General features: G+C 37.8%; 39 protein-coding genes and 1 tRNA gene (2 of these 40 running past the window's edge). 25 read left to right on the top strand and 15 right to left on the bottom strand.

From position 1 onward, the window contains the following. The 4 genes from L1967_RS06950 to L1967_RS06935 all read right to left on the bottom strand — a co-directional run. On the bottom strand, positions 1 to 992 hold the 5' end (the start) of the coding sequence (locus L1967_RS06950; protein ID WP_249601004.1) for a redoxin domain-containing protein. Its footprint begins 1,024 nt before the window's first position; 992 of the gene's 2,016 nt are visible here — the first part of the coding sequence; its start codon is at positions 990 to 992; the stop codon falls past the left edge of the window. A 6-nt stretch (positions 993 to 998) separates the two neighbouring features. Beyond that, a complete protein-coding gene (locus L1967_RS06945) occupies positions 999 to 2,414 on the bottom strand; it encodes a RagB/SusD family nutrient uptake outer membrane protein (RefSeq protein WP_249601003.1) in 1,416 nt (471 codons plus the stop codon). Positions 2,415 to 2,424: 10 nt separating this feature from the next. Beyond that, positions 2,425 to 5,985, bottom strand: coding sequence for a SusC/RagA family TonB-linked outer membrane protein (locus tag L1967_RS06940; protein WP_249601002.1), 3,561 nt, complete (start codon positions 5,983 to 5,985; stop codon positions 2,425 to 2,427). A 105-nt stretch (positions 5,986 to 6,090) separates the two neighbouring features. After that, complete coding sequence (locus L1967_RS06935; RefSeq protein ID WP_249601001.1) at positions 6,091 to 7,212, bottom strand: FecR family protein; 1,122 nt, start codon at positions 7,210 to 7,212, stop codon at positions 6,091 to 6,093. Positions 7,213 to 7,312: 100 nt separating this feature from the next. On the opposite strand from L1967_RS06935, the gene L1967_RS06930 reads away from it, so the two are divergent. From L1967_RS06930 to L1967_RS06910, 5 genes are all read left to right on the top strand, one after another. Next, positions 7,313 to 7,903: an RNA polymerase sigma factor gene (locus L1967_RS06930; protein WP_249601000.1), complete on the top strand. Its 591-nt coding sequence runs from the start codon at positions 7,313 to 7,315 to the stop codon at positions 7,901 to 7,903. 145 nt (positions 7,904 to 8,048) lie between these two features. Further along, entirely contained in the window at positions 8,049 to 8,624 is a 576-nt protein-coding gene (locus tag L1967_RS06925; RefSeq protein WP_249600999.1) for a Crp/Fnr family transcriptional regulator, read from the top strand. Between the two features lie 70 nt (positions 8,625 to 8,694). After that, complete coding sequence (locus L1967_RS06920) at positions 8,695 to 9,108, top strand: darcynin family protein (protein ID WP_249600998.1); 414 nt, start codon at positions 8,695 to 8,697, stop codon at positions 9,106 to 9,108. A gap of 181 nt (positions 9,109 to 9,289) precedes the next feature. Beyond that, entirely contained in the window at positions 9,290 to 9,742 is a 453-nt protein-coding gene (locus L1967_RS06915; protein ID WP_249600997.1) for a DoxX family protein, read from the top strand. 844 nt (positions 9,743 to 10,586) lie between these two features. Beyond that, a complete protein-coding gene (locus L1967_RS06910; protein ID WP_249600996.1) occupies positions 10,587 to 11,135 on the top strand; it encodes a GNAT family N-acetyltransferase in 549 nt (182 codons plus the stop codon). Between the two features lie 235 nt (positions 11,136 to 11,370). Here L1967_RS06910 and L1967_RS06905 read toward each other — a convergent pair whose 3' ends face one another. From L1967_RS06905 to L1967_RS06880, 6 genes are all read right to left on the bottom strand, one after another. Continuing rightward, positions 11,371 to 13,959: a S9 family peptidase gene (locus tag L1967_RS06905; protein ID WP_249600995.1), complete on the bottom strand. Its 2,589-nt coding sequence runs from the start codon at positions 13,957 to 13,959 to the stop codon at positions 11,371 to 11,373. A gap of 1 nt (position 13,960) precedes the next feature. Then, complete coding sequence (locus L1967_RS06900; protein ID WP_249600994.1) at positions 13,961 to 15,991, bottom strand: TlpA family protein disulfide reductase; 2,031 nt, start codon at positions 15,989 to 15,991, stop codon at positions 13,961 to 13,963. Positions 15,992 to 16,122: 131 nt separating this feature from the next. Further along, on the bottom strand, positions 16,123 to 17,478 hold the full coding sequence (locus tag L1967_RS06895; protein WP_249600993.1) for a RagB/SusD family nutrient uptake outer membrane protein: 1,356 nt from the start codon (positions 17,476 to 17,478) through the stop codon (positions 16,123 to 16,125). Positions 17,479 to 17,493: 15 nt separating this feature from the next. Next, the gene (locus L1967_RS06890; protein WP_249600992.1) at positions 17,494 to 21,057 is read right to left on the bottom strand and encodes a SusC/RagA family TonB-linked outer membrane protein; all 3,564 of its coding nucleotides are present in this window, start codon (positions 21,055 to 21,057) and stop codon (positions 17,494 to 17,496) included. 88 nt (positions 21,058 to 21,145) lie between these two features. Then, entirely contained in the window at positions 21,146 to 22,342 is a 1,197-nt protein-coding gene (locus tag L1967_RS06885; RefSeq protein ID WP_249600991.1) for a FecR family protein, read from the bottom strand. Positions 22,343 to 22,451: 109 nt separating this feature from the next. Continuing rightward, positions 22,452 to 22,970 carry an RNA polymerase sigma factor gene (locus tag L1967_RS06880; RefSeq protein WP_338063518.1) on the bottom strand — a complete coding sequence of 173 codons (519 nt, stop codon included), beginning with the start codon at positions 22,968 to 22,970 and terminating at the stop codon, positions 22,452 to 22,454. A gap of 385 nt (positions 22,971 to 23,355) precedes the next feature. Here L1967_RS06880 and L1967_RS06875 point away from each other — a divergent pair, with 385 nt between their 5' ends. The 3 genes from L1967_RS06875 (at position 23,356) to L1967_RS06865 (ending at position 25,553) form a co-directional block, all read left to right on the top strand. Beyond that, a complete protein-coding gene (locus tag L1967_RS06875) occupies positions 23,356 to 23,937 on the top strand; it encodes an O-methyltransferase (RefSeq protein ID WP_249600990.1) in 582 nt (193 codons plus the stop codon). Between the two features lie 53 nt (positions 23,938 to 23,990). Next, the gene (locus L1967_RS06870; RefSeq protein ID WP_249600989.1) at positions 23,991 to 24,863 is read left to right on the top strand and encodes a hypothetical protein; all 873 of its coding nucleotides are present in this window, start codon (positions 23,991 to 23,993) and stop codon (positions 24,861 to 24,863) included. A gap of 138 nt (positions 24,864 to 25,001) precedes the next feature. After that, on the top strand, positions 25,002 to 25,553 hold the full coding sequence (locus L1967_RS06865) for an NADAR family protein (RefSeq protein WP_249600988.1): 552 nt from the start codon (positions 25,002 to 25,004) through the stop codon (positions 25,551 to 25,553). Between the two features lie 416 nt (positions 25,554 to 25,969). Here the strand turns inward: L1967_RS06865 and L1967_RS06860 are convergent, their stop codons facing one another. Further along, positions 25,970 to 30,013: a hybrid sensor histidine kinase/response regulator transcription factor gene (locus L1967_RS06860; protein ID WP_249600987.1), complete on the bottom strand. Its 4,044-nt coding sequence runs from the start codon at positions 30,011 to 30,013 to the stop codon at positions 25,970 to 25,972. Positions 30,014 to 30,233: 220 nt separating this feature from the next. On the opposite strand from L1967_RS06860, the gene L1967_RS06855 reads away from it, so the two are divergent. The 4 genes from L1967_RS06855 to lacZ all read left to right on the top strand — a co-directional run bounded on the left by L1967_RS06855 (position 30,234) and on the right by lacZ (position 40,246). Beyond that, entirely contained in the window at positions 30,234 to 33,338 is a 3,105-nt protein-coding gene (locus L1967_RS06855; RefSeq protein WP_249600986.1) for a SusC/RagA family TonB-linked outer membrane protein, read from the top strand. A 10-nt stretch (positions 33,339 to 33,348) separates the two neighbouring features. Beyond that, positions 33,349 to 35,037 carry a RagB/SusD family nutrient uptake outer membrane protein gene (locus tag L1967_RS06850; protein WP_249600985.1) on the top strand — a complete coding sequence of 563 codons (1,689 nt, stop codon included), beginning with the start codon at positions 33,349 to 33,351 and terminating at the stop codon, positions 35,035 to 35,037. Positions 35,038 to 35,433: 396 nt separating this feature from the next. Further along, positions 35,434 to 36,960, top strand: a complete 1,527-nt coding sequence (locus tag L1967_RS06845; RefSeq protein ID WP_249600984.1) for a glycoside hydrolase — start codon at positions 35,434 to 35,436, stop codon at positions 36,958 to 36,960. A 118-nt stretch (positions 36,961 to 37,078) separates the two neighbouring features. Continuing rightward, complete coding sequence (gene lacZ, locus L1967_RS06840) at positions 37,079 to 40,246, top strand: beta-galactosidase, LacZ type (protein ID WP_249600983.1); 3,168 nt, start codon at positions 37,079 to 37,081, stop codon at positions 40,244 to 40,246. Positions 40,247 to 40,462: 216 nt separating this feature from the next. On the opposite strand, the gene L1967_RS06835 is transcribed toward lacZ, so the two are convergent. Next, positions 40,463 to 40,534, bottom strand: a tRNA-Arg gene (locus L1967_RS06835). A gap of 303 nt (positions 40,535 to 40,837) precedes the next feature. Here L1967_RS06835 and L1967_RS06830 point away from each other — a divergent pair. Together L1967_RS06830 and L1967_RS06825 are read left to right on the top strand one after the other, a co-directional pair. Next, complete coding sequence (locus L1967_RS06830) at positions 40,838 to 41,788, top strand: DUF1028 domain-containing protein (protein ID WP_249600982.1); 951 nt, start codon at positions 40,838 to 40,840, stop codon at positions 41,786 to 41,788. 14 nt (positions 41,789 to 41,802) lie between these two features. Beyond that, positions 41,803 to 42,951 carry a DUF3095 family protein gene (locus L1967_RS06825; protein ID WP_249600981.1) on the top strand — a complete coding sequence of 383 codons (1,149 nt, stop codon included), beginning with the start codon at positions 41,803 to 41,805 and terminating at the stop codon, positions 42,949 to 42,951. A gap of 79 nt (positions 42,952 to 43,030) precedes the next feature. Here L1967_RS06825 and L1967_RS06820 read toward each other — a convergent pair whose 3' ends face one another. Further along, complete coding sequence (locus L1967_RS06820) at positions 43,031 to 44,584, bottom strand: M20/M25/M40 family metallo-hydrolase (protein WP_249600980.1); 1,554 nt, start codon at positions 44,582 to 44,584, stop codon at positions 43,031 to 43,033. Between the two features lie 242 nt (positions 44,585 to 44,826). Here L1967_RS06820 and L1967_RS06815 point away from each other — a divergent pair, with 242 nt between their 5' ends. Beyond that, positions 44,827 to 47,208, top strand: coding sequence for a S9 family peptidase (locus tag L1967_RS06815; protein WP_249600979.1), 2,382 nt, complete (start codon positions 44,827 to 44,829; stop codon positions 47,206 to 47,208). Between the two features lie 5 nt (positions 47,209 to 47,213). Then, positions 47,214 to 48,437, top strand: a complete 1,224-nt coding sequence (locus L1967_RS06810) for a cysteine desulfurase-like protein (RefSeq protein WP_249600978.1) — start codon at positions 47,214 to 47,216, stop codon at positions 48,435 to 48,437. Positions 48,438 to 48,604: 167 nt separating this feature from the next. Here L1967_RS06810 and L1967_RS06805 read toward each other — a convergent pair whose 3' ends face one another. Next, positions 48,605 to 49,747 (bottom strand): cystathionine gamma-synthase, encoded by a 1,143-nt coding sequence (locus L1967_RS06805; protein WP_249600977.1) that lies wholly within the window; start codon positions 49,745 to 49,747, stop codon positions 48,605 to 48,607. Positions 49,748 to 49,905: 158 nt separating this feature from the next. Between L1967_RS06805 and L1967_RS06800 the strand changes: the two genes are divergently transcribed. Genes L1967_RS06800 through L1967_RS06790 form a run of 3 tightly spaced genes read left to right on the top strand, consistent with a single transcriptional unit; the run spans position 49,906 to position 51,972 of the window. Further along, positions 49,906 to 50,676 carry a DUF3298 and DUF4163 domain-containing protein gene (locus L1967_RS06800; protein ID WP_249600976.1) on the top strand — a complete coding sequence of 257 codons (771 nt, stop codon included), beginning with the start codon at positions 49,906 to 49,908 and terminating at the stop codon, positions 50,674 to 50,676. A 53-nt stretch (positions 50,677 to 50,729) separates the two neighbouring features. After that, positions 50,730 to 51,083 carry an arsenate reductase family protein gene (locus L1967_RS06795; RefSeq protein WP_249600975.1) on the top strand — a complete coding sequence of 118 codons (354 nt, stop codon included), beginning with the start codon at positions 50,730 to 50,732 and terminating at the stop codon, positions 51,081 to 51,083. Further along, positions 51,076 to 51,972, top strand: a complete 897-nt coding sequence (locus L1967_RS06790) for a DMT family transporter (RefSeq protein ID WP_249600974.1) — start codon at positions 51,076 to 51,078, stop codon at positions 51,970 to 51,972. The genes L1967_RS06795 and L1967_RS06790 overlap by 8 nt, the downstream gene beginning before the upstream one ends. 47 nt (positions 51,973 to 52,019) lie before the next feature. Here L1967_RS06790 and L1967_RS06785 read toward each other — a convergent pair whose 3' ends face one another. Beyond that, positions 52,020 to 52,511: an acyl-CoA thioesterase gene (locus tag L1967_RS06785; protein WP_249601010.1), complete on the bottom strand. Its 492-nt coding sequence runs from the start codon at positions 52,509 to 52,511 to the stop codon at positions 52,020 to 52,022. A gap of 338 nt (positions 52,512 to 52,849) precedes the next feature. On the opposite strand from L1967_RS06785, the gene L1967_RS06780 reads away from it, so the two are divergent. The 6 genes from L1967_RS06780 to L1967_RS06755 all read left to right on the top strand — a co-directional run. Beyond that, positions 52,850 to 53,812: a YheT family hydrolase gene (locus tag L1967_RS06780; protein ID WP_249600973.1), complete on the top strand. Its 963-nt coding sequence runs from the start codon at positions 52,850 to 52,852 to the stop codon at positions 53,810 to 53,812. A 93-nt stretch (positions 53,813 to 53,905) separates the two neighbouring features. Next, positions 53,906 to 54,778, top strand: a complete 873-nt coding sequence (locus tag L1967_RS06775; RefSeq protein ID WP_249600972.1) for a YicC/YloC family endoribonuclease — start codon at positions 53,906 to 53,908, stop codon at positions 54,776 to 54,778. A gap of 31 nt (positions 54,779 to 54,809) precedes the next feature. Beyond that, the gene (gmk, locus tag L1967_RS06770; RefSeq protein ID WP_249600971.1) at positions 54,810 to 55,391 is read left to right on the top strand and encodes a guanylate kinase; all 582 of its coding nucleotides are present in this window, start codon (positions 54,810 to 54,812) and stop codon (positions 55,389 to 55,391) included. Beyond that, positions 55,384 to 55,968 (top strand): nicotinate (nicotinamide) nucleotide adenylyltransferase, encoded by a 585-nt coding sequence (gene nadD / locus L1967_RS06765; protein ID WP_249600970.1) that lies wholly within the window; start codon positions 55,384 to 55,386, stop codon positions 55,966 to 55,968. The genes gmk and nadD overlap by 8 nt, the downstream gene beginning before the upstream one ends. 320 nt (positions 55,969 to 56,288) lie before the next feature. Then, a complete protein-coding gene (locus tag L1967_RS06760) occupies positions 56,289 to 57,284 on the top strand; it encodes an NAD(P)H-dependent glycerol-3-phosphate dehydrogenase (RefSeq protein WP_249600969.1) in 996 nt (331 codons plus the stop codon). A gap of 125 nt (positions 57,285 to 57,409) precedes the next feature. Further along, positions 57,410 to 57,671 carry the 5' end (the start) of an LVIVD repeat-containing protein gene (locus L1967_RS06755; RefSeq protein ID WP_249600968.1) on the top strand. The gene runs 1,403 nt beyond the window's last position, so only the first 262 of its 1,665 coding nucleotides appear in the window; the start codon lies at positions 57,410 to 57,412; its stop codon lies beyond the right edge, outside the window.

Genomic DNA, 57,671 nt, shown 5'->3' with positions numbered 1-57,671 from the left:
GTATAGGAAGCATTCTTAAGATTATCAAAAACAAAACTGTAATCTTTATCCTGAACGATGTAAGTATAGGCTACGCTGCGATATAGTTTTTCTGCATAAAGCGCTTCGATATCGGTATAAACGTCTTGAAATTTTTCTTCAGGAAACTGCTTACGAAAAGCATCATAGGCTTTCAGACGTTTTTTCACATCGGCTTCGCGAAAGATAGTTTTAATTGCACGGTCACGCGCCAAAACCCCATCGGGATATTTCTTAATCAAAACATTCTGAATAGAATCTATATAGGCTTCATTCCCGCTAATTAAACCTAAACTGCGTTGTACATCATATTGCTGGTTGAGATCAAGCTCTGGCTGAGTCAACACATAATTAACTTCATCTTTGATACGATCGGTTTGATCTTCTTCACGAGTGCGTTGCAATAAACGTAAACCGGGATAGAAAATATGCACACGGCTTTTTGGGTTATCCCTAACCTCATTATTAAGCCACATCAGGCTTACTGCATCTTCAATATTGGCTAAAGAATCCAGTTGTTGCGGAAAGTCTTCGTTGATGTTAGGGTTCCGCATAATACCCCAGCCCGAATACGAACCGGGGGCTTTGCTAATCATCCAGGTATAGGTCGTTGTACCACCACGATCCTGTATTTCATCATCATAAAAAACGCAATTGATCAGTGCAATACCCGGCTCCAACTCAATCTGAGTTTGCCAGGTATTATTATCGTTAAGCTTAAGTGCGGCGTCTTGTACATTCCATTTAAAATCTGCGTAAGTATAAACTACAGCACTTATTTCGTCATGATCCTTTAAGGGTGTTTGCGAGGCATTATAACTTATAGTCACCTTATCTCCCGCTTTGGGAAATTTTGGTTCCACGCTAAACGTCTTATCCTGAGATTGACCAAAAAGATCTGCTGTAAGGTTTAGCACTAGAAAAAGAACTAAAGCAAGGCGTGTTAAGCTTAATTTGTTTAAAATACTCATCATTTAATTTTAGGGGTTTTGTTCCAGATTAGATGCGTATTGGAATAAACTGGAAGCAAAAGGAAATTGGTAACGATCTCCCCTCGGCTCAAGCGTATATACGTTGTCTATATATTTGTGGGTAATGGTCTTTGCAAAACGTGGATCTTTATTAAGACGCTTTAGATCAAACCAACGAAAACCTCCTTTTGCCATAAGTTCCTTACGTCGCTCTGCCAATACTTTTACCAAAGCCTCTTCTGCATTTGCAGCAGTAAGTGGCTCGTAGTCTTCAGTCCTAAACCGCGCTTTACGAAGGGTATTGATGCTGGTCGTAGCTGCTTCTTCGTCGCCTGCACGGGCCTCAGCCTCTGCTTTAATAAGTAACATTTCAGGAACTGTTGGCCCGGCATTACGGGCTTCACCGGTTAGACGTTGTATGCAATACGCCCTTCCTCCACTTACTGCATTGTAGGTCATATCGCTTATCGGACGGGTAAAAAATTGATAACGTAAATCTTCTTCTTCAAAGCTATCTAACAACTCTTGGTTCAGCATAAGCAATGAAGGTGCATACGCATAGGAACTGATGCTCTTTTTCGATAAAATCAACTCCGGATTTTCAATACGCCTTGGCCAGCCTCCATCTGAGGTATTGATGTAATCCTCCATATTAAGCAGCGTGTTTTGTAAACTCAGTGCACTTTCGGCTTGTGCTTTAGCTTCTTCATAGCGTTCCATATATAAATAGGTACGCGCCAGTAAGGCATGGGCACTGGCCAGCGATGGGAAACCTACTTCAGTACCAGTACGCGTAGCGGGCAGGCCTCCTTCTATAGCCATTTGAAGGTCACTAACAATCTGATCATAAACTTCTTTAACCGTTGCTCGGGTAATATCCTCAGTCACTGTAGGTTCAGTAAGCAGAGGAATTCCAAGATCTGTTGCTGAAGTTTCAGCGTCATAAGCCTTTCCAAAAATGTTTACCAAATTAAAAAAGGTATACGCTCTGTGTACCAAAGCTTCTGCACGTAATGCAGATTTCTGTGCTTCAGTACCGTTATTGCTGTCCAACACTTCTGCAATCACAACATTGGCCGTATAAAGCCCCTGATACATCACGTTAAGATCGTTGTCCTTTTCGCCTGTATAGTAAATAGAATCTGCCCATTTATAAGTTTCTTTAAAAGGACGGTAATAATCTGACGAACCATAATTATTCTCAAAGTAGGTTGCATACTCATCACTCATTAAAATATCATCTGAAGCAACATCTACCAAACTATATGACGCATCAAAAACAACAGTATTATTTAAGAGATAGCGGTAATTTTCAGTTTCTTCAGGATATAGGCGTCCTTCGGTTTTGATATCAACATAATCATCGCAGCTTATAAAAACCACATTAATCAAAAGGAATAGGATATATAAATAATGTCTTTTCATAATCATGGAATTAAAAATTAAGATTTACACCTACTGAATACATTGCCGTAGGAGGTATACGTATTAGGTTTCCGCTAGTCATAGGTAGAAAATCTGGATCTATATCATCATTATTTGCTCTCCAAATCAAGCCCAGGTTACGTGCTGTAAATGATAGTGAAGCGTTACGTATAAAGGTATCGGCAATAAGATCTGAAAAGTCATAGCTTAAAGAGACCTCACGTAAGCGTATATGATCACCATCAATTACTTGTTTATCACTGTACAAATAACGACTTAAACTGTAGCCTCCAAGACCCTGTGCTCCTGGCACGTTAGTAGTAGCCTCATCACCTGGCTCCCTCCAACGGTCTGCGATATCGGTGCTCAAATTATAACCGTTAAATGAACCATAACGTGACACATAGCTCCCAAAGCTGGGTTTAAATAACACATAATCCAGCTTATAAGTAGCCAGTGCGTAAAGTGACAGTTTTTTATAGGTAAATGTAGTGGCAAAACTTCCGTAATATTTTGGAGTTCTTGTTCCCATATACTTCATATCCTCTATCTCTGTTATCGGTGTATATGCGTTTACAATCTCTTGATTACGATCATATATTAGGGTTGAACCGTTCTCATCAAGACCGGCAGACCTAAAAGCAAAAATGCTGTTAAGCGGGTATCCTACAATAGGCGGGGTACTACCAGAACCGTTGAGATAGGTAGCATAATTCTCATAACGCGAATCTGTAACTTCATTCTTGTTATATGATAGAATAAAGGTAGAATTGATACTAAAATCTGTTGTTCGTAACCATTCTCCATTAAGATTAAGGTCTATTCCTGTTCCTCGCAAGGTTGCCGTGTTGCGGGTAAGTGTGTTATTAGGCACCCCATAAAAGTCAGAAACCGGAAAATCTTGTATCAGGTCATCGCTTTTTTTGATGTAATATTCCACGCTCCCTCCAAGCCTGTTGTCAAAAAGGTTAAAATCAAGCCCAAAGTTAAGTACCCCAGTCTTTTCCCATCTTAAAGCTGGGTTTGCCGGAGCAGCGATAAACGCATAAGGCAATCTAGACAGGTTATAGTCAATATCTGCAATTGAAATGTTTGTAAAAGGAAAAGTAGTAAGGCTGATGTTTCCATTAAAACCGTAAGTAGCCCTAAAGCTCAGGTTATCGATGGTCTCCACATCTTTTAAGAAATCTTCACGGCTCATGTTCCATTTTAAACCTGTAGACCATAAAGGAGTACGTCTATAGCTTTTATCAACACCAAAATTATTATAATCATCTAATCGCACACTACCTGAGAGCACGTATTTACTATCAAAAGTATAGGCCGCATTTCCGTAATAGGATAAAAACCGTCGTCTTTGGCTGGTCGCTTGAGAATTATACTTGATATTAGTATTGGATCCGTATACATTGGTATAAGTAGTCGACGGTAAATCTATAGAACGCTGTGTACGTTCATTATAACCATAAAGGGTACCGGCTGATACTTCAGTACGTATTTGACGTAATTCTATACCTGCAATTGCATTTATTGCATGCTTACCATAGACATTATCGAAATTAAGCTGCCCACGCATCGTCTGGCTGCCATCAGTATACTCACTTTTCTCATAAATCCCTCCCAAAGGAATACCACGTGATAACTGTTGGGTAGCAGGATCAAGGTATGTAGCCTGATTGATTCGGTCTCGGGTATAAAAAGTATTTTCATTAAAAATATTATCTATTTTTTTAACTGATCGCTCAACAAAATATGTTCCCATAGCCGATAAACCTTCCAAAAGGGGTAAGGTTACACTAATATTGGCGGAATAATTCTGTTCTTTAATCCCTTTATTTGAATTGTTCATTTCATCCAGGTAATTGTAGGTCCAGGGTAAATAACCGGCTTCCTCAAAACGCTGACTGTCGGCACTATAAAAAGCACGATAATAATCTACGGAATTACCTTCTTCATCCACAATCTGATCATAAGGTAAAAACGTGGTCCGTGAGGCGATTAAAGGGCTAACTCCTAAACCGTTTTTATTAAAATCAAAAAACGAGCCTTTAAGACTGGTTGATACTTTTGCGAAGTCAAACAACTTGAAATTTTGATTCGCCGTTAGGGTTAGGCGCTTGCCGTCTACCCCTTTACTTTGAGTTTCTTCTTTTGCATAAGAAGCCGAAGTAAAATAGGAATAAGTATCTGCCCCACCACTTAATGACAGGTTATAGGTCGTAGATGAAGCTGCCTGAAGCAGATAATCTTCAATCTGATTGTAATTATTACGACCGCGTAGCACAGCGAGTTGAGATTCAAGTTCAGCATCAGTAAGTGTACCTCGTTTATTTTGTAATAAAAGTTCTACACCTGTACTTACCGGCACCGAACTGTATAAGCTACCAGCTGTTAATGGGTCAAAAATAATGTTCTTATCAACAAGCTCCTGTTCCAAATCAATAATCTGACTAGCGTTCATTAGGGGAAGACTAGACAATGAGGGCTTACTGGAAAAGGTATAGTTTTGAGAAAAATTAATACGTGTTGCTCCTTTTTTTCCTTTTTTAGTATCGATTACAATAACTCCATTGGCTGCCCTGGCTCCATAAATAGAAGCCGAAGCGGCATCTTTTAAGAAGGTAATTTTTTCAATATCGTTAGAATTCAGGTTTTTGATATCCAGTTCAGAAGGAACCCCATCAATTACCAAAAGTGGATCATCATTAGCCTGATAGGTCGACTGCCCGCGAATTCTAAAATTGTAGCTTGTATTCCCTTCTATTTCAGGCGTAAGGTTGCTGTACACAAAAGTATTATCAGATTCAAGTAGTTCTACCTGTAAACCGGCAACCCTTCCCTCTAGCTGATGCATGACATTATTTACTGGAACTTTCTTTAATTCTTCAGACTTAATTACTGAAAATGAACCCGTAGCACGCTCTTTTTCAATACTCTGGTAACCGGTAGATAGCACGGTTACCTCTCCCAGACTATTCACATCTTCCTGCATTAGTATGTCTAAGGTACTCTCTTCCCCTACCAGTCGCTCCTGCTTTTTAAAACCTAAAAAACTAAATACCAATGTGTCTCCCTTTGCTGCCTGTATGCGGTAGTTACCTTTTTCGTTAGTTACCGTACCGGTACGTGTACCTTTGCGCCACACGGTTACTCCCATCAGCGGATATCCATTTGGGTCATTAACACTACCGTGAATTTCTTGTTGTTCTAAACTACCCGTATCATTAGCTGGTTGATCATTGGTATTAATAGGCGTTTTGGCTTTAAGAATGATCTGTTTTTTCTTGATGATATAATCTACTGGTAAATCATTAAAGAGTTGTTTTAGTACATCTTCAATAGCTGCACTAGTTGTTTGCACCGTTACCTTCCAATCGTCCTGTAGTAAATCTTCACGATAGAAAAATTTATAATCGCTTTGCTTTTTAATTTGATCGATTACTGTAGCGACTTTAACGTCTTCCAGATTAATACTGAATTTCTGGGCACTACTATTTAGCGCTACCATTTGCAAGGCACAAAACAAGGTTAAAATGACCGAAGCCTTCATCTTTAAATGTTTTATTTTCATAATTTTGAAAACTATTAATTGTTGTAGGAAATAATTAATTGTGAGTTGGAGAGGATGTTGGCGCATCCTCTTTTTTTGTGAGTTGGAATTTTAATTCATAGGCGATTAATTAATTGTTATTATGTTGTTTTTGTAGGAATATTCAAAAAAGTCGATCGTTGTAAAAGCGTCCAGTACATCTTTTACGTCTTCTGTATTGAGATCAAAATCTCCATTAAAACGAGTAGCTGCAAGAGACGGGTTATTATTGATAATTTTTACCCCGTAGCTACGCTCTATTTTTTCAATGATGGTCTCAAAGGGTTCATCAATAAACAATAGGCGGTTCTCGATCCACGCGATATTGTTTGCAACCTGCACTTGGCTAACTTCTATTTGCTTTTCATTTACTTTCCAAATACCTGCTTCTCCTGGTACTAAGCGGGTCTCCTGCTTTTTGTCTCGTAATATTACCAAGCCTTCAGCAAGTGTTGTGGTAATTTGTTCTGAACCGTGGTAAGCATTTACATTAAAACGTGTCCCTAATACTTCCACCTGAAGCTCTTCTGCATTTACATGGAAAGGATGTTCGGCATCTTTTGCGATATCAAAAAAGCCTTCACCGGTAAGGTAAACCTCTCTATCTCCGGTATCCGGAAAATTTGCCGGAAAACGCAACGTACTTTCAGAATTTAGAAAAACCCGGCTACCGTCTGCCAGCAAAAGATTAAGACGCTTTCCGCGAGGCACTTTTAGGGTATTATAGGTCGTAGACTTGGTAGTTGAAGCCGTAAAATCCAGTTCATCCTGCTTCTGGACTCCCAACGCATTTCCAGACTTATCGGTTAGTGTGCCTTGCCCATTCTCATCAATGCTAATGGTTTCTCCGTTTGAGTAGGTAAATGTAATCCCACCCGGATTATATGTTTCTTCTGTCTGGTTATTAAAATAGAAAAAGCCCAAAGCGGCTGTAAAAAGCCCCACTACTAAAATAGCTGCATATTTGAAAACCGCAGCTGGCATAGCCCTTTTAGGAGAAGGTTTTGTCTGTCGAAATATATCGTCGAGCTTAGGTAATTTTTCGTCCTGGCGGCTATAGGCTGTTAACAGGTAATCCTGTTCAATCGCATTTTTAAAATAATAAGTGTTGCGTTTACTGCTTTTTACCCACTGCTCAAGCTGTTGCAATTCCTCATCACTTATGCAATGATTCTGAAATTTTTGTATTAAATTATCAACGTTTTTCATGCTTTACAATCATAAATCACCCTAGTGACGAAAAAAAAACTCATATCCCTTAAAAAAAATTAATTTTTTTTTAACCTTTACTTCATAATGTGTGATCCCTATGAACAACAAGGCCCTAAACGAGTTGCTTAAAAAAGGTGATGAGCGTTCGTTTACCCTAATTTTTGAAGCATTATACCAACCCCTAGTAGCCTACCTAATGCAATATGTAGATAAAGCGGCTGATGCTGAAGATATTGCACAGAGTACATTTATTAAACTTTGGGAAAAAAAAGATACGCTTAACTTAAACACATCTATTAAAAGCTATACGTACAGTACTGCTTACAACCTGTTTATAGACAATTATCGGAAAAAAAAGAAACAGCAAACCTATCTGGATCAACTTAAAAATGAAACCATCACCAATCTTTTAGAAGAACCAGACGATTTGCTTGAGCATAAGCTTACCCTTGTTGCTAAAGCTGTTGAGGCACTACCGGAGCGATGCAGACTTATTTTTACCATGCACAAAAAGCAGGGATATTCACATAAAGAAATAGCCAAAAAATTACAAATTTCAACCAAAACTGTCGAGGCTCAATTGCGTATTGCATATTCACGGCTTAGGGAAGAACTTAAAAACAGGCCCGACTTGTATTTGATGCTGGTAACTACAAATTCTTCCTTCTTAGAAAACACCTATTTTTAAAGGAATATTAGGCTAAAAACATAACTTAACTACGCCATAGCAGTAAAAACCCCACAACTACAACAAACTGATTTTCATTGTTTTTAATTAATTTAGGGATGGCTTGCAATGATTTACAAACGGTAAACCTCAACGAGACAGAAAAATGACCGACTTAAAAGCATTTTTTCAGAAATTAACATCGATTTCTCCCGAAAATTGGGAAAAATTCGAGGCCTTGTTTACACCGAAAATATTAAAAAAAGGGGACTGTTTTATTGCCGATGGGCAAATCGCTAAAGATATTGGATTCTTGGAAAGTGGAATTGTTCGGGCGTTTTATAGAAACCATGAAGCTGTAGAGTATAATAAACATATATTTATTAATCCCTGCTTTATTGGCGGTTATGCTTCTCTAATCACGGGAAAGCCCAATCAAATTATACAGGAAGCACTTACCGATTGTAGTCTACAGGTTGCCAGTTTCGCCGACATTCAAAAATTATACAATACCTGTCCTGATCTGGAACGCGCCGCAAGAATTTTAGCTGAACAGTTTTTTGTACAGAAAGAACAACGGGAAATAGAAATTGTTTTGTTAGATGCCGATAAACGCTATGGGATTTTTCAAAAGGAATTTCCGAAGTTAGAACAGCAAATTCCGCAATATCATATCGCTTCGTATTTGGGTATTACCCCTACGCAACTTAGCCGTATCAGAAAAAAACGTTCCGGTAAATAGCATTTATCAACCTATGTAAATGGAATTATTCTTTTCGTGCTGCAACTTTGTTTCATCAAAACATTGCACAATGAAGCAACTAATTTCAACTTTATTCCTCGCATTGTCACTAACGGCAAGTGCTCAGACCAACAAAAATACTATGAAACAAAAACCTTATACCATTTTGGTATTGATGAATGCCACCTCTAGCTGGCTTTCCCTAACCAGATCTGAACGCAGTAAATTTGTTGAAAAAGAACTCACCCCAATTTTTATTAGGGTAAGTGAAACGGTAAATGTTCGGCTCTTCGACAGTGAGTATTTTCATTCTTCTGTTTCAGATTTTATGCTGATTAGCACCACCAATTTGGACGATTATAAATTACTGATCGAATTGCTACGTGATACAAAAGTTTATGGGGTTCCGTATTTTGAAGTTAAAGACATCATTGTAGGACAGGAAAATCTGTTTGAAGATTTTAATGAAAAACTCAAAAAGTAAACTACCTCAGGGCAAGCCCATGAGACATTTATTCGAAAATCATTTTATTTCAAGGTATCTCGATCCCTATAGCTATCAGGACTGGATCGAAGCATTTACTCTCGATATCGAGTAAACTTTATTTAAACACTTTATAAAGAACAAGAGAAAATGACTATAATTTACTAAAAACTATAATATCATGAAACCCTTAATTGTGCTACTTTCTGTATTTGCTGTCTCTTTGGTGATCACTAAAATCTTTAGTGGTAATTACAAATTTGCCTTATCGGGTAGAATAGCCATGTCGGTAATGCTCGTCTTTACTGCCATCGCACACTTTGTATTTACCAAAGGAATGGTGATGATGTTACCCGATTTTATTCCGTATAAAACCGAAACGGTTTACCTAACAGGCGTTATTGAAATCATGGCAGCCATCGGACTTTTTATTCCAAAATTGAAAATAATTACCGCCTGGTTACTCATCGCATTTTTTATACTTATTCTTCCTTCAAACATTTATGCGGCGATAAAGAATATAGACTATCAAAAAGGTACTTTTGAGGGTAACGGACTTAATTATCTATTTTTCAGAATACCTTTGCAACTCTTTTTTATTTTCTGGACCTATATGTTGGCCATAAAAAGTTAATTACCACTTCTCGCGTTAGTTTTTATAAAAATGACTTTAAAAAACTAACAAACAACAAGCATATTAGAAGGCACCCTAAGATAAGCAAAGGTAGTCCCATCCAATCGGGAAGTATATAAATCTGGGATAGCAGTGCCATAGCACAACATGCGGTGATTAAGGCTATCAGGATTTTCTGCCGAAAACTGTTCATTAATCTCATGGTTGGTAGATTTAAGGGTTGGCTTTTACAATTTAGGCATTCATCACAAACCTTACAAAGCTGTCTATCAGATTGTTCGAAATCGGTTAATCATCATTTGATTTGTGTTCTTCATAAAGAACTTTTACCATTCTTTGTACCAATGGATACATTACTTAGTACATTTAAGTTCCGCTTTATTCCCTAATTCCTTTTACTGATCAATTTTTAGAACTGACTTTTAAAAGCTGCTATGGCTTCTGGAAGTTTTGTAATACTTTTTATTTGACTGGTTAGGGCTTGAGACCTAAACTTAATATAGAGCGTAAGAAAATAAAGATGTAATAGCCCAATAAATTTTAATTTGGGGCAAATCATTTTTCTGATAAAAAAATTAAAGCACTTAAAAGTTTCGCTATCCGACTAATAGCATTAAAAAAGAATATTTTTATAGGGTTATAACGAATTCTATAAAATTTACCAAAACGAAAGAAATATAAAGTAACATATCAAAAATACGTAATTGAAATATCAAACTCCCAAAAAACAAGGAATTAGAATAACTCAAAATTGAATTGATAGATTAGAAAGAAATTAATCGAAAAAATAACAATAATATCCTGACAGACTATCTACGAAAAACCTTAGCCAAAATTTTAAAATATGGAGCTTAAACTTGCTGATAAAAAATCTGAATTGCTCGACATTCTCCGAATTCAAAAGGAAAATCAATTAAACAGTTTATCCTGTGAATCATCAAAGACAAACGGATTTGTAACCGTAACACACACTTATGAAGTCATTGAAAAAATGAATTCCAGAGCAAAACAAGTTATTGCAAAAATGGACGACCAGGTTGTTGGCTATGCGCTGGTGATGTTAAAAGAGTTTAGAGATTTAATTCCTGTACTTATCCCAATGTTCGAAACATTTTCAGTAATAGAGTGTAACGGACAAAAACTGGATAAGCTACACTATTATGTAATGGGGCAAATATGTGTTCAGGACGATTTTAAAAGAAAAGGAATTTTTAAAAAACTCTATGAAAAGCATAAGGAAGAATATTCAAAGTATTATGACTATTGTGTAACCGAAGTTTCTTCAAGTAATCTCCCGTCCATACGTGCCCATGAAAAATTAGGGTTTAAAACCATCTATACTTTTACTGATCAAACTGATGAATGGAATATTCTGTTGTGGGATTGGAATTAAAATATCCCTAAACTAAAATGGCAAACTACCTCAAAAACCGCGTTTTCTAAAAGTAAAAAGCTAAATAATCCTTCCTGACTGAAGGGCTGATTTCCAATACAGTTCTTAATATAAATGTTCGCAACTATTATAAAATATGAAGTAGTTGCGAACATTTATGCATAATTCCAATATATTTAAGAGCAGTGCCGTTTAACCAACATAAATACTCCAAATACAGGACAGGGTGAAAAAATCACATCCAGTCTGGTTTCTCCCGATCTTTAAGATAATAATCAAAAAACTGCTGCATTCTTATAGTCCAGTCTTTTTGATTGGCTAATTCGGCCAGGGTGTGCCTTTCTTCTTTATAATTGATTAACCATGCGGGTTTAGCAAGCCGTCGTAAAGCAAAAAAGAGACTCAATCCTTCTTCAAAAGGAACCGAGCTATCCCCTTCATTATGAAAGATTAAAACCGGAGTAGAAATAGCATCGGCATGAAAAACAGTCGAGTTGCGAATGTAGGCATCCTTGTTTTCAAAAAGGGAGCCTTGCATTCTGTATTGATCTACTTCATATTTAAACATATTAGATAATCCATTGCCTCTATATCCAAGATAGCTTGAAGTAAAGTTAGAGACCCCAGATCCTACGATCGCACAGGTAAATAAATCGGTTTTGGTGATTAAAAAAGAAGTTTCATAGCCTCCAAAACTATGTCCCTGAATACCTATTTTTCCCTTTTCAGTAATATTTTTGTCAATTAAATATTCCAAACCGCTTACGGCACAATTGTACGCACTAAGGCCGGGATCATTATAACTATAATGAATATCTGGTTGAAACACCACATACCCCTCACTTAAATAGGTAGGAATGTTGATATTGCTAGAGCTGTATTCCGGTGCGTGATAGTCGTGTAAGTCCTGCGAATGCTTTTCATAAAAATGAACGATCAGAGGATAGGTTTTAGAAGCATCATAATCTTCGGGGACATATAAAATACCTTCATTGGGTTGCCCATTAAAATTCTCCCAGGAAATAAGTTTTGCTTCGCCCCATTTATAATTCTGCTGCTGAGGGTTAATTTCGGTAAGCCTTGCCTGTTTCACAAAGTCTTGATTTGTTATCCATAAATCAGGAAATGTTTTAAAATTCTCTTTCGTAAATAAGTACCTTTTGTTATTTCCAGAAGTGGAAACCAGATCAAAACTATAATCATCGTTACTAGCCAGAGATTCTAATCGTTTAGCGCTTAAGCGATAAATCCCTTTTGCTTTGGTATGGGTATTAAAGCCTTTTAAGATAATACCATCTAGATCTACCTTTTCAATATAAGCATTGCTATTAAAGCGTAGCTCCACCTTATGTTTACGGCCATATTCTTTTGTTATGCAATAAGGTTTTTGTTTTCCAGCAGGGTCAAAAGCCCAAATGTCATACTGATCATAAAGAAGTACTATATTACCATTATCTATCCATCCAGCTACGCCGTAGGGATCTTTACGAGCTCCGAAATCCTGCGACTGATCTACAAAAGACTCCCGATTGTTGATAAGAAGGGAGATAAAACCCTGCTCTGGTACAGTAGCATTATAAACCAGCCAGGTTTCTTCTACTTCATCAAACAGCACAGCATATTTCCCGGAAGGGCTCCATATTGGATTGTTGTTTATGCCTTTTCTAACAAGTTGTTCGTTCCCACTAATGGCATCTACGATATATAAATCGTGCCGCTCATTAAATTCCCAATCCACCTCGGTAAGGTAAGGAGTGTTATCGGTTCTGAAAAATTTTGAAAAGTTAATGGTATTGGGCTGAATAAGATGGTCATAGTCGGTAGCCAGTTCTTTAAGTTCTTTGGTCTTTAAATCGTACACATAAACCGGGTCTTTTCTCAAAGGTTTGGAGTGACGTATTTTGGCTTCCCTACGCAGCATAGTGCCTTCGTCCCATTTCCAGATATCCACATTACTTTCTGGGATTCTTTGTGAGCCATATTTATCAAATTCAGCTTCTAATTGTAAATACACAAAGCGAGTTTCTTCAATTAAAGGATAAGCTTTTCGAGATATGGAATATCTTGAATCGTCTAATTGAAGTTTTTCAAAATCTAAAACAACCTCTTGTTTTTTTGATTTTAAATCGAAATGATGAAGAAACTTTATCTGTCCGTTTGATTTTGTAGTAAATGTCCCGGATAATCCATCCGGGTTTAGCTGATAATCACCAAATTCTGAAGCTGTACAGCTGTAGATGGTTTGATAAGGGCCATTAATTGGACCGGTCTTTAAAAATGCCTTGTCTTCTACAACTTGAGCATACACAATGCTATCTAAACCGTAAAAATTATAAAAAAGCAGTTTGTCGATACTCGTACTGTCATTTTTTTTAAGATCATAAATGACCAATTGTGTATTCGCATTGTCAGGAGAATTCTTAAAATGAGTATAATACAGAAAATCGGTATTGGGAAGAGAACTGGTATAGGCTTCAGTCTTCCAAGGCCTAATGGTTTGTGTTTGCAAATTTTGCAGGTAATTTTCCCCTTGTTTTTCGTAAAATACCCAATTACCGGTACCCACAAATTTTAGCGAATTTACCTCCTCTAGAACTTGCGTTTCTAAGGATTTAGTATTGACGATATAAGTTTGCGCAGGATTTTCCTTTTCAAAATCCTGATAAACCGTGTTGTAGGCCATCCAGCCTCCGGTATAAGAAAGTTCTGAGGAGGTGATATACTTCCACTGTTGATAGGCAGTACTATCTATATCTTTCTTTTGAGCAAAAAGACTCTGCAATCCTAAAAAAATAGAAATGCAGAGTATCGTTTTTTTATTCATATTAATTTTCGGCTTTTAGCAATTCAACAATCGTGTTGATCTCATCTTTCAATTCATCCGGGTTGCCGGAATAGCCTTCAGCAGTGAACCGTATTTTCCCGTTTTTGATCACCACTTTTCTTGGGATACCGCTGGAATTAAATAAAGAAGCAAATTTTGAAAAGGTCATGCTGTTCATCCTTTTATTTTCAGCTTTCTTATCGAATAAAACCATAAGGTTCTCCAGTTCGTTTTTTTTGAAGTAGGACGCACTAACCGCTTTATAGTCCTTGGAGGTCTCATTGGTATTAATAAAATAAAAGGCGACACTTTTATCATTTTGATATCTTTCAACAAGTTGCTGCATTGCCGGGAACGACTTTTTGCACGGTGCGCACCAATTTGCCCAAAAATCCAGAACGATGATTTTATCTTCTGAAGGGATCCTAACCTCTTTTCCTTTTTGGTCTTCAAAAATCAATGCTGGGGATTCTTCATTAATAAGTTCACTCTGGATCCTATCTTTAAAGCCCTTGTTTTTAAAGCTGTTTAAATAAGCATCAAAACCGGTATCGTTCCCTTTTTTTGCGATATACGTTTCTTTTAAAAGCACGGTCAATTGTGGGGTTAGGGCGTTATTTGCAGCAGCAGATTCCAGTGCAGGTATTACCTCTTTCTGTTCCTGTTGTAAGGCTTTAATATAGACTTCATTAATCTCAGAATCTTTAAACTTAGTAGCTTCAGAAAGATAATTGCCATATTTGATCACATCACCGGGATTGTTCAGGTCAAACGAGATACGAATCTGTACTTTTAGTTTTCGGTCTAACTGATCTACAGCATTTTCCAGAGCTTGCTGCGGGGACATATAAAGTCCATAGGCATAAGACGAATCATTGAGTTTAGCACGCAAATCTGCGATCATCACCTGTGATAAGTCATTTAAAACCGGTAGGGGAACAGATTTAAAATGATAGGCTTTAGAAACCGTAAAGTGATAGCCTTCAATCAAATTGGCAAAGGTCATCATTGGTAGCAAAGCCCTTAGTTTATCGTATTGTTGGTTATTAAAATAATGCTCAAACAAAAGGTTAAATATCGTCCTGTAGAAAAACGGCTGATCTCCGTCATAATCTCCTACCGGATATTCTTTGATAAATGCTTCAAACTCTTTTATTTTTTCTGAATCATCCGCAATTTCTGAGGCTTTCTGAAAGGCTTTGAGCTGTACGGTATATCCTTTAGGAAATCGCGTTAAGATTAAGTTTTGAAGCGAATCACCTATTTTTTTATCATTTAAATCAAAGGCATATAACTGTTGCATTTTAATATACTGATCCTCGGTAAGATTGGTATAATTATCTAAAAATTGCTTTCCAAGCATACGGGCAATGGTATCAAATTTTTCAGGAACCCTTAGTTTAGCTATTTTAAAATAGGTGTCCACAAAAAGCGGGAAGTTTTCAGGATGTTCCTGAATTTCTTTCTTTATCCAAAATTCGGAGGCCTCATCGGTGATGGTAAATTCCCTGAAATAGCCTGCAAATTCACTATTAAGGTTGACATTTCTAAAGGTGCCCCATGCAACATCGCTCCCCGGTACTTTTTGATTTTCTGCATTGACCGTAGTAAAAATATAACCTTCATCTCCATTAGTGTCATAGATGGTACCCTCTGGGCTGTTCGCATAAAATTTAAAAGCTAAAAAAGCGCAATCCTCGGGGATTTGGTAAGTACAGGTATAAACGCCGTTCTTCTTGTTGATTTGAATATCATCCAACCCCCATTCGTAGTCTGTATAGGCGTAGACCATTCCTTTTATGTCTTTGGCACTTGCCAAATCATTTTTAGGCGTATAGGTAAATTGCACCGTACTTCCTGCCTGTGGAGGATTTTTGAGCCCCGGTAAGAACTCAGAATCAACCTGAGTGGAATTATTGGATAGGATGAGTTGCATACTACCTTCCTCGCTGGTATTTGTTTTGTCCTGGCAAAAGGAAATGCCACTATGTAGTGCTGCTGCAACGAGCAGCGTCAGTGTTGTCTTTTTCATAAAGAAGTTTTTACAGGCACCACCAAAGGGTTTAATACCCCCGTCCCGATAGCTATAGGAATGCCTCAAAATTGCACAATGTTTTTTTGATTTCAAGAACCCCTAGGCTTGTCCCAGAGGTTCTTGATGTATTACTCTCCCAACTCGGGGTTTAGGTCAATATAGTTTTGAAAAATAGGAAAGGTGTAACCGTCTGAATTAGGTTCTAATACATAAGTCTCCCCTTTAAAAATCCGTGTAAATGTTTGTTGCCTTTCAGCATCCATGTTAAGGCGTCTTTGATCGAACCAGCGGAAGCCTCTACCTATAAGTTCTTTAGATCGCTCCTCAAAAACATAATCCAGTACCTCGCCAGGTGAATCTGAACTCAGCTCATACGCACTTCCTGTTTTATACCTTTTTTCGCGCAGATCATTAAGATATTTCAACGCCTCCTCTAGATCCCCGGATCTTGCGTAAGCTTCTGCAGCAATTAAATACAATTCTGGCACAGATGGGCCTACATTTACACCATTAGTATAACTATATCGGGAGATCCCAAATCCTCTTCCGGTAAAATTGGGGTAAATCTGATTCCCGTCAATGGTATAGTACGCATAACGCAGGTCTTGTTCTTCAAATGACGAGAGCAGTTCCTGGGATAAAGGAGCTCCATCATAGTTATAAAGCAAGGTTTTTGATAATAAGATCTCTGGATTGTCAAACAACTGTGGATAATCGAATTCTGAAGAAAAACTGTTTAGATCAAGTAGCTCATTCTCCAGGGACAATGCATCCAGTGCATTGGCAAGTGCTTCTTCATAATTCCCCATATAAAGATGGGTTCTTGCTAAAATAGCGTAGGCAGCGGCCTTTGTAGGCAAAATATTGAATTTTGTATTTTCACGGATATTGTTATCCAGTGCCTTTTGAATATCTGCAAGGATAAGATCATAGACTTCTGCTACGGTATTACGGTCCAATTCGGCATACAAGCTTGGGGCAGTCAATATAGGCACTGCTTTAGCCGTGTTAGCCCCTTGAGGATCAAATTGAGGCCCATAGGTATTTACCAGTTGTAAATAAGCAAAAGCACGATGCACATAAGCTTCCGTCAGGATTTCTGTTTTTTCAGCTTCTGAACCGCGCTGGCTTTCCATAACACCATCTATAATAACATTGCATTTATAAATTACCTGGTATAGATTATTCCAGTCATTATCGCTTTGGGATTGATTGTAAATTACGTCTTGCCAGGTATAGGCATTTGCCCAAATAGGGGAAACCGAATTTTGATAGTCTTCGGGAAATTCAATTTCTGCACTTGAAAGCAGATAGATTCCCCCCGCGGTTTCAAAATTCCCCTGGGTATTTGCCAGTGCCCTGTAATCTGAGGTATACTTTAAAATCCGGGTATTGCCTACGGGTTCAATTTCTACGTAATCACTGCAGGCCGTGATCATTACTGAAGCCAGTACAAGTAATATGCTGTTTATCTTGGTTCTCATGATGTTTTTTTATGATTAGAAACTTAAACTTACACTTAGGGTGTAACTACGCTCTGGAGGAAGGGTGCTGTAATTATTTACAGATCGGTATAACGGATCGATATCCTGATCGTTTGCCCTCCATAAAATGCCCAGATTACGCGCTGCAAAGTTTAAGTTTAAAGATTTGAAAAAAGTGTTCTCAAATAAGGAGCCTGGAAGGCTATAACCAAATCCTATTTGCTGCAAGCGTATATGATCTGCCGGTAACACGTTTATCGTTGAATTTTTAAACCTTTCGATACTGTTAAAGTTTAGGTTACTTAAGCCGGGAACATTGGTCCTGGCCTCGTCGCCTGGATTCTGCCAGCGATCTGCAACAATAGCTTCCCTGCTTACCGGCCCGTAATGCACACCAGAGAATGAAGGGTAATTTGCCAACACCTGATTTCTAAATACGTGTCCCATATAATAGGTCATTTGAATATTAAACGACCAGTTTTTGTAACTAAAATTATTAAAGAAACCACCCGAGTATGGGGCGCGGTTGGTGCCCATATAAACCAGATCTTCCGGATTTATATCTAATGAACTTTGATTAGAATCAATGATATCCCCTGCGGCATTGTAAATTTGAGATTGTCCGGTTTCATCCAGTCCTGCCCATTTATATGCATAAACGCTTGTTAGGGGTTTGTCTACAATAAGGGTAGACCCAAAATATTGGTTGATTGCCGTGGCTTTAAATCTGGAATCGGTTACTTTATTGGTATTGTACGCAAAATTGAAGGTACTTGACCAGCTAAGATCGCCATTAAGGATTACCCCGGTTACTCCAAGATCTATACCGCTTCCTTTTAGAGTACCTGTGTTGTATTTAAGAAACGAAAAACCATAGGTAGGGTTATAAGGAAGATCGGTAAGGATATCATAGGATTTTTTAAAATACACATCTACATTACCTGAAACCCTGCCGTTAAAAAAGCCATAGTCTAGACCAAAGTTCCATGACTTTGTAGTTTCCCACTTTAATTCGGCATTTTCAGGTATAGATATGTTAGCATTTGGCAATTGGGTTAGGTTATCTTTATAGATATTGACTACTGGATAGGTGTTGCCCAAACCTCCCGGAGGCGTGCTTCCGGTTTTACCATAAGTAGCGCGTACACTTAAAATGCTTAACCAGTCTGTGTTTTTAATAAAATCCTCTTTAGAGACATCCCATTTTAACCCTGTAGACCATAAAGGCATGATCCTGTTTCTGCTTGAAGCGCCCAAAAGGTTATAATCATCAAGACGAAAACTACCCGAAACGTGATACTTATTCTGGAATGAATAAGAACCTAAAGCATAATAAGAAGCATAACGATTTAAATATTTGCCTATACTGTTATTAGAACTTCCAAGAGTGGTATTCCACCCATAAACAGTAGTATAAGGTTGGGTTGGATTTACGTCTTGAGCAAGGTTAGAGTCCAGATCATAACCATACATAGAACGGGCAGCGGTTTCGTTTTTCTCCTCCCGCGTTTCCAACCCGGCCACAAAATTTACATTATGTTGACCATCAAAGACTTTGTTTATGCTGGCCTGAAGCCTTAAGGACTGATCTTCAGTAACATCATACGAGCTGTAGCGATAAGCTCCAAAAGGGATACCATACACCAAACCATCAGCTTCTGTATAACTTGTAGCTTCATTGATTAAATTGCGGGTGTAATAACTCTCGAGCCTGCTTAATTGCACGAGTTCATCCCTTATTTTATTGTACCTTCCTGAAGCAGATACCTCCAACCAGTCAGTCAGTTTTGCCGTAAGCCTTGCGGTAATCCTTAGGGCATTTCCGGTAGTGGTATTATTGTTATACTTTAATTCATCCAGATAATTGTAGGTCCAGGGCAGATAGCCTTTACTGGTTAAATCGTCAATCACCTCTGGGGTAAATTTCAAATATTTATCAAGAGCATTTCCATTCTCATCCACAATCAAATCATAAGGTCTTAAAGAAGATTCAGAGGCGAGACCCAGGGCTTCATTTGCCGTAGTGTTTAGATTGTACTTGGTCTTTACATAGTTGATGCCGGTTTCCAATGTAAGGAAATCCCTAATATCAACACTATTATTTAAAGTCAGGTTATAAGAGTTTGAAGAGTTACTTTTCATAGGGGCTTTGTCTTCGTTATATCCCAATGAAGCATAATAGGTATTGTTTGTCCCCCCTCCTGATACCGAAAAGTCGTATTGCTGAGACACCTTATTTTGCAAAAGATAATCGGTGATCTGGCTTGTATTATCACGTGAAGCCAGTTGTGCAAAGATCGCATTACGTTCTTCTAGCGACAATTCGCCGTTTTGTTGTTTAAAGTAAGCGGTTTGCAAGGCACTGGGATTGGATTTCCATTGGTAAGAATCTTCCAGCAGGTACCCTTTTTCAAGCATTTCTACCTCAAAATCCACATATTGAGCACTGTTCATTTCCCTAAGTTTATCCAGGCTTATTTTTTCGGTAAGGGTGATGGTGGAACTCATATTTACAACCGGAACAGATTTTTTTCCTTTTTTGGTCTGAATCACGATTATCCCATTTGCAGCACGGGAGCCCCAAATCGCAGCCGCAGCCGCATCTTTAAGCACTGTAATACTTTCAATATCATCGGGGTTTATATAGCTGAGTACAGAATATCCCGGATTTGAGCGGCTCTTGGTAAACGAAAACTCTTCGGAAGACATGGGAAAACCGTCAATAACGATAAGCGGTGCAGTGGGCGCATAGCTATTTGTCCCCCTAATTTCTATAGCACCCGAGGTTGGGTCTACATTAACCCCAGGAATCTTTCCTTCTAAGCGCTCATTTAAATCTATGGTAGGTACTTTTTGCAATTCTTCTGAAGAAACCGATGCAAATGACCCGGTAGCGCGTTCTTTAGGTATTTTGGTGTACCCGTTCGATTCTGGTGCATTAACAGTAACTGCCCCTAACTGCTCAATATCTTCGGTCAAGGTAACATTGATGACAGACCTGCCCTTAACCGGTACTTTAAGTTTTTTAAACCCAAGATAGCTAAACATAAGTGTATCTGTAGGGAACACGGTAACCCTATAGGCACCACCGTCCCTGGTAATATCCCACTTTTTTCTATTAAGAACTTCAACCGTAGCTCCTGTGATTTTAATGCCATATTCATCAGTAACAACACCGGTCAACTCGTATAACTTTTGTTGTTTTGTGGATGGCTTATCGATTTTAGGGATAATCGTGATGAGTTTTTTATCGACAAAGGCAGACTTAAAATCTTCCCCGATGATTTTTGGAAGAAGCGCTGCAATATCAATATCAGTTTCCTTTATCGTGATGATTTTATCACTATTAAAAAGATCACTGCTATAGAAGAAATCTACTCCTGTTTTTTGAGTAATCAATTTCAGTACTTCTGAAATGGGTTTGCTTTCAACATCTATGCTTACCTTTTGGGAAAAGGCAAAAATGGATAGGTGGAGAAAGAAGATTGATGCGAAAAGGGATTTTCTCATAACAATCATAATTTTTTCTGAAATGCTATTTTTATTATGCCCACACGAAGCAGGTAGTATTTTTTTCATACTTTTAAATGTTTAGTGAGTTAAAAAAATGGATTTGACGACTAGACGTAATTACCGGGAAATGTTGGCGCATTTTCCGGTTTCTATTCTATTCTTTAGTAATATTCAATTCATAATGGTCTTTATTTTTTTTAGTTAAACTGTAGTTTATATTTGATGTGAGCTTGATGATATCAAGCAACTCTGTAAGTGTCTTATTTTTATCAATTACTCCGGTAAATCGTGTTTTATGAAGAGCACTATCCCTAAATGAAAAATCAAAATCGTACCATCGAGCCATACGGGTAAGGATTTGATCGAGCGGAGCTTTTTCAAAATAGAATTTACCGTCTTTCCAGGCCAAAGCGATCGCGGTATTTACCTTGGTTACTTCAAACTGGCTGTTGTCTTTATAAAAAGTAGCTTGTTCTCCGGGTTTAAGAAGCACCGGAGCATTGTCTGAAGAGACTTCTGGGCCTGAAAGTTGTACTTTTCCTTCGGCAAGAGTAACCGCATTATAAGGATCTTCAGTATAAGCACTTACATTAAACTTTGTTCCCAGTACTTTGACATCTGTAAATGCGGTACTAACAAGAAATGGTTTTTCCGGATTTTTAGCGACTTCAAAGTAGGCCTCTCCTTTTAACACCACCTTACGTGTATTCCCATTAAAAGAGACCGGATATGACAGCGAAGACTCAGAATTTAACCAAACGTGTGTGCCGTCGGCAAGGCTTAAGTGATATACACCACCTCTGGGGACTAATAAGGTATTGTACGACTCAACAGCACTATTGTTGCCTGCTGAGTACACGAGGGTATTGTTTAAATTAAGTATAGAACTGTCTTTTTCAATAAGGACAGTTTGTTCATTTTCCAGAGGTATTTGAGTTCCGTTACTCAAAACAAGGACAGCTTTTTGAGAGCCGGGTGCGAGATCTGTAATAGGATTTTCTGGCAGATCATTTTGGGTTTTGGTGATCTCAAAAATACCTGAACCTATCCCGATGGAAATAATTAGAATAGCGGCATATTTATAGTATCTTTTAAATAATGACCTCTTGGGGTTCTCGTAAGCTTTAATTCGTTTTAAGACCCTTTTATAGGGAGTATGCGTATCTATAGAAGATGCCAGGTGCTGCCTTGCTTTAAATTTAGCAACGTTAAATGTGGTGAGAGTTTTAGGGGCTTTTGCAGTTTCAGCCAATAACCTGTCTAAGGTTTTTTGTTCCTCTTGGGAAATGATTTTTAAGCGGCTTTTGGCAACGAGTTTAGCCAACTCAAACTCTTTTTTATACCCTTTCATCTTCATTTTAAATCTTTAATTTTAAGATAGCTTAACACTTTCTTTACAATTATAGGAGTATGAAAACTTAAAATGGGTGGAAGGTTTTTAACTTTTTTTTTGATTTATTCTAATCAATTGCAATCAAAAGAAGCAGAAAAGGATGATTTTTAAGCTTTTCTTTCAATAATTTGATAGCTCGAGCGCGTTGAGATTTTACAGTATTGACAGATATATTAAGAATGGATGCAATTTCCTTATATTTTAAGCCTTCTATTACCGATAACTCAAAAATCTCTTTGCAGCCTTCAGGAAGCTGATTTAATTGCTCTATCAGGATCGCATAGACTTCTTCTTCTAAAATTTTTTCATCAAAATCGTCATGGTGATCTTCGGTAAGCTCTTCATTAAGGAGTATTTTACCTTTCTCTTTATTGGCAATGCGGTAGGCATCATTTCTAACCATTGCATAGAGATAGGACTTTATGTTCAGTACATTTTTAAACTTATCCCTATCCCGCCAAAGTTTAAACATCGTATTCTCCACAATGTCCTCAGCGGTTTGAGCATCAGCAACAATGTCTGTAGCGTAACTTAATAGACGTGGATATAGTTTATGAAAGAGATTTTGAAAGTAAGACTCATCAATACTATGTAAATCTTTATTATTCAGATTGGGTGTTAATTAAATTAGGGCAAATTCAAAATTACGGAAAATTAAGATTTTATTATGAAATAATTATCGTTTTCTATCTCCAAATCACTATAGCACAGGTATTATTTTAGTCCCAAATGCTAATAATTGGATTTCATTAAAACTATAAGACAGCGCAATTACCTAAAGGCAAGCCTATGAGGCAGTTATTAGGAAACTATTTTTTTTGAATCATCCGGGTTCCAATAAGTACAAGAAAGCAGTATTTAATCTCGATTATCGAATAAATCAAATCACATAGAAAAGATTTTTAACTATCTTAGATTTAATCCATCTGCGACATATCAGGCAGATGGCAAGATTTTAAAATACTTAAAAAATGAAAGATTCGAATATTACAGACATTCCCAAAATCTATTCTGAAATTGAAAGAAAAAGTAACGAAATTGGATTTACAATGCCATCTGACCTCTATGTTGGAACGCTATTGAAAACCCTGGTTTCTTCAAAACCAAAAGGTCATTTTCTGGAATTAGGCACTGGTATTGGTCTTTCGCTTTCCTGGATGGTCGATGGAATGGATGCTGAATCTAAAATTACAAGTATTGATAATGATCCAAAACTAGTGGCCATCGCTAAAAGTTATTTTGAACAGGATAAAAGAGTGGAAATACTAAACATAGACGGAACTGAGTGGATAAAAAACTATTCTGGAAAAGCGTTTGACTTAATTTTTGCTGATGCCTGGCCGGGAAAATATAGTGAAATCGATGAAACTCTTGACTTGATAAAACCTGGTGGTTTTTATATTATTGATGATATGCTGGCTCAACCAAATTGGCCAGATGGACATCAGGAAATTGTAGATCAATTCATTGAATATTTAGAGACCCGAAAAGATTTTAATCTTACAAAAATGAACTGGTCCACCGGAATTATAATCGCAACCAAAATATACTAACTACTGGATTAATTATGGTTAAAACGACAATTCATTGTACTTTAATTCCCTAGATGGCGATAACTGCAATTATCGAACATTATATTGAAATGAAACCATTGTCACGTTTAAAATATCACAATATTAGAGAGTATTGGAAAAATGAAATGAATGATTTCTCATTTTGGCTTTCCAAAGAGGAGAATTTGAATTTGCTTTCAGAATCAATTGGTATTGAATTAGAATTTATAAAAAGGGAAGCAACAGAAAATTCGAGATTAAGAGTTGATATACTAGCAAAAAATAAAAAAAACGACGAAAGAATTATAATAGAAAATCAATTAGAAGAGACTGATTTTTCTCATTTGGGCAAATTATTAACTTATGCAACTCTTTTTAATTCTAATACAATAATTTGGATAGTAAAAGATATAAGAGCGGAGCATGAGTTTACAATTAATTGGTTCAATAAAAACACAAAAGAAAAAATAAACATTTTTCTTATCAAAATTCAAATTGTATCGATAAACGATTCACCTCTCGCACCTTTATTTACAATAATATGTAAACCAGATAATCATATTATTCCAAAAATAAAAGATAGTTTTAGACCTGAAACTATTGATTTAATTGAAAAAAGAGATAAACTTGAAAAGTCAGTTTTGGATAAAAGGATAATTGAGTTTTTTGATGATAAATTGGAATTGGATAAGCTTTTCACAAAAAGAAAGTATGAAAATAACGATTTAGGAATTCTTGATTTATTAGAATCTTATAATTATGAGATATATTTAAAGTATAACGGAAAATTTACAAGAGAAATTAAACGAGACCTTCACCTATGGGCAGACTTTAGAGATATTAAAATTAATCAAAGACAATTTGAAAAAAACGGGAATAGAGATTATAAGTCCAGTGGTAAAGAATATTTCTATTTCACAACATAATTGATAATGTGCCCTTCAACACTAGGAACCATTGCTGCTAAATATATTCGATGTTCTTTAGGTAAATTTAATGTCGTGGAGGATAATGCAATCTTGTCAGAAAACATCCATAATCAAAGCCATTACCCTTAATCTTGAATGAAATACAGCAATGAAAAAATAATTGAAAGACTTGAAGCAGGTGAGAACCTTAAATTTCTCTTGTTTTGGGGACACCAGAAATCTGAGCAGATATCGAAATCTTGTTTAAGTCAATGGTACGAATCTAAATTTGAAGTTAATGGAATTAAATATCATACAGCTGAACATTATATGATGGCTGAAAAAGCTCTGCTATTCGAGGATAAACAAATTTATGAGCAAATAATAAATAGTGCTAAACCTGGTAAAGTAAAAGAACTTGGAAGAAAAGTCAGAAATTTTAATCAAAGAATTTGGGAGGAAAATCGTTTTGAAATTGTAGTAAGAGGTAATTTTCACAAGTTTAATCAAAATAAAGAATTGTCAAGATTTTTAAAAAATACAAACGACCGTGTTTTGGTGGAAGCTAGTCCTGTTGATAGCATTTGGGGAATAGGGCTTGCTCAAAACGATGAGAATGCTAAAATCCCATATTTTTGGAATGGACTAAATCTACTGGGCTATGCTTTAATGGAAACGAGAGACCGGCTAAATAACACTAAGCATTGAAAATAGCTTCAGTTTGAACTAAACATATCGTTTAGATCGATTAAGATCTTTGTGAAAGATTTTGTGCCGAAGTTTCCATTTTTAGATATATTTCGACATAAATTTTTTGAATGTCCGCAATAAATCATAATGAAGTGTTGTCACCCTGAACCTGCCCGTCCGGCAGGCGGGCTTTATTCAGGGTCTCATAACAATAGCTTGTTCTTTACTACAGTATGAGATTCCGGATCAAGTCCGGAATGACGAAAAAACGAATTATTATAAATTACGGATAATCAATAATTTTTCATGAAAATTCTCTGATTGACCAAAATGCCTAAAAAAGCACGAATAAATATACGATTCATTTTGGCCAATTATATACTGATATTTTTGAAAAATCAACTATAACCTAAGCTTTAAGCCTTCCAAAAAAATTATACTTCAGATTTATATTCAGAAGGGTTACTACCGTATTTCTCTTTAAAGATCTTCCTAAAATACTTAATACTGCTAAAACCAACGGCAAAAGAAGCCTCGGTAACCGAATAGTTTTCCCGGTAAATCAAATCTGCTGCTTTTTTTAACCGAATATCCCTTATCAATTCATTAATATTAAACCCCGTAAGAGCTTTAACCTTTCTATAAAGCGGAGTTCGGCTCATCCCAAGTTCCTTGGCGAGAAACGTGGTATTTACTTTCTTAACATGATCGGGATTTAAAACGATGTCTTCAATATTTTGCAAAAATTGCTTTTCAAAATTGATAAGATTAGAATTGACTTCCTTTTCATTCTCTATATTAAGGTTTTGAGAATAGGAAAAATAGGAACGTAATTTTTGTCGATTTTTAAGCAGACTGGTCACCTGCGCACGCAATACTTTTGGTTTAAAGGGTTTGGTGATATAAAGATCGGCTCCGCCTTTATAGCCAGAACTAATACTTTCTGTGTTTTCCTTAGCCGTGAGCAATATTACGGGGATATGACTGGTTTCTATATTTTCTTTTAGTTCCAGACAAAGGTCTAAACCATTTTTTACCGGCATCATAACGTCTGAAATAATAATATCTGGAATATACTTTATTGCTTTAGACACTCCTTCACTTCCATCCCCGGCAAAAAGCAAATCGTATTCCTCTTTAAAGATATTTTCAAGAAAAAGTCTAATTTCAGGATTATCATCGATAACCAGCATAATATCTCTATTGATCGCTGTGCCAAGACTTTTTTGATGTTTCGAATTTAAAGCTTCATGAAGTTCCTCTTTGCGAACTTCTGGTAAATTTTCTGTTGGTTTTTCTATAATCTCTTTATCCGCTACCAGAAATTTCTTCGGAATACAAAGGGTGAAAATGGTGTTTTTACCGGGAATACTGGTAACCGTAATCGTACCTTCGTGAAGCTCGGCAAAACTTTTAGATAAGGCCAGTCCAATACCCGTACCCTTTTTTTGACGATGTTCCCTGGCACGATAATACCATTCGAAAATATGATTGATTTCCTGCGGACTAATTCCTTCTCCCTGATTGCTTACTCTTATTTTTAGCTCCTCATTTTCGCAAAACAACTTTAGTTTAACTTCAGTGTTCACTTCAGAATATTTGACCGCATTGGATAATATATTGTTTACAATCACCCCAAATTTCTCGATATCGCAATATAAATGCCTTTCAGCAATGCTGTACTCTAATTTTAAATGTACTTTTTTCTCTTTCGCTAATGGCTGAAAGTTAGTTAGCCAGCGTTTTATTTCATCTTTAATATTATAGGTGCCGCAATGAAGTTCACTAAGTCCTTCTTCAGACTTTCTGAACTCCAATAATTTATTAATGGCCTGTTGCAGGCTTTTAGCATTACGCTTAATGAATTTTAGATCTTCGCGAGCATCTTTTTGTTTGATCTTTTCCAGTAAATTATCTATCGGTGCTAAAATTAAAGTCAGTGGTGTTTTAAGCTCATGTGAAAATCCCGTAAAAAAGCGTAAACGTTCTTCATTTAACTGATGTTCCAGCTGATACCGTTTTTTTTCAAAAGCAATAGAATTTCTTAATTTAAGACGTTCACTATAATATCGGGATATTAGATACAATAATAAAACCGAAAAAAGCAAATACAGTACATAAGCGGGCCAGGTACTCCAAAATGGCGGAGCAATAGTAATTCCTAACTGCGCTGTCTTGATATCTTTTAAACCCGATTTACTTTTTACCAAAAGCTGGTATTTCCCCGGCGGGACTTTTGTAAAATTGGCCGTGCCGGCTCCATTTGCAGCTATCCAAATATCACTGTAGCCTTTTAATTTATAGACCAGTTCTGTATTCTTTACAAAAGGAAAATTTAAACTGTGAAAATCTATCGAAAAAGAATTTTCATTGTAATCCAGATTGATATTTTTCTTAAAAAAAAGGGACTTATCCAGAATCGTATTCTTCTCTTGCCGAACACTTACTTTTTCATTTAAGATTTTTAAGTTTTCAAAATAAATAGAAGCCTGGGCATCCTCTTTTAGTATATCTGAAGGATGGAAAAAATTTAATCCGTTATTCCCTCCAATATAAATTACGCCCTTACTACTTTTCGTGATAGCCCCTATATTAAACTCTCCATTTTGTAAATTGGTTAATGAAGATATATTCATCACCTCTTTACTTTCCCTATTATACCGGTTTATTCCATTAAAGGTACTTAACCAGATATACCGGTTATCCTCTTCTATCATCCCTACTATAGAATTGTTGCTTAATCCATCTATTTCAGAGATCCGTTCAAACGTGTTTGTTGCGGTATTTAAATGCACCAGTCCCTCATACCTTGTCCCGGCATATACTTTATTTTCTGCGGTACACAAGACACTAAAAACAATATCACTGGGAAAGTCCAGACCTTCATCTGTAGCATAAGTTGTGACCAGTTGATTTTTAGGATCATACTTCTTCAGTCCAGATCCATAAGTAGCCATCCATAAATTACCTTCTAAATCCTCGTCAATATCACGAATATCCAGTTTTTCTAAAGCTGCTACATTTTCAAAAGACCTGGCATCCTCATTGTATTTAAATAACCCGCCTCGATTGGTACCTACCCATATTTGTTTATTTCGATCCTCAAAAATTACTCGCACATCACTCCCTTCAGAAGGAGCTCCCTGTAGATAATGCTCAAATTTCCCTTTATAAAGACCGTTTAAACCTTCACGATAAGTACCCACCCATAATCGCCCTTTCGAATCTTCAAGCAACGAAAGAATATAATTACTACTTAAGCTGTTTTCGGTATCATTTTGCGCGTAATGCTTATAAATCTCATTTTCAGGATCGTAATAATCCAGTCCTCCTCCATCAGTTCCAACCCAGATATATCCATTTTTAGAACTGGCAACCGCTCCAATTCTATTATGGCTAAGACTTTGTTCAGTGTTATTCTTATGCTTACGAATCCCTACTATTTCTCCAACGGTCTTGGTGAAGCTGATTCCTGTTGGAGTGCCTACCCACATATTTTGCTCTTTATCCAGATAAAGAACAGATACCGTACGGTTGTTTATACTTTCAGAACCTTCTGAAGGCAAATACCATTGTACACTTAATGGTCTACCGTTCTGTAACTCATTTATTTTTATAAGATTAATCCCTCCGTTACGCGTACCAACCCACATATAGCCATTATGGTCTTCCTGAAAACATAGAACATCGTTATCACTCAATCCAATTTCAGGATCAATTGCTTTCTCTATTTTATGGATAGTGTTGTCTTTTCTAATAATTACGATACCGCTTCTGGTGCCAATCCAAATATTATCCTTACGGTCAAGATACATGGCATTTATCGCTCCTAATTTTAGGTAATCTGTTTTTAAGGTATTCGTGTTTAAATCAATTTCATTTAATCCATCATCAAAAGTTCCCACAAATAAGTGGTTATTTCGTTGAAGGATGGAGGATATTTCTTTAGAAGACAAATATTGATTTATGGAAGGATCTGTGCTAAAAGCATTATGGCCTAAGTCTACCTGTTGCAGCCCGCCACGGTATATTCCAACATCTAAAATATTAGAATCAGGCCTTTTATGAAGTGCACTTATGCTGTTTCCCAGAATATCAGAGTACTTCGTATTCAAGACGTTTAAAGACTCATATTTTATATCATACACATTTAATCCACCATCTGTACCAGCGTATAGTTTGTTCCCTACAATCTTAATATTCTGAACGTAGTTATTAGAAATATGGTAATATGGATTTCCGCTTTTAAAAACCTTGAAGTTATTCCCATCATATCTGTTCAATCCATCATTGGTAGCGATCCATATATAACCTAAAGAATCCTGTGTAATATCATTAATCAGGTTACTGGACAATCCATCCTGAGTAGTAATAGTATAAAAATGAAAAGAGGGTGCCTTTTGAGCAAAAAAATATCTGGGAGAGAAAAATTGCAACAGCAAAAATGTAAACACACATAAATACTTACGAATTCTCATTTAGAGGAAAGTAATTTTGTTGATTTTTTAAAAACACCTATTAAAGATCAGTAAAACAATAAAATGAGTCATTTACAGCCTTGCTTTAAGTCAATTACTACCCCATATAATCCTGCTAATTTTAGGAAAATTGTAACAACAAAATGAAGCGAAATCGTTTTCAACTAATCTTTTCGCGCAAAGCTAACTTTTATTTAACAATTAACTAAAATTACAGTACATGTTTAAATTTTTACTAAACCTGGGAAAATCCAGGTGCAACATATTGTTGGTCTTACTGTTGGCAAGTTCTACGGTTTTAGCCCAACAAATTGAGATTAAAGGGCAGGTATTTGATGAAGTTGGTATTCCCTTACCAGGAGCCACAGTAGTGGTAAAAAACACATCAAACGGAACCGTAACCGACATGGATGGAAATTTCTCTTTAGAAGTAAATGATCCTGAAAATGCCATACTCGTAGTTTCTTTTGTAAGTTTTAAAACCAAGGAGATTGAAGTTGGAGATCAAAAATCATTCTCTGTAACATTAGAAAATGATACTGAAGCACTTAATGAAGTGGTTGTAGTAGGATATGGAGGACAAAAAAGAGCCACCCTTACGGGGTCGGTTTCTGAAGTAGAAGGCGGTGACCTTGTAAAAAGTCCTCAGCCTAACCTTTCCAATTCCTTTTCAGGAAGGATTTCGGGAGTAATCGCAAATAACCGTGGTGGTGAACCAGGATATGACGATTCCAGCATCAGTATTCGTGGATTAGCAACAACCGGTAACAACGATGTTTTAGTAGTGGTTGACGGAGTACCGGGCCAGGTTGGAGGTCTCTCAAGACTTTCTCCGCAAGACATTGAAAGTGTTACAGTGCTTAAAGATGCTTCTGCCGCAATTTACGGTAGCCGTGCTGCCAATGGTGTTATTCTCGTGACTACAAAGAGAGGAAAAACAAATTCAGCCCCATCGGTATCTTATAAGTTCGATGTTGGATTTTCCTCACCTACCCGTCTACCCGATATGGCCGATGCATCGACCTACGCTCAGATACGAAATGAAATCGCTTATTACAACAGTCCTAATGATGGATTGAATCAAATTTATTCTCCCGAAGAAATAAACCTGTTTGCTAATGGCAGTGACCCTTTAAATTACCCAAATACCGATTGGGCAAACGAGGCGCTTAGAGATTATGCCACTCAAACCCAACATAACCTTAATGTATCTGGAGGATCAGAGAAGGTTAATTATTTCTTTTCTTTAGGTAAAACATCGCAGGAAGGTTTATATAAAAATGGTGCTACCCAATACGACCAATATAATGTTCGATCGAATCTAGATGTTGATATTTCTGACCGATTAAGCGTTGGTCTTTCGTTATCTGGAAGAAAAGAAGACAGGCAATTTGCCACTGAAAGTGCAGGCAATATTTTCAGATCTATATATAGAGCCTACCCAACCGTAGCCGCAATATATCCCAATGGGTATCCCTCTACCGGTATAGAAAATGCAAACCCTGTAATTATGGCTACTGCTGTAGGAGGAGTAAATAATCAACCTAAATATGTGTTTAACGGAATCCTTAAAGCTAAATACGAATTGCCGTTTCTTGATGGTTTATCTATAGATGGTTTCTTTTCTGTAGATGAATTATCCAGTAGAACTAAAAACTTTAAAACGCCATACACGCTTTACAAATACAATAGGAACAAAGACCAGTACAATCCTATTGTTGTTGGTGGCTCAGACCAACAAGCTTCTTTAGAAGAAGAACATTTTAATCAATCTAAGACCGTTGGTAATATTAAACTTAACTTTAAGCGAAGGTTCGATAATCATAATATCGATGCTTTTATAGGTTACGAAAGAAGTGAAAATAAAGAGCATACTTTAGGAGCCTCCAGAATTCACTATCCAACGTCCCAAACTCCTGAGCTTTCTCAGGGCGGTGGCGCAGCAACCGACAAAGATAATTATGGTAGCAGCTATAATTTCACCAGAGAGAGTTTCCTTTCCAGAATAGCTTATAATTATAGCGAAAAATACCTTGCTGAATTTCAAATGAGGGTAGATGGATCTTCGATATTTCCTAAAGGGAATAGATACGGTGTATTCCCTTCTATATCTGCCGGTTACCGAATTACACAGGAAGACTGGTTTAACGTAGATTTCTTTGATGACCTTAAAATTAGAGCATCTTACGGTGTTTTGGGGAATGATAATGTAGGTCAATTTCAATATTTCGACAACTATGCCATCAATAACAACTATGTAATTGGAGGAAAAGTGGTTACAGGTATCGATCTTATAAGACTTGCCAACCCAAATATTACCTGGGAAGTAGCGCAAAAAACCGACATCGGAGTGAATTTTAAATGGCTGGATCATTTTAACACCGAAGTCATTTACTTTAGCCAGGATCGTAAAGATATCCTTATCAACAGGAATGCATCAATCCCGGGAACTACCGGAATTGTAAATCCATACCCGACAGAAGACAACGACCCATTAGTTCCATCTGAAAATATTGGAGAAGTAAAAAGCCATGGGTTTGAAGCTAGTTTAGGTTACGACTTTAAAGGAGAAGGGGATTTTAACTTTGGAGTACAGGGAAACTTCACTTATGCAAAGAACGAGATTGGTTTTATTGATGAGGCTCCAGGAGTTTTGGATTACCAAAAACAAACAGGAGGCCCTCTTAACACCTATCTGTTATACAAGGCTATAGGAATTTATAGAACACAAGAAGATCTGGATAACTACCCACATGTTGAGGGAGCAAGCTTAGGGGACTTAATTTATGAAGATCTTAATAATGATGGAGAAATCACTCCAGATGATATGTACAGAAGTAAATATGGAAATATCCCTCAGATAACTTTTGGTCTTGTGTTAGACGCCTCTTATAAAAATTTCGATTTTTCAGCAGTATTCGCTGGTCAGGGCCAGGTAAGACAATATGTGCTCCCAGAATCTGGAACTGTTGGTAACTTTTATAGCAGTTGGGCCGATAACAGATGGTCTCCGGATACTCCACAGGGAAGTTACCCAAGAGTAAGTGAACGATCTTCATCGGCAGTAAGCGGTGGAAGGTTCAAAAACGATTTTTGGCTTCGAAATACAGCCTTTGTGCGTCTTAAAAATGTTCAATTAGGATATACCGTTCCAGCAACTTGGACTGATAAACTAGCTATAGGTAATGCCAGAATTTATGCCAGCGCATTTAATCTTTTCACTTTTACAGATGTCGATGATTTTGATCCGGAAGGTAGTAGCGAAAGTGGACAGTTCTATCCACAACAAAAGATTATTAATCTTGGAATCAATGTTCAGTTTTAAAAAAGGAATTATGAAATTTAATATACTAAATACAAAAATATTCTTATTCTCCCTATTAGGAAGCTTTATTCTGATAGGATGTCAAGACGATTATTTAGAGGTTACACCAACAGATCGTGTTTCTGATACGGCCGTACTTAATGATTCTACCCTATTTGAAGCCTACGTGATTAACCGGTACCTGGGAGAGCGCCTTACCGATAAAGAAGGTGACGGAAGTCGTCCCGGATTTGGAAGAGGCTTTGAATATGCAATGTGGAGTTCTTTGACTGATGAGTCTATTTATAACAATGACGATAATACCTGGTTCATTCAACAGGGACAGTTAGCCCCTGAAAATACCGGTATTGCAGGAACAATCTGGGGACGTAGCTACCGTAGTATCAGGGAGGTGAATTATGCCCTTACCAATATCGAAAATTTAAATATGAGTGACGCTAAAAAAGAAGTCCTTACGGCTGAATTAAAATTTATCAGGGCATATAGATATCATGATCTTATTAGAAATTACGGTAAAGTAGTGCTTATGGGAGATCGCGTGGTAGCACTTGGTGACGATTTAACCGATCCTAGTTTATTCGAGAAAAGCTCGATATCAGAAGGTTTAACCTACACCATAAACGAATTAAATGAAGCCATTAACGGCCTACCTGAAAATCATTCTAATACCTGGCAAGAAGGTAGAGCTACAAAAGGTGCGGCCATGGCTCTTAAAGCCAGATTATTACTATATGCGGCTAGTCCATTATACAATAACAACACCAATGATCCTCAAAAATGGGCTGATGCCGCCAATGCCGCTCAGGAGGTTATGGATCTGGGGATCTACAGCCTGTATTCAGATTACCAAAAGCTTTTTCTGGAATCTTCAGGGAATAATGAAATCATTTTTGCCCGATACTATAATCTTAATGCCCTGCATACCGCTCTTGAAATCGCCAATGGCCCTAACGGCTATGGTGGTTGGGCAGGTAACGTACCATTACAAAACTTAGTAGATGACTATGAAATGGCAGATGGATCTGAATTTGACTGGGATAATGAATCTCATGCCGAGCAGCCTTATGAAAATAGAGATCCAAGATTTTACCAGACCATTTTATATAACGGTGCTCAATATCGCGAAAGAGAAGTTGAAACCTTCGTTCCTGGCGGTTTAGATAGTCCCGATGGCGATTCCAATTGGAACACCAGTAAATCTGGATACTACCTGAGAAAGTTTATCGATGAATATCTTCCTATTATTAACCCATGGGGAGTGGCTGGTACACAAGATTGGATCTATATTAGATATGGAGAAATTTTACTGAATTACGCCGAAGCTAAAAATGAAGCTGCCGGTCCTGATGAAACGGTTTATAATGCAGTAAACTTAATCCGTTCTAGAGCGGGTATGCCGAATTTACAAAACGGACTTAGCCAAAGTGAAATGCGTGATAAAATTCGTCATGAAAGAAGAATTGAGCTTGCATTCGAAGAGCACAGATATTACGATGTAAGAAGATGGATGATCGCAGATGAGGTGGAAAATCAGCCTGCCTTAGGAATGAGAATTACTAAAAAAGACGGCGATTTAAAGTACACTACTTTTACGGCGCTTGACGGAAAAAGTTTTAAAGAAAGAAATTACTGGTTACCTATTCCTAGAAGCGAAATATTAGCTTCAAATAATCAAATAGAACAAAATCCAGGATACTAATAGCCTAAACCATATTGCCAAATTGGCAATATGGTTTTTTCTTTCCTGCTTTTTTAAAAACATAGATTTAAGCTATAAATAATAATTCAAGTTTACACCGAAAAATTAAAAACAGGCAGGATTTAACCAAAATCTCCATCACCAACAAAACAACTTTAGGAAAGTACGCCAGGTATAAATTAAAGATCTTTTTTACAGTTTCAAGGTATCACAACAACTATCAGGGCAGGACACCCATTCCTTTAATAAAGGATAAAAATCAAGATTTTGAACATGTATTTAATGCTATTTCCATAGCATCAAAATTAGGAGAAACATCATTTTTAGAGATCTCACAGATAACCATTTTACACTCATCAGATGATAAAAAATTTTAAATCTTATTTTTTTCTAATTGTGCTCCCTTTATTTTTCATTTCATGTCTGCAAGAAAATAATAATGGAGAAAACAAACCTATAAAAGAAGAGGGAGATAACGACATAACCATAGCTATTGAAGATGATATTACCTTTCAGACGATCGACAATTTTGGTGCATCTGATGCATGGAGCATCCAACATATCGGTAATTGGCCAGATCAAAAAAAACAAAAAATAGCAGAACTTCTTTTTAGTCAGCAACTAGACGAAAATAATAATCCCTTAGGAATTGGGCTATCCTTATGGCGATTTAACCTGGGAGCAGGAAGTGCTCAACAGGGAATTGATAGCGGCATCGAAGATGAGTGGAGAAGAGCAGATTCCTTTTTACAACTTAACGGCACCTATTCCTGGCAACGTCAGGCGGGACAGGTTTGGTTCGCAAAAGCGGCCAAAGATTACGGTGTAGATCAACTTCTGGTCTTTTTAAATAGTCCACATGTAAATTTCACCCAAAATAAAAAAGCATTTAGTACAAGTGGCGAACAATCCAATTTAGCAGAGGCGAACCATCAAAAATTCGCCGACTATTTAAGCAATAGCATTAAAGGGATGGAGAAACTAGGTCTTACTGTAGATATTATAAGTCCTTTTAATGAACCACAATGGGATTGGGCAGATGGTGGCCAGGAAGGCACCCCTTTTTGGAATGATGAGATCGCACAAATCACCAGACGTATTAATGAAACTTTTACTAAAAACAATATAGCAACCAAAATTGATCTTCCTGAAGCTGCGCAAATCAACTATCTGTTTGAAGACGATAATAAACCCGGAAGAGGTTCACAACTCAATTATTTTTTCAATGGAAATTCTGAAGGCTATATTGGTAATCTTGAACATTTAAGCAATGTGATTTCGGGACATAGCTACTTTACCACTTCTCCTGAATCTAAATTAATCGAAGAACGGAATAAATTACATCAATCCCTACAAAAATTTCCGAAGTTAAAATATTGGATGTCTGAATATTGTATCCTTGGGGATAATCATGGAGAAATCGAAGGAAACGGTAAAGATCTGGGCATCACTTCAGCCTTATACATGGCTAAAGTTATACATCATGATTTAAGTATCGCAAATGCTTCTGCCTGGCACTGGTGGACTGCAGTATCGGTCTATGATTATAAAGACGGCCTAATTTATGCCGATAAAAATAAAAAAAACGGGGATTTTCAGGATAGTAAAATGCTTTGGACTCTTGGGAATTACAGCCGTTTTATCAGACCGGGAGCCCAACGAATTCAGTTGAAAACAGAAGGCGAATTGCCTGAAGAAATTCTGGTTTCGGGGTTTAATTCTACCGATGATCAACAATATATCATAGTGGTTGTAAATCCGTTAGATAAAGCTGTTCAACTCCAATTTACAAATGATGGAAAAACTTTAACTCCCAAATCATCCTATGTTACTTCCAGTACTAAAAATTTAGAACTGGTAGAGAATAGCGCCGAGGCTCTGTTAACAGAAAAATCAGTAACAACATTAATCTTCTCAAATTGATAAGACTATAAGCTTTTTTAAAATATTATAGAAATGGCAAAAGATGATTCTTTTAGACATCTCAAGCATTCCACCGATATAAAGCGATGTAACACCGAAAATCGAATACTATAGAACTATGAAAAAGACCTTTTTACGCCTTCTGTGCTTGTTATTGATCACGGCAGGCCATGCACAGCACAACGAGTGGGAAGATCCCACCCAGGTAGATGCCCATAAGCTTGAGGGCCGTAGTGACTTTGTGCTTTACACTTCAGCAAAAAAAGCCTTACAAAACGATCCCACAGCATCAGCTTTCTACCAAAGCCTTAACGGCACCTGGAAGTTCCATGTGGTGCAGCACCCCAGTGAGCGTCCCAAAGATTTTTATTCAGCATCATTAAACGACAGTAGTTGGGACGATATCACCGTCCCATCCAATTGGGAGCTGGAAGGCTTCGACCTTCCCATTTATACCAATGTCACCTATCCCCATCCCAAAAACCCACCCTATATCGGGTTCCCTTCCCAGGAAAAAACAGCCGACGGGGAAGTCATCAACACCAACACCAAAGGTGGGGACGAAGAAATTTACAATCCGGTAGGGACGTACCGCAGAACATTTACCATCCCTAAATCCTGGGACGATCACGAGATCATCCTTCGTTTTGGTTCCATCTCGGGCTATGCCAGGATTTTTGTAAACGGTAAAGAAGCCGGGATGACCAAAGCCTCTAAAACCCCGGCAGAATTTGATATCACCACCCTGCTAAAAGAAGGGGAAAACCTTTTGGCCGTTCAGGTATTCCGCTGGCACGACGGCAGCTATCTGGAAGATCAGGATTTCTGGCGTTTAAGCGGTTTAGAGCGGGATGTGTACCTACAGGCCGTTCCCAAAACCACGCTTTGGGATTATTTTGTCACCAGTGGACTGAGCAACAATTATCAGGATGGCGAATTAAAGGTTGACGTAACACTCAAGGAATTTGATAAAGGCAGCCTCAAAAGGCCAAAAGTAAGATTCGTTTTAACGGCCCCTTCCGGAAAGCAGGTGTATACCGAAACCAAAGCATTGGATAAAAACGCTACCAAAGTAAACTTCAGTAAAAACATTGCCAAGGTTGAAAAATGGAGCAATGAATTTCCCAACCTGTATCAGTACAGCATCAGCTTATTGGATAAAAAGGGCAATGAGGTGGCTGCCATTGCAGGAAAAACGGGTTTCCGTGAAGTCGAGATCAAAAATGCCCAGCTCATGGTCAATGGGGAGCCCATTACCGTAAACGGGGTGAATTTACATGAGCACCATCCCGATAAAGGCCATACACCCGATCGTGAAATGATGCGAAAGGATATCGAGGTGATGCAAAAAAACAATATCAATGCGATTAGGATGAGCCATTACCCACACGATTCCTATATCTACGAACTTGCCGATGAATACGGGATGTACGTGGTCGACGAGGCCAATATCGAGACCCATGGGATGGGCGCCGAATGGCAGGGGAATTTTGATAAATCCAAGCACCCGGCCTATCTGGAAGCATGGGCACCCACGCATATGGACCGTATCCAACGCATGGTAGAATTCCATAAAAACCATCCCTCAATTATCGTCTGGTCTTTAGGAAACGAAAGTGGGAACGGCCCCGTGTTTTACGAAGCCTACGATTGGATCAAAAAACGGGATACCACAAGAAAAGTACAGTTTGAGCAGGCCGGTGAAAATAGAAATACCGATATTGTTTGTCCCATGTACCCCGGTATGGAATACATGAAGGAATATGCTGAAGATAATAGCAAAAAGCGCCCTTTTATTATGTGTGAATACTCCCATGCCATGGGCAACAGTAACGGGAACTTCCAGGAATACTGGGATATTATCGATAGCAGTGACCACATGCAGGGCGGCTTTATCTGGGATTGGGTCGACCAGGGACTGCGTGCTAAAACGGAAGATGGGAAAGAATTTTGGGCCTACGGGGGCGACCTTGGCGCAGAAAAGCTACAAAACGATCAAAACTTTAATGCCAACGGACTGGTAAGTGCCGACCGTACCCCACATCCTGCTTTAGAAGAAGTTAAAAAAGTATACCAGAACATCAAATTTGAGCTGGAGGGAAACTCTATTTTGTTGACCAACAAATTCGATTTCACCAATCTGGAGGCTTTCGATTTTAAATGGGAATTGCTGGGCGATGGTGAAGTTGTAAAAACCGGGGAATTCACGGTAGCTGTTGCCCCCAATGCTACCAAAGCGATAGGTATTTCATTACCAACATTGGGGGAGAAGGAATATTTCTTAAGCGTGTATGCCTATACCCAAAAAGCCAAAGCCATGGTCCCTGCAAATCATGAGATTGCCAGGGAGCAGTTTAAACTAGGTGAAAATACATTTTTTGCTGAAGAGGGGGCTGATGCCACAGGGAATCTAAAAGTAAAAACAAAAGGCGATCAGCTTCTTTTTTCAACAGCAAAAATCGAAGGGATTTTTAATATTGAAACCGGAAACTTTGAAGCCTACCATGTAAAAGGAGCTGAAGGATCCCCAATATCGGTATTCCCACAACCTTATTTTTGGAGGGCACCCACCGATAATGATTTTGGGAATGGCATGCCCCAAAAGCTAAAAGCCTGGAAAGAAGCCACCCATAATGCCAAAGTGACGAATGTTGAAGTTGCCAGAAAAACAAAAGCAGGGCAGCAAATTACCGTAACCTATCAGTTGGCTGGTGTGGATGTACCCTATACTGTGGAATATGTTATTGAACATAATGGGGATATCAAGGTAACCGCCATTTTAGATAGCAAGAAAGACCTTCCCGAACTTCCACGTTTTGGAATGCGGATGATCCTACCGGGAGACTACGACCATCTGGACTATTACGGCCGTGGCCCGTGGGAGAATTATTCCGATCGAAATACCTCAGCTTTTATGGGGATTTATGATGATAAGGTAGAAAACCAGTTTACCTGGGAATATATCCGTCCACAGGAGGCCGGCTATAAAACCGATACCAGGTGGATCCTGCTTAAAAATAAAACGGGCAACGGAGTAAAGATCGTTGGCGGACAGCCACTGGGCTTTAGTGCCTTAAATGTGTCGACAGAAGATCTGGATCCTGGGGAACACAAGGCGCAACGCCACCCTACCGATATTAAGGTTCAGGACAAGGTGTTTTTACATATCGACCTTAAACAACGTGGTCTTGGCGGGGATGATTCCTGGGGACGTTACCCACATCGACCATACCGATTGGAAGATAACAGCTACCGCTATTCCTATACCATTTCTTTGGTGGAGTAGTAGAGCATAAGCTACTAAATTTTACTTATTACCCCTCTCCTTTTTCAAACCGGAGAGGGGTAATTTTTTTAGATTGAATTTGAAAAACATGGAAAATATTCTTTGATTAGAAGTAAATTACCTCAGCATACTCTCTGAGTATTCAATTTCCACGATTATCAAGTAAAAAATAAGATGCTCTACATAAAAAAAGGACACTGAAACAGCATCCTTTTGTAGCCTCGCCAGGAATCGAACCTGGATCTAAAGTTTAGGAAACTTCTATTCTATCCGTTGAACTACGAGGCCTTTTTTATATGGCAACACAAAAATAAAAATGTTTTTATTATAGAAACTGTATACGCGTTAAAACTTACCTAAGAATATCCATAAAATCAAATTAAAGCTATTTCAAAATTCAAGAATAAGCTTATCACCATACCTTATGTTAATCAACACCTGGGATCAAACCTGGAACATTATCTCAATTATCGAGTAAAATCTTAAAAAATCGAGCCACAACTTCTGTCAAGATTGTATATTTAAACTAGTTTTTATTTATATACTATCCCCATGAAAAAAATTTCGCTCTTTATTTTAATTAGTTTTTTTATGATAAAAGTGCAAGGACAAAATGCCAATACCAATAAAGAAGCCTTTGCCCATACCTTCTCTATAGTAGCTAAAGACCCCAGAACCGGTGAAATGGCCGTTGCGGTACAAAGCCATTGGTTTTCTGTAGGTTCTTTGGTAAGTTGGGGTAAATCTGGTGTTGGCGTTGTAGCGACACAATCTTTTGTAAATCCGGCGTATGGGCCAAACGGATTAAAATTGATGGGCAGCGGAATGTCTGCAAAAGATGCTTTAAAAGAATTAGTAGATCAGGATGAAGGCCGTGACTACCGCCAAATTGCATTTCTTGATGTTAAAGGGAATGTCGCTGCCTATACCGGGAAATTATGTGTAGAAGCTGCTTCGCATATCGAAGGTGACAATTTTTCTGTACAGGCCAATATGATGCTGAACAATAAAGTGGTTCCTGCGATGGCCGAGGCTTTTAAAGCTAATGAAAATCTTCTTTTAGCCGAACGAATGGTTGAAGTTTTAAAAGCTGCGCAAAGTGCCGGGGGCGATATTCGCGGAAAACAATCGGCTGCACTTATTGTCGTAGGACCTAAAAAAGTAGAAAATCCCTGGGAAGAGAAGAAAATCGATTTAAGAGTAGACGATCACCAAAACCCAATCTTGGAATTAGAACGCTTACTAAAAACGGCCCGTGCTTACGAACATATGAACAAAGGTGATCTTGCCGTAGAAAAAGGCGATATCGACATGGCACTGGAAGAATATGGCACTGCGGAAGAAATGTTTCCCGACAATCTGGAAATGAAATTCTGGAAAGCCGTAGCCATGGCAAATAGTGACCGACTGGATGAAGCTTTACCCGTTTTTGCTCAAATCTTCGAACAGGATGATAACTGGCGGGAAATGATTACCAGACTCCCAAAAGCAGGATTATTAAACCTTTCTGACGAAGAAATAGATCAAATAACCGATCTGTAAAATCTGAGGTAAAAATGACTAACCCCGATACTGGTTTTTATGAAAACCTACCGGCTTTAAATATCCCGGTAAGTAAGCTTGTGGGTGATATTGGTCATTTTCATCAGGTTCCTGAAAGCTGGCATATTGTAGCTGCCGATATTAAAAATTCGACCCAAGCTATTACCAAAGGTCAGCATCATTCGGTTAATCTTATCGCTACAGGAGCAGTCATTGCCATGATTAATATTGCCTATAATGCGAAAATCAATATTCCGTTCTTTTTTGGCGGTGATGGTGCTATTGCTCTTGTTCCGAAAGAAATTTTACTAAAAACACTTAATGCACTTCAGAAGCATAAAATAAACACCTTTAAAAACTTCGAATTAGAGCTTAAAACGGGATCGCTTCCGGTTAAAACCATCTATCAGGAAAACATTCAGCTTAAAATCGCTAAACTTAAGGTGAATGAAGATTTAAATATTCCTATTGTCCTGGGAGATGCTTTGCATTATGCTGAAGATCTTATTAAAAACACAATCCCAGAACAGGAAATTATACCAGACGATAAACCACTGGATCTTGAAGGCATGGAGTGTAAATGGGATAAAATAAAACCACCCAAAATAGGTCAGGAAGTGGTTAGCCTGATCGTGATTTCTAAAAACGATACTACATCGTATAAAATTTTTTCTGAAGTGCTTCAGGCGATCGACGATATTTATGGTTCACCCCATCGTAGAAAGCCTATCACGGTACAACGATTAAAACTGAAAGCAAATCTTCGCAAAATCAATGCTGAAATGAAGGCGAAATTAGGCAAATTTAACCTCCCTTATTTGATAAAAAGCTGGATGATTGGAAAATATGGAAAACATATCTGGCTGAAAAAAGAAAACGGAAAAGACTATCTTAAAAAACTGGTAGCTTTAACCGACACCCTAACTATCGATGGCCGGATTAACACTGTAATTTCAGGAACACCTCAGCAAAGAGAAGCGCTTACCGGCTATTTGGATAATCTTGAAAATTCAGGAAAAATAGCTTACGGAATGCATGTAAGCGAAGAAAGTATTATGTCTTGTTATGTACGGGATATTAGCACACACGAACATATTCACTTTGTAGATGGTGGCAATGGCGGATATACAAAAGCAGCTAAAAGTTTAAAAGCTAAGATTTAAACTCTTAACTGCTTATTTTTTTAGTCAGCGTGATCGCAATAGATCATTGAGATCGGGGAAAAATTAAACCCTAAAAGGATTAATCCAAGCCTCCTCGACGAGTTGCATCCCTAGGCTCTGGCCAGGTCATTTGCTCTCCGGTTCTACTGTCTAACGGAAGCACTCTTTGTTCTCTGGAAGATTTATCGGCATCCTCACTTGCTTTATAAGCTAAGATCGCGGCAAGGATGGCATTGCTTTGCACATCGTCCCAAACAATTTTATCGTAAGTATCACGGTTGGTATGCCAGGTATAGTTCCAATACGACCAGCTTAAAGAACTTAAATTAAAAGCTGGTGCTCCGGCTGCAAGGAAAGAAGCATAATCAGATCCTCCCCTACCTGGCATTCCTGGGAAATGTGTTTCAATCTGTTTAGAAATACTATCGGGCACCGCAGCTAACCATTCCCCTAAATAATCGTAAGCCTGTACCAGTCCGTTTCCAGAAAGATTAACAACACGACCGGTACCGTTATCCTGATTAAATACTGCCTGGATGTTTTCTACAATTTCAGGGTGATCTTTTACAAAAGCACGAGAACCATTTAGCCCCTGCTCTTCACTTCCCCAATGACCGGCGATAATGGTACGTTTTGGGTTTGGATACACTTTTTTAAGAATACGCATAGCCTCCATCATCACTAAAGTACCGGTACCATTATCGGTAGCTCCGGTTCCGCCATCCCAGCTATCAAAATGCGCTGAAAGGACAATATATTCTTTCGGTTTTTCTGAACCTTCAATGCTTGCGATAGTATTAAATGTAGGTACTTCACCAAGATCTTTAGAAGTCGCTACGATATGAAGCTCTGGTTTATTACCATTTTCAGCCATACGAAATACTAAACCATAATCCTCTAAAGAAAGATCTACTGTAGGGATGTTACCGGTATAAGCAGAAAATACTTTGTTAACTCCAAAACCGCTAGACCAGTTTAAAGTGATAATACCCTCAGCTCCTGCCTTTTCTAAAATTTTAGGCAACTCTCTGGAAGAATATCCGGTAGCTTTCATCCGCGCTCTCCACGCATTTTTAGCTTCAGTACGTTCTTTTTTCATTTTTTCAAAAGACTGTTCTGTCGCCCATTCTTCCCAGTTATAATCGGGACGACCGGTAGGCTCATTAAAAGACATCAACACAAACTTGCCTTTTACCATACTTAATTTAGATTGAAAATCGGCCGAGTCTTTCGCTTCCGGTAAAATTATAGCCTCAGCAGTCACTCCTTTTTTCGAGGTTGATGGGCTCCATGCCAACTGTCTTCCCTCTAAAGTCCTTAAGCGAGGCTCCACAAGATCGATATGGGTAATCCCACGCTCCCAGCCTTTCCAGGTACCCCATTGCTGATTTTCGGCAGAAATTCCCCAGCCGGCATAGGTTTTAACAGCCCAGTCGTGTGCCAGTTCCATTTGCGGTGAACCTACAAGTCTTGGTCCAATAACGTCTAAAAGTTCATGACCTAACTTTTTTAATTGAGAATTTTCAGTAGCTTCTTTAACGATTTCCTGTACGATAGGATCCTGCTGTTGTGCAAACGAGGTCGTCGCAGCCAGCGCAATAGATGCAAAAGCTAGTTGTAATTTAGTTTTCATTGGATTTTGATTAAATAATTGGTGAAATATACCTCTCAAATATAAATATATTCTCTACTGGAAACATAGCTTAACGCCTATTATTCTTGAATTGGAAAGTGATTTTAAGTATATTGTGTGCGAATTTTAAAGCTTTTCTTACAGGAAGCTGAAGATTACATTTTTGAGAATTTAGTTTCGAAAGCTTTATTTTTTCGATTTACAGAAATCTCACCACTAATCAACATCCAATATCTACCTAAATGAAAAAATTTACGCTTCATTTTAGCAATTTAGCAATCCTTTTATTTATTGCTTTTAGCAGCATTCCCTTACAGGCACAGCAAAGTGACCTTTCTGTTGAAAAAATCATGCAGGATCCCAAATGGATGGGAACTTTTCCTTCTGGCATCCATTGGGGAATTGAGAGTGAAAATATTTACTTTCAATATAATCTGGAAAATGATCCCGATGATTCGCTATACAAAATCAATCTTTCCAACCAGTCGAAAATCATAAAAGTATCTACAGAAGAGAAAGAAAATATGATTCCGCGATATGGGGATTATAACGACAAAAAAACTGAAATGCTGTTTACCGAAAATGGGAAACTGTTTTTATACAATATCAGGAAAGCATCTAAAAAAGAACTGATCGATCTGGGAGAGCGTATTATAGATCCTCAGTTTATGACCGATGAATCTAAAATTTCGTTCATTTTAAATGATAACGCTTTTATCTACGATCTCGATAAAGGAAGTATTATAAAACTGACCAATATTAACAAAGGAACAAAACGAGAGGAAAAAGAAGAGAAACTTTCCGACAAAAATCAATGGATCCAGGACGAGAACCTTGATCTTTTAGAAGTGGTCAATCAGCGTAAAGAAAAGTCTAAAGCTTCTAAAGCTTATCGCGAAAGCACTGCACCACAGGAAGATTACGCTTTTTATGCCGGAGACAAACAAATTTCTGGAATTAGCATTTCACCTAACGGAAAATATGTGAGCTTCAATTTAATTAAAAGAGAACGTAGCGACAATACCGAAGTTCCTAATTATGTAGACCAGTCTGGATATACCAAAGAGCTACCCGCACGATCTAAAGTAGGTGACGATAAAACCGAAGTGGAGCTTGCGCTTTATGATATCGCAAAAGATACCGTTTTTATGGTAGATACCGCAACACTTGAAGGAATTAAAGACTTACCCGATTACGTTAAAGATTATCCCGATAAAGAATGGAAAGAAGAAGTTCGCGAAGTAATTACCTCCCCAGCCTATTTTTCTGAAAATGGCAAAAAAGCCATTGTAAGCATTCGGTCTAAAGACAATAAAGATCGTTGGATCGCAAAGCTTAATCTTGAAGATGGAAGCCTTACTACTTTAGATCGGCAACGTGACGAAGCCTGGATTGCCGGGCCGGGGTTGGGCTGGTCTTTTGGCGGTGGCACGATTGGATGGTTACCCGATAACAAGCATATTTACTTTCAATCTGAAGCTACAGGATATTCTCATTTATATGTACTGAATGTTGATAATGGCAATAAAAAAGATCTTACTCCGGGAGAATATGAAGTTTTTGATCCCGAGTTATCAAACAATAAAAAATACTGGTATTTAACTACTTCTGAAGAAGGTCCCGATGTTCGACATTTTTATAAAATGCCGGTAATGGGTGGAAAAATGGAAAAGCTTACCAATATGACCGGTAACAACCAGGTGTATCTTTCACCAGACGAAAAATATATGGCAATCTACTATTCTTATAGCAATAAGCCATGGGAACTTTACCTTAAGAAAACAGGCAGAGGAGAAGCGAAGCAATTAACCAACGGACAATCTGAAGCATTTGCCAGTTACAACTGGAGAGTACCCGAACTTATAAAATTTGAGGCTAAAGATGGCGCTATGGTGCCCGCAAGATTATATACGCCAAGCAAAGAAACTAAAAACGATGCTGCCGTTGTTTTTGTACATGGTGCAGGTTATTTACAAAATGTACACCAGTGGTGGTCTTCGTATTTTAGGGAATACATGTTCCATAATTTATTAACCGATTTAGGATATACCGTTATTGATATCGATTACCGCGGAAGCGCCGGTTATGGCCGCGACTGGCGAACCGGGATTTATCGTCACATGGGCGGCAAGGATTTATCTGATCAGGTAGACGGTGTAAAATACCTGATTGAAAAACATGGTATTAATCCCGATAAAATTGGGATTTATGGTGGCAGTTACGGCGGATTTATTACCTTAATGGCTATGTTTACCGAGCCAGATACTTTTGCTGCTGGCGCTGCATTAAGATCGGTAACCGACTGGTCACATTACAACCATGGATATACTTCAAACATTCTTAATGAGCCGGCAAACGATCCTATTGCCTATCGCAGATCTTCCCCAATTTATTTTGCTGAAGGTTTAGAAGGAGATCTATTGATTGCCCACGGTATGGTCGATGTAAATGTCCATTTTCAGGATGTGGTAAGGCTTTCCCAACGTTTAATCGAACTGGGCAAACATAACTGGGAAATGGCTATTTATCCTGTAGAAGATCATGGTTTTGTAGAACCAAGTAGCTGGACAGATGAATATAGCCGAATACTCAAATTATTTAATAAAAGCCTCCTAAATAAATAGATTTTATGGATATAGAGTTTGTTAGAAAACAGTTCCCGGCACTCGATAAAGATTTCATATTTATGGATAATGCGGGAGGCTCACAGGTATTGGGAAAAGTTATTCAGCGAATTAATGGCTATTTAATTCATCATAACGTACAACTTGGCGCCTCTTATAAAATTAGTAAAGAAGCTGGAGAAAAACTGGCGTGGGCCAATAAACAACTCGCAAAATTTATAAATGCCAACCGAACTGAGGAAGTGATTATTGGCCCTTCCTCCAGTATGCTTTTTAGAATCTTAAGTTTGTCTATTAGCCGGCAATGGAAGGAAGGTGATGAAGTTATTGTTACCAATACCGATCATGAAGCCAATGTCTCACCGTGGACCGATCTTGAAGAAAAGGGAATAAAAGTGAAGATCTGGAAAGCCAATCCAGATACTATGGAACTGGAAATTTCTGAGCTTAAAAAATTACTTTCTAAAAAAACCAAACTTGTCGCTGTTACGCATTGCTCTAATATTTTAGGAACGATAAACCCTATTAAAGAAATTGCTGAAATTGCACATCAAAATGGCTCCCTTATATGTGTAGACGGTGTGGCTTACGCTCCGCATCGCCAGATTAACGTACAGGAGCTGGATGTCGATTTTTACACGTTTAGCTGGTATAAAACCTACGGCCCGCACTTAGCGTTGATGTATGGTAAGTACGATTTGCTTTTAGAAATGGATGGAATTAACCACTATTTCTTCAAAAAGGATAATATTCCATATAAATTTCAACCGGGAAACTTCAATTTTGAGCTTACCTACAGTCTTTTAGGGATTACTGAATACTTTCAGGAATTTTATAAACAACACTTCACGGAAGATAAAGATGATTCCGTTTTAATGCTGAAAAAATCTTATGAAGTTATCGCCAAACATGAGCAAAAACTGGCAAAAAGGCTTCTTGATTTTTTAAATGAACATCCCAAAGTAAAGATTATAGGAAACCCTGAAGCCGATGCTTCTAAAAGAGTACCCACTATTTCTTTTGTTCATGAAGACTTAAAAAGCAATGAAATCGTAGAACAAATTGACAATTATCGAATCGGAATTCGGTTTGGTGATTTCTACGCTAAAAAATTAGTAGAAAATTTTGGCTTAACCGAAAAAAATGGTGTGGTGCGTATCAGCTTAGTGCATTACAATACCGAGGAAGAAGTAAAACGACTCATCTGGGCATTGGGCAAAGTGATTTAATATAGAATTTAGATCGCTTTGCTTCTAGAATATATATCTAGAAAACGAGGGCTGAAATTATCGAATTTCAGCCCTCGTTTATTTTAATATCAAATTAAAACTAAATAATCTTGACCTTGCTTCTTTAGTCTATAATTCTAATATCTCACAGCGCAGCGGTCTAAAATCTAACCCAACGCCTGTTTTAAATCTTCCACTAAATCATCACCATCTTCAATCCCTACACTTAAACGAATTAAACTATCCACCACTCCGGTTTTTTCGCGCTCTTCTTTTGGGATAGAGGCATGCGTCATACTCGCAGGATGTCCCGCTAAAGATTCTACACCTCCTAAAGATTCCGCTAACGTAAAAACTTTCAGATTTTCTAGAATTCTCACAGCACTTTCAGCAGTTCCTTCCGTAGTAGAAAAAGAGATCATTCCGCCGAAACCTTTCATTTGCTTTTTGGCAATATCATGGTTAGGATGATCTTCAAAACCCGGCCAGTTTACTTTTGCCACTGCCGGATGTTCTTTTAAGAATCGAGCTACTTTTTCTCCATTTTCACAATGGCGCTGCATTCTAAGATGTAAAGTTTTAATGCCTCGCAATACCAAAAAGCTGTCCTGTGGCCCACAAACACCACCACTGGCATTTTGTATAAAATATAGTTTATCGGCAAGCTCTTTATCTTTTACCACAAGTCCGCCCATTACGACATCGCTATGTCCACCCAAATATTTTGTAGCGCTATGCATTACAATATCGGCTCCCAGATCTAAAGGCTGCTGTAAATAGGGCGTTGCAAAAGTGTTATCTACCGCTAATAAAATTTGATGCTTTTTAGCAATTTTAGCAGCAGCTTCAATATCGATAATATTCATCATTGGGTTCGTTGGTGTTTCTACCCAAATCAGCTTTGTATTTTCATTAATATAGGTTTCGATATTCTCGGCTTCCTGCATACCGATAAAATGAAATTTAATGCCAAGATTTTCGAATATCGAGGTGAACAAACGATAAGAACCACCATAAAGATCGTTGGTACTTACTATTTCGTCTCCTGGTTTAAACAATTTCATCACCGCATCGATCGCTGCAAGTCCAGAACCAAAAGCCATCCCAAATTCACCATTTTCGATACTGGCCAGAGAACGCTCTAAAGCCGTACGGGTTGGATTCCCACTTCTGGAATATTCAAAACCTTTATGTCCTCCCGGCGTGCTTTGCGCGTAAGTACTGGTTTGATAGATGGGTGGCATCACCGCATTATAAGCAGGATCTACATTTTCCTGGCCGCCGTGTATCGTTTTGGTATTAAATTTCATAACTGGTTATTAGGTATATTATCAGGCTGAAAAACAGCCTAAATACTGATTTTAGTTAATTTCAAAAAATCTTATAAGCAAAAATAAGCTTCGCATTGGCAATGCCAAAATTGCTACGTACTTTAGCAAAACAATAACCTAAAAATCCGAAAACCATTTTGAAAAAATTTCTTTTAGTGCTGCTTGCCAGCCTGATGCTGTACGCCTGTGAAGAAGAGAAAAAAGAAACACTTACTTTCACCAATTATAACATAGAAAAAGCTTACGAAAAATGTAATCCAGAAAAAGGAAACTGTACCTTTATCAATCTAAATTACCCGGTAGCCAAAGGAAAAGAGGCTGTTGCCAAAAAAATAAATGATTCTATAGAACAACATATTATCGATATCGTTTCAGGTTTTAATCCAGATCATAATCCTGAAACCATGGAAGAAATGGTGAATGGTTTTATTGCAAACTACGCTTCTTCTCGTGAAGATTTTCCCGATACCGATATCCCATGGGAGGCGACTGTTTTTGCTGAAATTACCTGGGAACATCCAAAATTGCTGAGTATCGATTTTAATTCTTACACCTTTACCGGTGGTGCCCATGGCTACGGAAGTAATACCTATATGAATTTTAATCCTGAAACCGGGAGCGTATATACGCACGACGATCTTTTTACGGCAGCTTTTAAAGATTTTGTAGAAAAAGATTTTAGACACAAAGAAGATATTCCTCAAGACGCGAATATTAACAGCACGGGAATGTTCTTTGAAAACGACGAATTTCATCTTCCTGCAAATATTGGCTTTAGAGAAGATAAACTTATCCTCACTTACAATCCATACGAGATCGCTGCCTATGTTGAAGGACAGAAAACATACGAATATGATTTGGATGAAGTTTCAGAATATTTAAAAATAGATTTTTCAGAAACCGAATAAATTGCAGGGAGTTTTTTAAAGTTTTTTCTTTGCAATCTTAAACCGAAAATGAAATGAAAAAGATCTATTACCTTTCTACCTGCGATACCTGCAAACGCATTCTAAACGAAATCGAGGCTCCGGCTGATTTTGAACTTCAGGATATCAAAACCAATGAAATTACCGAAAAGCAAATTGAAGAAATGCACAAGCTGTCAGGTAGTTACGAGTCGCTTTTTAGCAAAAGAGCACGGCTTTACAAAGAGCGTGATCTTAAAAACAAGGCGCTTAGCGAAGAAGACTATAAAGCTTTAATCTTAGAACATTATACCTTTTTAAAACGTCCCGTAATCATTAACGATCAAGAGATATTTATTGGCAATGCTAAAAAGAACGTAGCTGCTGCTAAAGCATCTATCCATGGATAAACGTTTGCTGGCCATCCTTGCCGCTACCGGCGCCAGTACCATTTATGGTTTAAATCATACGATTGCCAAAGGTGTTATGCCTGCGCATATCGAAGCTTTTGGGTTTATTATGCTACGCGTTTTAGGAGCGGCTATTTTATTCTGGCTTTTAAGTCCGTTTGCCCCCAAAGAAAAAATCGATAAAAAAGACTGGCCCAGGATGCTTTGCTGCGCCATCTTTGGCATGTGCATTAACATGCTTTTCTTTTTTAAGGGGTTAAGTCTTTCCACCCCCATTAACAGCTCGGTAATTATTACCCTTTCGCCAGTTATGGTGCTTATTCTGGCATCGATCATCTTAAAGGAAAAAATCACTTTAATAAAAGGAGTTGGGATTGCCTTTGGTTTATCGGGAGCTTTAGCTTTGGTGCTTTTTAGTACCGATAGTGTGACCAATGCACCCAATATTCCGCTAGGCAATTTGATGTTTATCGTTAATGCTTTTTCGTACGGATTTTACCTGGTGATCGTAAAACCACTCACTAAAAAATACCACGCCATCACCCTGATGAAATGGCTTTTCTTAATGGGTGTTTTTCTAAATTTACCGGTTACTTATTCTGAATTTGTTGCGGTAGACTGGTTTCATTTACCTTTCGATGCCATTTGGAGAATGGCTTTTGTGGTTGCCGGAACCACATTTTCTACCTACCTGCTAAACATTTATGCGCTAAAACAATTATCGGCTTCAACGATAAGTGTATTCATGTATTTACAACCCTTAATCGCTATTATTTATGCTATTTTAGTGGGTGCCGATCAATTAACCACGATAAAAGTGGCTGCCGGATTACTGGTTTTTGTAGGCGTTTACCTGGTAAGTGTGAAGAAAACAAAAACCCGGGCATAACCGGGTTTCTAAAAATAGAAGTCGAAAATCGACAATTTTAGCTTGCTTTATTTTAGCAACTCGGGATCGATATCCTTTGGTTTTCTACCGTGTTTTCTGGTGTCTTCTTTAGTCAGCTTTTTAAAATCCTCTGTATGGGGCAGGCTATTTAGATTTGCAATCATTTCTGAAGGTAAACCTGTTAGCTTTCTTGCTTTCAGATCGATCCAACCGCCCATCATTTCGCAGCTGGCAAAATTTCTTCCTTTGCTGTCATAAAAATTATGTACAAATTCAAAATACATTCCGTCTTCAGAAAGCCCTTTTAATTCCAGGCTTACTTTAACCGGCTCTCCCGCAAAAACTTCTCTAAAATAATACACGTGTTCATAAAACACCACCGGGCCCAGATTATGTTTTGCCAGATCTTTCTGGCCAAAACCATTCTCCATTAAAAACCCCATTCTGGTGTGACTCATAAAATTAATGTAAGCCGTGTTGGCTAAGTGTCGGTTGGCATCGATATCACTCCAACGTATTTCAAATTCTTTGGTATACATAACTCTCCTTTTCATTTTTAAGAAAAGCTAAATTACGAATATTTGTTATGCATGCATAATTAGTTTCAAGATTCGATGATTAGTAAACTATCCCGAGACAAGTCCATGAGGCATTTATTAGAAAATTATTTTTATTTCGGAAGGGGGAACGGAGTATTTCATCTCGATTATTGCAGTCATTTTTGGTCATGGAATGGATTTTCCAAGAAAATCTGTATCGAAATGCTACCAAAACGAAAGCTTCGATATAAAACCTGTTGCAAAGATTTCACTCAGCATCCGGCATTTTCTTAAATCGAGCTCAGGTTAATAATTAATTTTTTTCGGAAATTTGACGCATGCCAGTGATCCAAAGTAATTATACCGCTCCGCCTCTTTTTAAAAATGCGCATATCGCCACGATCTATGCAGCAACGCTTAGAAAAGTGAATTTTAAATCTGAAAAACGGGAGCGTTTAGAATTAAGCGATGGTGATTTTTTAGATCTGGATTGGGCTTTTTCTAAAAACCAAACCAAAAAATTAGTGATTAGCATGCACGGACTGGCAGGAAATGCCAACCGACCGTATATGTTGGGAATGGGTAAAATTTTTACTGAAAATAGCTGGGATTACTGCGCAATGAATTTTAGAAGTTGTAGCGGCGAAATAAATAGATTATACCGCAGCTACAATGCCGGTGCGACTGAAGATCTGGAAGAAGTTCTAGACCATATTTTCAGGAAAAACAACTACGAACACATTGCTTTGGTGGGTTTTAGCCTTGGCGGCAATCTTTTATTAAAATATCTGGGCGAGCGCGACCAGCTGCCACCGCAAATAAAAGTGGCTGTCGCTGTTTCTACGCCTTGTGATCTTGGTGCCAGCCTGGAAGCTTTAAATCTTCCTAAGAATAAATTGTACTCCAGGCGTTTTGAGAAGAATTTAAAAGATCAGCTTTTTGAGCGGCAACTGGCGTTCCCAAAAGAACTCGAAAAACAGCAAATATCGGCTTGTAATTCTTTATTAGCCATCGATGAGCTGTATACCAGTCGTGCGCATGGGTATGCTTCAGCTTCAGAATATTACGAAAAATGCAGTTGCCTTCAGTTTTTATCCAATATCAAGATCCCAACACTTCTTTTAAATGCTGAAAATGATACTTTTTTAACCTCAGCCTCATTTCCGAAGAAAATAGCCGAAAAATCTGCATTCCTGCATCTGGAAATCCCAAAACATGGCGGACATGTGGGCTTTATTCAGCATAAAAAAATATACTATCAGGAAGAAAGAGCGCTTCAATTTATCCAAAATCACCTTTAGTGTTCCTGTAGGTTCCTTTCTTCAGCTAAATTATTCCATACTCTTTGCGCTGCCTGAGAATTGATTATCTTTGCACAACCGTAAAAATGAAGCATGATTCAATCAATGACAGGTTTTGGGAAAAGTGTACTACAGCTTCCCAATAAAAAGATTACCATAGAGATTAAATCTTTAAATAGTAAAAATCTGGATCTAAATGCCAGAATTCCTTCGCAGTATCGTGAAAAAGAATTGGTAATGCGTAATACGATTTCTTCGGCTTTAAAACGCGGCAAGGTAGATTTCTCACTTTATGTAGAACAATCTGGTGACGAAACATCGGCATCTGTAAATGCTGAGGTTGTAAAAGCTTACATCAAACAAATGATGGATCTTAAATTACCAGGCATTGGTAGCCAGAGTGATGCCCAGCTTTTAGAAATTGCCATGCGTTTACCCGATGCGTTAAAAACGGAACGTGAGGAAATTGACGAAAATGAGTTTGCTGAAATAGAAAAAACCTTAGAAGAAGCACTTACTGAAATTAACGAATTTAGAAATGCTGAAGGTGCTGCTTTAGAAAAAGATCTAAAACTTCGCGCCAGTAATATAGGTAGTTTGTTGGATGAAATCATGAAAATTAATCCGGAACGCGTAGATAGCGTTCGGGAGCGGCTTCGTAAAGGAATTGAGGATCTAAAGGAGAATGTGGACGAAAACCGATTTGAACAGGAATTGGTGTACTATATCGAAAAATACGACATCACCGAAGAAGAAGTTCGGCTTAAAAATCACCTCGCCTATTTTAACGAAACCCTGGATACAGCAGATAGCAACGGTAGAAAATTAGGATTTATTGGCCAGGAAATGGGACGTGAGATTAATACCATAGGCAGTAAAAGCAACTATGCACCCATGCAACAGCTTGTAGTACAAATGAAAGACGAGCTGGAAAAAATTAAGGAGCAGGTATTAAACGTTCTGTAACACTACTTAAACCAAATTAAAGCGTAGCACCATGAAAGAAGGGAAGCTAATTGTATTTTCAGCTCCGTCTGGTTCAGGCAAAACAACTATTGTTAGACATCTTTTAACCCAGGAGGATTTAAAGCTTGATTTTTCGATCTCGGCGACCTCCCGTGATCCACGTCCTAATGAAGTGGACGGCAAGGATTATTACTTTTTGTCTTTGGAAGATTTTAAAAAGAAGATTAAAAACGACGAATTCCTGGAATGGGAAGAGGTTTATCGCGATAATTTCTACGGAACGCTAAAAGCTGAAGTAGAGCGAATTTGGGAAAAAGGAAAGCACGTTATTTTTGATATTGATGTGGTTGGCGGATTAGATATAAAAAAGATCTATCCTAAAAAAACCCTGGCTGTTTTTGTAAAACCACCAAGTATTGAAGAATTAAAAATCAGGTTAAAAAAGCGCAAAACCGAATCGATGGACAAGATCAATATGCGCGTTGCCAAAGCCAGTATCGAGCTTGCCACCGCACCGCAATTTGATTTTATTATCGAAAATAACGATCTGGAAATTGCTTTAAAGGAAGCACACGATCTGGTTTCAGATTTTATAAAAAAGGAAGATGAATAAAAAAATCGGACTTTTCTTTGGGACGTTTAACCCCATTCATATTGGTCATGTCATTATTGCAAATCACATGGCCGAATTTTCAGATCTTGATGAAGTCTGGCTGGTCGTAACTCCGCATAATCCCCATAAAAAGAAAAGTACGCTTTTGGATAACCATAACCGCCTGGAAATGGTTTTTATGGCCTGTGAAGAATTTGAGCATTTACAACCCAGCGACGTAGAGTTTAGATTAGAACAGCCTAATTATACGGTAAAAACCCTGGCGCACCTGCAAGAAAAATATCCCACAAATGAGTTTTGCCTCATTATGGGAGAGGATAACCTAAAGACCTTTCATAAATGGAAAAACTATGAAGTGATTTTAGAAAATCATACGTTGTATGTCTATCCAAGAAAATCTGGCGGAAAGGTAGAAAATCAATTTAAAGATCATCCAAAAATAAATCGGGTAGATGCGCCTGTTATAGAAATTTCTGCAACCTTTATTCGAAATTCGATAAAAGAAGGCAAGTTTATAAAGCCTATGTTACCGGCTAAAGTTTGGGACTACGTGATTCACAACAATTTTTATAAATAGCATCAAAAGAAGAAGCTGGAATTTAGACCCGCTTCGCTACCAGAATCAAGAAGCGCTACGACAAAAGCTAGTAATTAAAAAACCGCCCTGTATCTCTAATACAAAGCGGTTTTCAAACTAAATAACCAACCAAAAAAACTAAGAAATCTTCTCTGGTTAGGAGAAGCACAATCTAATAACGTAGGCCTTTCTATTAAGATTGTCTTTAAGGATCGCTATTTTGTGTTAAAATTTTGCCATACTTAGCCCCATAGCGGTATCAGAAATTTTAAAGCCCTATTTAATCTTTATTTTTGTAACACGTACAACAAACCAAACACATGAGTACAACTCCTAATATAGCTGTTATTGGCGGAGGTAGCTGGGCAACCGCTATCGTAAAAATGCTTAGCGAAAATATCGAAAAGGTACATTGGTACATGAGAAGTATTTATGCCGTTGAACACTTAAAAAGACACGAGCATAATCCTAGCTATCTAAGCGATGTAGAGTTTGATATCAATCAGCTTCGGCTTAGCAATGATATCAATGAAATTGTTGATGCTGCCGATGTATTGATTTTTGCTATTCCATCTGCATTTTTAAAATCTGAATTAGACAACCTTACTGTCTCTTTAGAAGGAAAAATTATATTTTCAGCCATAAAAGGAATTGTTCCTGAAAGTAGTTTGATTGTTGGAGAACACTTCAATAAATTTTACAATATCGATTTTGAGAATATCGGGGTAATTACGGGTCCATGCCATGCCGAAGAAGTGGCTTTAGAGCGTTTATCGTATCTAACAATTGCCTGTAGCGACGAGAAAAAAGCAAAAATGCTGGCCGGTTTCTTATCCAGTGATTATATTAAATGTAAAACCAGCGACGATATTGTTGGGACTGAATATGCTGCGGTTTTAAAAAACATTTACGCGATTGCCGCCGGGATTGCACACGGCCTTGGATACGGTGATAACTTCCAGAGTGTACTAATGAGTAATGCGATTAGGGAGATGAAAAAATTCATTAAAAAAGTACACAAAATGAAGCGTAATATTAACGATTCTGCTTATTTGGGTGACCTTTTAGTAACCGGATATTCGGTGTTTAGTAGAAACAGAATGTTTGGGAATATGATTGGTAAAGGTTACACCGTTAAAAGTGCACAAATGGAGATGAGCATGATTGCTGAAGGATACTACGCTACAGACAGTGCTTATAAAATTAATAAAGAGCGTAAAGCAAAAACCCCCATTATCAATGCGGTTTACGCCATACTTTATGAAGGGAAAAACCCTAAAAAGACCTTTAAAAAACTTGCCGACAAACTAGATTAATTAGTAGACAGATAATTACCACTTATCACCTATAACCGTTGAATGAACGAAAAATCTTACACCTACGTCGGTTATTAAGCTACATTGCGAACCATAATTAAGAGTAACTCTTTAAAAAACTTTCTATGAGTAAAAAATTACTGGTAGGATGGGTAATCTTATCTATCCTATTAATTTCATGTAGTGACAGCAACAACGATTTTGATGAGAACGAATACACTCAGGAAAATTTCGAAATTAACAATGATGCCGGTGCCTTAGAATCGGTATTAACCCGAAATGGTGCAGGGGTATTAAGTATTTCTTCCATAACGGCTATCAAAGCAAACCTTTCAAAACAAGTTGTTGAAGACGAAGATCCACAGGTAAGCAATATCGCTTTAGAGC

The sequence above is a fragment of the Zunongwangia pacifica genome (assembly GCF_023499215.1).
In the GTDB taxonomy this organism is placed as follows: domain Bacteria; phylum Bacteroidota; class Bacteroidia; order Flavobacteriales; family Flavobacteriaceae; genus Zunongwangia; species Zunongwangia pacifica.
Note: the sequence above shows the minus strand (reverse complement) of the source record. Positions and strands in the feature narration are given on the sequence as shown.

Excerpts from the sequence above, each read along its gene's own strand:
- L1967_RS06810 (WP_249600978.1), top strand. The coding sequence starts at position 47,214 with ATGGATATAGAGTTTGTTAGAAAACAGTTCCCGGCACTCGATAAAGAT.
- L1967_RS06820 (WP_249600980.1), bottom strand. The coding sequence starts at position 44,584 with ATGAAAACTAAATTACAACTAGCTTTTGCATCTATTGCGCTGGCTGCG.
- L1967_RS06895 (WP_249600993.1), bottom strand. The coding sequence starts at position 17,478 with ATGAGAACCAAGATAAACAGCATATTACTTGTACTGGCTTCAGTAATG.
- gmk (WP_249600971.1), top strand. The coding sequence starts at position 54,810 with ATGAAAGAAGGGAAGCTAATTGTATTTTCAGCTCCGTCTGGTTCAGGC.
- L1967_RS06860 (WP_249600987.1), bottom strand. The coding sequence starts at position 30,013 with ATGAGAATTCGTAAGTATTTATGTGTGTTTACATTTTTGCTGTTGCAA.
- L1967_RS06915 (WP_249600997.1), top strand. The coding sequence starts at position 9,290 with ATGAAACCCTTAATTGTGCTACTTTCTGTATTTGCTGTCTCTTTGGTG.
- L1967_RS06870 (WP_249600989.1), top strand. The coding sequence starts at position 23,991 with ATGGCGATAACTGCAATTATCGAACATTATATTGAAATGAAACCATTG.
- L1967_RS06825 (WP_249600981.1), top strand. The coding sequence starts at position 41,803 with ATGACTAACCCCGATACTGGTTTTTATGAAAACCTACCGGCTTTAAAT.
- L1967_RS06885 (WP_249600991.1), bottom strand. The coding sequence starts at position 22,342 with ATGAAAGGGTATAAAAAAGAGTTTGAGTTGGCTAAACTCGTTGCCAAA.
- L1967_RS06905 (WP_249600995.1), bottom strand. The coding sequence starts at position 13,959 with ATGAATAAAAAAACGATACTCTGCATTTCTATTTTTTTAGGATTGCAG.
- L1967_RS06890 (WP_249600992.1), bottom strand. The coding sequence starts at position 21,057 with ATGAAAAAAATACTACCTGCTTCGTGTGGGCATAATAAAAATAGCATT.
- L1967_RS06945 (WP_249601003.1), bottom strand. The coding sequence starts at position 2,414 with ATGAAAAGACATTATTTATATATCCTATTCCTTTTGATTAATGTGGTT.
- L1967_RS06935 (WP_249601001.1), bottom strand. The coding sequence starts at position 7,212 with ATGAAAAACGTTGATAATTTAATACAAAAATTTCAGAATCATTGCATA.
- lacZ (WP_249600983.1), top strand. The coding sequence starts at position 37,079 with ATGAAAAAGACCTTTTTACGCCTTCTGTGCTTGTTATTGATCACGGCA.
- L1967_RS06760 (WP_249600969.1), top strand. The coding sequence starts at position 56,289 with ATGAGTACAACTCCTAATATAGCTGTTATTGGCGGAGGTAGCTGGGCA.
- L1967_RS06920 (WP_249600998.1), top strand. The coding sequence starts at position 8,695 with ATGAAGCAACTAATTTCAACTTTATTCCTCGCATTGTCACTAACGGCA.
- L1967_RS06940 (WP_249601002.1), bottom strand. The coding sequence starts at position 5,985 with ATGAAAATAAAACATTTAAAGATGAAGGCTTCGGTCATTTTAACCTTG.
- L1967_RS06775 (WP_249600972.1), top strand. The coding sequence starts at position 53,906 with ATGATTCAATCAATGACAGGTTTTGGGAAAAGTGTACTACAGCTTCCC.
- L1967_RS06850 (WP_249600985.1), top strand. The coding sequence starts at position 33,349 with ATGAAATTTAATATACTAAATACAAAAATATTCTTATTCTCCCTATTA.
- L1967_RS06805 (WP_249600977.1), bottom strand. The coding sequence starts at position 49,747 with ATGAAATTTAATACCAAAACGATACACGGCGGCCAGGAAAATGTAGAT.
- L1967_RS06855 (WP_249600986.1), top strand. The coding sequence starts at position 30,234 with ATGTTTAAATTTTTACTAAACCTGGGAAAATCCAGGTGCAACATATTG.
- L1967_RS06815 (WP_249600979.1), top strand. The coding sequence starts at position 44,827 with ATGAAAAAATTTACGCTTCATTTTAGCAATTTAGCAATCCTTTTATTT.
- nadD (WP_249600970.1), top strand. The coding sequence starts at position 55,384 with ATGAATAAAAAAATCGGACTTTTCTTTGGGACGTTTAACCCCATTCAT.
- L1967_RS06785 (WP_249601010.1), bottom strand. The coding sequence starts at position 52,511 with ATGTATACCAAAGAATTTGAAATACGTTGGAGTGATATCGATGCCAAC.
- L1967_RS06930 (WP_249601000.1), top strand. The coding sequence starts at position 7,313 with ATGAACAACAAGGCCCTAAACGAGTTGCTTAAAAAAGGTGATGAGCGT.
- L1967_RS06910 (WP_249600996.1), top strand. The coding sequence starts at position 10,587 with ATGGAGCTTAAACTTGCTGATAAAAAATCTGAATTGCTCGACATTCTC.
- L1967_RS06795 (WP_249600975.1), top strand. The coding sequence starts at position 50,730 with ATGAAAAAGATCTATTACCTTTCTACCTGCGATACCTGCAAACGCATT.
- L1967_RS06875 (WP_249600990.1), top strand. The coding sequence starts at position 23,356 with ATGAAAGATTCGAATATTACAGACATTCCCAAAATCTATTCTGAAATT.
- L1967_RS06790 (WP_249600974.1), top strand. The coding sequence starts at position 51,076 with ATGGATAAACGTTTGCTGGCCATCCTTGCCGCTACCGGCGCCAGTACC.
- L1967_RS06830 (WP_249600982.1), top strand. The coding sequence starts at position 40,838 with ATGATAAAAGTGCAAGGACAAAATGCCAATACCAATAAAGAAGCCTTT.
- L1967_RS06900 (WP_249600994.1), bottom strand. The coding sequence starts at position 15,991 with ATGAAAAAGACAACACTGACGCTGCTCGTTGCAGCAGCACTACATAGT.
- L1967_RS06925 (WP_249600999.1), top strand. The coding sequence starts at position 8,049 with ATGACCGACTTAAAAGCATTTTTTCAGAAATTAACATCGATTTCTCCC.
- L1967_RS06865 (WP_249600988.1), top strand. The coding sequence starts at position 25,002 with ATGAAATACAGCAATGAAAAAATAATTGAAAGACTTGAAGCAGGTGAG.
- L1967_RS06780 (WP_249600973.1), top strand. The coding sequence starts at position 52,850 with ATGCCAGTGATCCAAAGTAATTATACCGCTCCGCCTCTTTTTAAAAAT.